Origin of the sequence: Kribbella sp. NPDC056951, from assembly GCF_042674205.1 — a bacterium.
Taxonomy (GTDB): Bacteria; Actinomycetota; Actinomycetes; order Propionibacteriales; family Kribbellaceae; genus Kribbella; species Kribbella yunnanensis.
Window position 1 is genome coordinate 170,160 of record NZ_JBHUQZ010000001.1, and the last position, 57,212, is coordinate 227,371.

Annotated in this window: 51 protein-coding genes (2 of these 51 cut by a window edge); 28 read left to right on the plus strand and 23 right to left on the minus strand. The window is 67.1% G+C overall.

Features of this window, described 5'->3' with window-relative positions:
• The 7 genes in view from ACFTSF_RS00825 to ACFTSF_RS00855 are tightly spaced (at most 32 nt apart) and all read right to left on the minus strand, a layout consistent with a single transcriptional unit that may run on beyond the window.
• Positions 1–1,155 carry the 5' portion of an AMP-binding protein gene (locus ACFTSF_RS00825; RefSeq protein ID WP_380151838.1) on the minus strand. Its footprint begins 411 nt before the window's first position, so 1,155 of the gene's 1,566 nt are visible here — the first part of the coding sequence; it begins with the start codon at positions 1,153–1,155; its stop codon lies beyond the left edge, outside the window.
• A 15-nt stretch (positions 1,156–1,170) separates the two neighbouring features.
• On the minus strand, positions 1,171–2,331 hold the full coding sequence (locus ACFTSF_RS00830; protein ID WP_380151839.1) for an acyl-CoA dehydrogenase family protein: 1,161 nt from the start codon (positions 2,329–2,331) through the stop codon (positions 1,171–1,173).
• On the minus strand, positions 2,328–4,211 hold the full coding sequence (locus ACFTSF_RS00835; protein WP_380151840.1) for a biotin carboxylase N-terminal domain-containing protein: 1,884 nt from the start codon (positions 4,209–4,211) through the stop codon (positions 2,328–2,330). Before ACFTSF_RS00835 ends, ACFTSF_RS00830 begins: the two co-directional genes overlap by 4 nt.
• A gap of 32 nt (positions 4,212–4,243) precedes the next feature.
• The gene (locus ACFTSF_RS00840) at positions 4,244–5,845 is read right to left on the minus strand and encodes an acyl-CoA carboxylase subunit beta (RefSeq protein WP_380151841.1); all 1,602 of its coding nucleotides are present in this window, start codon (positions 5,843–5,845) and stop codon (positions 4,244–4,246) included.
• Complete coding sequence (locus ACFTSF_RS00845; protein ID WP_380151842.1) at positions 5,842–6,957, minus strand: acyl-CoA dehydrogenase family protein; 1,116 nt, start codon at positions 6,955–6,957, stop codon at positions 5,842–5,844. The genes ACFTSF_RS00840 and ACFTSF_RS00845 overlap by 4 nt, the downstream gene beginning before the upstream one ends.
• Positions 6,954–8,666, minus strand: coding sequence for an acyclic terpene utilization AtuA family protein (locus tag ACFTSF_RS00850; protein WP_380151843.1), 1,713 nt, complete (start codon positions 8,664–8,666; stop codon positions 6,954–6,956). Before ACFTSF_RS00850 ends, ACFTSF_RS00845 begins: the two co-directional genes overlap by 4 nt.
• Positions 8,663–9,451 carry a TIGR03084 family metal-binding protein gene (locus ACFTSF_RS00855; RefSeq protein WP_380151844.1) on the minus strand — a complete coding sequence of 263 codons (789 nt, stop codon included), beginning with the start codon at positions 9,449–9,451 and terminating at the stop codon, positions 8,663–8,665. The genes ACFTSF_RS00850 and ACFTSF_RS00855 overlap by 4 nt, the downstream gene beginning before the upstream one ends.
• A gap of 170 nt (positions 9,452–9,621) precedes the next feature.
• Here ACFTSF_RS00855 and ACFTSF_RS00860 point away from each other — a divergent pair, with 170 nt between their 5' ends.
• Genes ACFTSF_RS00860 through ACFTSF_RS00870 form a run of 3 tightly spaced genes read left to right on the plus strand, consistent with a single transcriptional unit; the run spans position 9,622 to position 12,285 of the window.
• Positions 9,622–10,362, plus strand: a complete 741-nt coding sequence (locus ACFTSF_RS00860; RefSeq protein WP_344161023.1) for a GntR family transcriptional regulator — start codon at positions 9,622–9,624, stop codon at positions 10,360–10,362.
• A 37-nt stretch (positions 10,363–10,399) separates the two neighbouring features.
• A complete protein-coding gene (locus tag ACFTSF_RS00865) occupies positions 10,400–11,227 on the plus strand; it encodes an alpha/beta fold hydrolase (protein WP_380151845.1) in 828 nt (275 codons plus the stop codon).
• Positions 11,206–12,285: an epoxide hydrolase family protein gene (locus tag ACFTSF_RS00870; RefSeq protein ID WP_380151846.1), complete on the plus strand. Its 1,080-nt coding sequence runs from the start codon at positions 11,206–11,208 to the stop codon at positions 12,283–12,285. Before ACFTSF_RS00865 ends, ACFTSF_RS00870 begins: the two co-directional genes overlap by 22 nt.
• 191 nt (positions 12,286–12,476) lie before the next feature.
• Here ACFTSF_RS00870 and ACFTSF_RS00875 read toward each other — a convergent pair whose 3' ends face one another.
• The gene (locus ACFTSF_RS00875; RefSeq protein ID WP_380151847.1) at positions 12,477–13,637 is read right to left on the minus strand and encodes an ROK family protein; all 1,161 of its coding nucleotides are present in this window, start codon (positions 13,635–13,637) and stop codon (positions 12,477–12,479) included.
• A gap of 106 nt (positions 13,638–13,743) precedes the next feature.
• Here ACFTSF_RS00875 and ACFTSF_RS00880 point away from each other — a divergent pair, with 106 nt between their 5' ends.
• Genes ACFTSF_RS00880 through ACFTSF_RS00900 form a run of 5 tightly spaced genes read left to right on the plus strand, consistent with a single transcriptional unit; the run spans position 13,744 to position 17,789 of the window.
• Positions 13,744–15,033: an extracellular solute-binding protein gene (locus ACFTSF_RS00880; protein WP_380151848.1), complete on the plus strand. Its 1,290-nt coding sequence runs from the start codon at positions 13,744–13,746 to the stop codon at positions 15,031–15,033.
• On the plus strand, positions 15,030–15,908 hold the full coding sequence (locus ACFTSF_RS00885) for a sugar ABC transporter permease (RefSeq protein WP_344161037.1): 879 nt from the start codon (positions 15,030–15,032) through the stop codon (positions 15,906–15,908). The genes ACFTSF_RS00880 and ACFTSF_RS00885 overlap by 4 nt, the downstream gene beginning before the upstream one ends.
• Positions 15,908–16,729 (plus strand): carbohydrate ABC transporter permease, encoded by an 822-nt coding sequence (locus ACFTSF_RS00890; RefSeq protein WP_380151849.1) that lies wholly within the window; start codon positions 15,908–15,910, stop codon positions 16,727–16,729. Before ACFTSF_RS00885 ends, ACFTSF_RS00890 begins: the two co-directional genes overlap by 1 nt.
• 50 nt (positions 16,730–16,779) lie before the next feature.
• Entirely contained in the window at positions 16,780–17,412 is a 633-nt protein-coding gene (locus ACFTSF_RS00895; RefSeq protein WP_380151850.1) for a hypothetical protein, read from the plus strand.
• A 20-nt stretch (positions 17,413–17,432) separates the two neighbouring features.
• Positions 17,433–17,789: a hypothetical protein gene (locus ACFTSF_RS00900; protein WP_380151851.1), complete on the plus strand. Its 357-nt coding sequence runs from the start codon at positions 17,433–17,435 to the stop codon at positions 17,787–17,789.
• 352 nt (positions 17,790–18,141) lie between these two features.
• Here the strand turns inward: ACFTSF_RS00900 and ACFTSF_RS00905 are convergent, their stop codons facing one another.
• On the minus strand, positions 18,142–19,503 hold the full coding sequence (locus ACFTSF_RS00905; RefSeq protein ID WP_380151852.1) for an NAD(P)/FAD-dependent oxidoreductase: 1,362 nt from the start codon (positions 19,501–19,503) through the stop codon (positions 18,142–18,144).
• The gene (locus ACFTSF_RS00910) at positions 19,488–19,970 is read right to left on the minus strand and encodes an Lrp/AsnC family transcriptional regulator (protein WP_344161052.1); all 483 of its coding nucleotides are present in this window, start codon (positions 19,968–19,970) and stop codon (positions 19,488–19,490) included. Before ACFTSF_RS00910 ends, ACFTSF_RS00905 begins: the two co-directional genes overlap by 16 nt.
• Positions 19,971–20,095: 125 nt before the next feature.
• Between ACFTSF_RS00910 and ACFTSF_RS00915 the strand changes: the two genes are divergently transcribed.
• Genes ACFTSF_RS00915 through ACFTSF_RS00935 form a run of 5 tightly spaced genes read left to right on the plus strand, consistent with a single transcriptional unit; the run spans position 20,096 to position 25,491 of the window.
• The gene (locus ACFTSF_RS00915) at positions 20,096–21,283 is read left to right on the plus strand and encodes a spermidine/putrescine ABC transporter substrate-binding protein (protein ID WP_380151853.1); all 1,188 of its coding nucleotides are present in this window, start codon (positions 20,096–20,098) and stop codon (positions 21,281–21,283) included.
• A 3-nt stretch (positions 21,284–21,286) separates the two neighbouring features.
• The gene (locus ACFTSF_RS00920; protein ID WP_380151854.1) at positions 21,287–22,402 is read left to right on the plus strand and encodes an ABC transporter ATP-binding protein; all 1,116 of its coding nucleotides are present in this window, start codon (positions 21,287–21,289) and stop codon (positions 22,400–22,402) included.
• Positions 22,399–23,304, plus strand: a complete 906-nt coding sequence (locus tag ACFTSF_RS00925) for an ABC transporter permease (protein WP_344161061.1) — start codon at positions 22,399–22,401, stop codon at positions 23,302–23,304. Before ACFTSF_RS00920 ends, ACFTSF_RS00925 begins: the two co-directional genes overlap by 4 nt.
• Positions 23,301–24,104, plus strand: a complete 804-nt coding sequence (locus ACFTSF_RS00930) for an ABC transporter permease (RefSeq protein ID WP_380151855.1) — start codon at positions 23,301–23,303, stop codon at positions 24,102–24,104. The genes ACFTSF_RS00925 and ACFTSF_RS00930 overlap by 4 nt, the downstream gene beginning before the upstream one ends.
• Before the next feature lie 22 nt (positions 24,105–24,126).
• The gene (locus ACFTSF_RS00935; RefSeq protein ID WP_380151856.1) at positions 24,127–25,491 is read left to right on the plus strand and encodes an NAD(P)/FAD-dependent oxidoreductase; all 1,365 of its coding nucleotides are present in this window, start codon (positions 24,127–24,129) and stop codon (positions 25,489–25,491) included.
• 125 nt (positions 25,492–25,616) lie between these two features.
• On the opposite strand, the gene ACFTSF_RS00940 is transcribed toward ACFTSF_RS00935, so the two are convergent.
• Both ACFTSF_RS00940 and ACFTSF_RS00945 read right to left on the minus strand, forming a co-directional pair.
• Positions 25,617–25,964 carry a darcynin family protein gene (locus tag ACFTSF_RS00940; protein WP_380151857.1) on the minus strand — a complete coding sequence of 116 codons (348 nt, stop codon included), beginning with the start codon at positions 25,962–25,964 and terminating at the stop codon, positions 25,617–25,619.
• 9 nt (positions 25,965–25,973) lie between these two features.
• A complete protein-coding gene (locus ACFTSF_RS00945) occupies positions 25,974–26,867 on the minus strand; it encodes an SDR family oxidoreductase (RefSeq protein ID WP_380151858.1) in 894 nt (297 codons plus the stop codon).
• A gap of 80 nt (positions 26,868–26,947) precedes the next feature.
• Between ACFTSF_RS00945 and ACFTSF_RS00950 the strand changes: the two genes are divergently transcribed.
• Positions 26,948–27,487: a TetR/AcrR family transcriptional regulator gene (locus tag ACFTSF_RS00950; RefSeq protein ID WP_380151859.1), complete on the plus strand. Its 540-nt coding sequence runs from the start codon at positions 26,948–26,950 to the stop codon at positions 27,485–27,487.
• Positions 27,488–27,847: 360 nt separating this feature from the next.
• Here ACFTSF_RS00950 and ACFTSF_RS00955 read toward each other — a convergent pair whose 3' ends face one another.
• On the minus strand, positions 27,848–29,236 hold the full coding sequence (locus ACFTSF_RS00955; protein WP_380151860.1) for an aspartate aminotransferase family protein: 1,389 nt from the start codon (positions 29,234–29,236) through the stop codon (positions 27,848–27,850).
• Positions 29,237–29,394: 158 nt separating this feature from the next.
• Here ACFTSF_RS00955 and ACFTSF_RS00960 point away from each other — a divergent pair, with 158 nt between their 5' ends.
• Entirely contained in the window at positions 29,395–31,008 is a 1,614-nt protein-coding gene (locus ACFTSF_RS00960; protein ID WP_380151861.1) for an amidohydrolase, read from the plus strand.
• A 7-nt stretch (positions 31,009–31,015) separates the two neighbouring features.
• Positions 31,016–32,425 carry a gamma-aminobutyraldehyde dehydrogenase gene (locus ACFTSF_RS00965; protein ID WP_380151862.1) on the plus strand — a complete coding sequence of 470 codons (1,410 nt, stop codon included), beginning with the start codon at positions 31,016–31,018 and terminating at the stop codon, positions 32,423–32,425.
• Here ACFTSF_RS00965 and ACFTSF_RS00970 read toward each other — a convergent pair.
• Together ACFTSF_RS00970 and ACFTSF_RS00975 are read right to left on the minus strand one after the other, a co-directional pair.
• Positions 32,422–33,507 carry a glycoside hydrolase family 172 protein gene (locus tag ACFTSF_RS00970; protein WP_380151863.1) on the minus strand — a complete coding sequence of 362 codons (1,086 nt, stop codon included), beginning with the start codon at positions 33,505–33,507 and terminating at the stop codon, positions 32,422–32,424. The two genes, ACFTSF_RS00965 and ACFTSF_RS00970, sit on opposite strands and share 4 nt — an antisense overlap.
• 19 nt (positions 33,508–33,526) lie before the next feature.
• The gene (locus tag ACFTSF_RS00975; protein ID WP_380151864.1) at positions 33,527–34,357 is read right to left on the minus strand and encodes an LLM class flavin-dependent oxidoreductase; all 831 of its coding nucleotides are present in this window, start codon (positions 34,355–34,357) and stop codon (positions 33,527–33,529) included.
• Between the two features lie 103 nt (positions 34,358–34,460).
• On the opposite strand from ACFTSF_RS00975, the gene ACFTSF_RS00980 reads away from it, so the two are divergent.
• From ACFTSF_RS00980 to ACFTSF_RS01010, 7 genes are all read left to right on the plus strand, one after another.
• Complete coding sequence (locus ACFTSF_RS00980; RefSeq protein ID WP_380151865.1) at positions 34,461–37,115, plus strand: hypothetical protein; 2,655 nt, start codon at positions 34,461–34,463, stop codon at positions 37,113–37,115.
• Positions 37,112–37,999, plus strand: coding sequence for an N-acetylglucosamine kinase (locus tag ACFTSF_RS00985; RefSeq protein ID WP_380151866.1), 888 nt, complete (start codon positions 37,112–37,114; stop codon positions 37,997–37,999). Before ACFTSF_RS00980 ends, ACFTSF_RS00985 begins: the two co-directional genes overlap by 4 nt.
• Positions 37,996–38,664, plus strand: a complete 669-nt coding sequence (locus tag ACFTSF_RS00990) for an N-acetylmannosamine-6-phosphate 2-epimerase (RefSeq protein WP_380151867.1) — start codon at positions 37,996–37,998, stop codon at positions 38,662–38,664. Before ACFTSF_RS00985 ends, ACFTSF_RS00990 begins: the two co-directional genes overlap by 4 nt.
• A gap of 111 nt (positions 38,665–38,775) precedes the next feature.
• Positions 38,776–40,158 carry an N-acetylglucosamine/diacetylchitobiose ABC transporter substrate-binding protein gene (gene ngcE / locus ACFTSF_RS00995; RefSeq protein WP_380151868.1) on the plus strand — a complete coding sequence of 461 codons (1,383 nt, stop codon included), beginning with the start codon at positions 38,776–38,778 and terminating at the stop codon, positions 40,156–40,158.
• A gap of 1 nt (position 40,159) precedes the next feature.
• Entirely contained in the window at positions 40,160–41,050 is an 891-nt protein-coding gene (locus ACFTSF_RS01000; protein ID WP_380151869.1) for a carbohydrate ABC transporter permease, read from the plus strand.
• Positions 41,051–41,064: 14 nt separating this feature from the next.
• The gene (locus tag ACFTSF_RS01005; RefSeq protein ID WP_380151870.1) at positions 41,065–41,904 is read left to right on the plus strand and encodes a carbohydrate ABC transporter permease; all 840 of its coding nucleotides are present in this window, start codon (positions 41,065–41,067) and stop codon (positions 41,902–41,904) included.
• The gene (locus ACFTSF_RS01010) at positions 41,901–43,145 is read left to right on the plus strand and encodes a hypothetical protein (protein WP_380151871.1); all 1,245 of its coding nucleotides are present in this window, start codon (positions 41,901–41,903) and stop codon (positions 43,143–43,145) included. The genes ACFTSF_RS01005 and ACFTSF_RS01010 overlap by 4 nt, the downstream gene beginning before the upstream one ends.
• On the opposite strand, the gene ACFTSF_RS01015 is transcribed toward ACFTSF_RS01010, so the two are convergent.
• From ACFTSF_RS01015 to ACFTSF_RS01025, 3 genes are read right to left on the minus strand one after another with little or no spacing between them, the layout of a single operon-like run.
• Positions 43,142–44,083, minus strand: a complete 942-nt coding sequence (locus ACFTSF_RS01015) for a cyclase family protein (RefSeq protein WP_380151872.1) — start codon at positions 44,081–44,083, stop codon at positions 43,142–43,144. The genes ACFTSF_RS01010 and ACFTSF_RS01015 overlap by 4 nt on opposite strands.
• A 19-nt stretch (positions 44,084–44,102) precedes the next feature.
• Positions 44,103–46,166 (minus strand): YhgE/Pip family protein, encoded by a 2,064-nt coding sequence (locus ACFTSF_RS01020; protein ID WP_380151873.1) that lies wholly within the window; start codon positions 46,164–46,166, stop codon positions 44,103–44,105.
• Positions 46,163–46,783, minus strand: coding sequence for a hypothetical protein (locus ACFTSF_RS01025; protein ID WP_380151874.1), 621 nt, complete (start codon positions 46,781–46,783; stop codon positions 46,163–46,165). Before ACFTSF_RS01025 ends, ACFTSF_RS01020 begins: the two co-directional genes overlap by 4 nt.
• Positions 46,784–46,854: 71 nt before the next feature.
• Here ACFTSF_RS01025 and ACFTSF_RS01030 point away from each other — a divergent pair, with 71 nt between their 5' ends.
• Positions 46,855–47,466 (plus strand): TetR/AcrR family transcriptional regulator, encoded by a 612-nt coding sequence (locus ACFTSF_RS01030; RefSeq protein ID WP_380151875.1) that lies wholly within the window; start codon positions 46,855–46,857, stop codon positions 47,464–47,466.
• Here ACFTSF_RS01030 and ACFTSF_RS01035 read toward each other — a convergent pair.
• The gene (locus ACFTSF_RS01035; RefSeq protein WP_380151876.1) at positions 47,447–48,961 is read right to left on the minus strand and encodes a molybdopterin-dependent oxidoreductase; all 1,515 of its coding nucleotides are present in this window, start codon (positions 48,959–48,961) and stop codon (positions 47,447–47,449) included. The genes ACFTSF_RS01030 and ACFTSF_RS01035 overlap by 20 nt on opposite strands.
• Before the next feature lie 102 nt (positions 48,962–49,063).
• Positions 49,064–49,591 (minus strand): MarR family transcriptional regulator, encoded by a 528-nt coding sequence (locus ACFTSF_RS01040; RefSeq protein ID WP_344161127.1) that lies wholly within the window; start codon positions 49,589–49,591, stop codon positions 49,064–49,066.
• Between the two features lie 175 nt (positions 49,592–49,766).
• On the opposite strand from ACFTSF_RS01040, the gene ACFTSF_RS01045 reads away from it, so the two are divergent.
• Both ACFTSF_RS01045 and ACFTSF_RS01050 read left to right on the plus strand, forming a co-directional pair.
• Entirely contained in the window at positions 49,767–50,561 is a 795-nt protein-coding gene (locus ACFTSF_RS01045) for a hypothetical protein (protein ID WP_380151877.1), read from the plus strand.
• Positions 50,561–51,985, plus strand: a complete 1,425-nt coding sequence (locus ACFTSF_RS01050) for a hypothetical protein (protein ID WP_380151878.1) — start codon at positions 50,561–50,563, stop codon at positions 51,983–51,985. Before ACFTSF_RS01045 ends, ACFTSF_RS01050 begins: the two co-directional genes overlap by 1 nt.
• 1 nt (position 51,986) lies before the next feature.
• Here ACFTSF_RS01050 and ACFTSF_RS01055 read toward each other — a convergent pair whose 3' ends face one another.
• The gene (locus tag ACFTSF_RS01055; RefSeq protein ID WP_380151879.1) at positions 51,987–52,190 is read right to left on the minus strand and encodes a hypothetical protein; all 204 of its coding nucleotides are present in this window, start codon (positions 52,188–52,190) and stop codon (positions 51,987–51,989) included.
• Positions 52,191–52,278: 88 nt separating this feature from the next.
• On the opposite strand from ACFTSF_RS01055, the gene ACFTSF_RS01060 reads away from it, so the two are divergent.
• Positions 52,279–53,058: a metallophosphoesterase family protein gene (locus ACFTSF_RS01060; protein WP_380151880.1), complete on the plus strand. Its 780-nt coding sequence runs from the start codon at positions 52,279–52,281 to the stop codon at positions 53,056–53,058.
• Between the two features lie 66 nt (positions 53,059–53,124).
• The gene (locus ACFTSF_RS01065) at positions 53,125–55,398 is read left to right on the plus strand and encodes a hypothetical protein (protein ID WP_380151881.1); all 2,274 of its coding nucleotides are present in this window, start codon (positions 53,125–53,127) and stop codon (positions 55,396–55,398) included.
• Between the two features lie 10 nt (positions 55,399–55,408).
• Here ACFTSF_RS01065 and ACFTSF_RS01070 read toward each other — a convergent pair whose 3' ends face one another.
• Together ACFTSF_RS01070 and ACFTSF_RS01075 are read right to left on the minus strand one after the other, a co-directional pair.
• Positions 55,409–56,269: a haloalkane dehalogenase gene (locus ACFTSF_RS01070; protein WP_380151882.1), complete on the minus strand. Its 861-nt coding sequence runs from the start codon at positions 56,267–56,269 to the stop codon at positions 55,409–55,411.
• Positions 56,270–56,294: 25 nt separating this feature from the next.
• Positions 56,295–57,212 carry the 3' portion of an aminoglycoside phosphotransferase family protein gene (locus ACFTSF_RS01075; protein WP_380151884.1) on the minus strand. 48 nt of this gene lie beyond the right edge of the window, so only the last 918 of its 966 coding nucleotides appear in the window; the start codon falls outside the window, past its right edge — the gene reads right to left on this strand; it ends in the stop codon at positions 56,295–56,297.

Genomic DNA, 57,212 nt, shown 5'->3' on the forward strand with positions numbered 1-57,212 from the left:
CGGCCGGCCCAGGTACCCCTTCATCACCTGCGGCCCGCGGATCCAGATCTCGCCGACCTCGCCATCCGCAACATCGTTGCCATCGGCACCGACCACCCGCTGTTCGGTGGACGGGAACAGCTTGCCGACGGCACCAGGCGGCGGCTCCGGGTCGTCCTGCGGTACGGCGTGCGTCCCCGGCGACAACTCGGTCATCCCGTAGCACTGCAGCACGCCGTGCAGTCCGAGCCGCTTCGCACACGCCTCAGCCAACTCCGCGTCCAGCGGAGCCGCCGCGGACGTCAGATACTTCAGCGCCGACAGGTCCACGCCGTCCACCGCCGGATGCTTAGCCAGCGCCAGCACGATCGGCGGCGCGACGAACGCGCGGGTGATCTTCTGCTCGTCGAGCGTGGTCAGGAACTGCTGCAGCTCGAACTTCGGCAGTACGACGACTGTCACGCCGAAGCGGAACGGCAGATTCATCAGCACGGACTGCCCGTAGATGTGGAAGAACGGCAGGATCGCGATGATCCGCTCACCGTCCTCCATCGCGAACGTCGCCTCGGCCTGGACGAGGTTCGTCGCGATGTTCCGATGGGTGAGCATCACACCCTTGGCCGAACCGGTCGTGCCGCTCGAATACGGCAGCACCGCGACATCTTCAGCCGGATTGATCGTGACCGAAGGCTCCGGTGCGGTCGACGCGACCAGCTCCATCACCGAGCGGTAGCCCTCGGCCTGGTCACAGACGAAGATCTCCGTGACGTCCGTGCCCTCGATCGCTGCCGTGGCGGCCGGCAGGAACAGCGAAATCGTCACCAGCAACTTCGCCTTCGAGTCGACGAGTTGCTTGCGTAGTTCGTCGGCCGTGTAGAGCGCGTTGACCGTGGTCACGGTCGCGCCCGCGCGGGTGGTGCCGTAGAAGACGACCGGGTAGAGGATCGTGTTCGGGCTGTAGAGCGCGACCACGTCACCCTGGCGGATCCCGAGCTCAGCCAGACCGGCCGCGACTCGGCGCGTCATGTGGTCGAGTTGGGCGTAGCTGATCTCGCGGCCGCTGACCGCGTCGACAAGCGCCGCGCGGTCGCCGTACTCCTGGGCGCGACCGAGCACGGCGTCGTGCAGCGGGACGTCGACAACCTCGACGGGCGGGAACTCGCTGGTGATGATCATCGGGGGCGGCCTCTCTCAGTAGGACTTGGGCAGGCCCAGGCTGTGCTGGGCAACGAAGTTGAGGATCATCTCCCGGCTCACCGGCGCGATCCGGGCCGCGCGCGCCGCCGTCGAGAGCGCAGCGACGCCGTACTCCTTGGTCATGCCGTTTCCGCCGAGCGACTGGACCGCCTGGTCGGTGGCGCGGACCGCGACCTCACCCGCGGCGTACTTCGCCATGTTCGCGGCCTCACCCGCGCCCAGGTCGTCACCGGCGTCGTACAGCGCGGCGGCCTTCTGCATCATCAGGCGGGCCAGTTCGAGCTCGATCTTGATCTGAGCGAGCGGGTGCGCGATCGCCTGGTGGGCGCCGATCGGCGTGTTCCAGACCTGGCGTTCCTTGACGTAGGCGAGCGCCTTGCCGAGCGCGTGCCGGGCGATCCCGATCGCGAAGGCCGACGCCATGATCCGCTCCGGGTTCAGCCCCGCGAACAGCTGCATCAGCGCCGCGTCCTCGGACCCGACCAGCGCCTCGCGCGGCAGCTGGACATCATCCAGGAACAGCGTGAACTGCTTGTCCGGGCTGATCAGATCCATCTCGATCTGCTGGAACTCGACCCCGGCCGCGTCGGTCGGCACAACGAACAACGCCGGCTTCAGCTTGCCGGTCCGGGCGTCCTCGGTCCGCCCGACCACCAACATCGCCTGCGCGACATCCAGTCCGGAGATGAAGACCTTCCGTCCCGACAACGCCCAGCCGTCCTCGGTACGGCGGGCAGTCGTGGTGATGTTGTGCGAATTCGACCCCGCGTCCGGCTCGGTGATCGCGAACGCCATCGTCGTCGACCCGTCGGCCAGTCCCGGCAACCACTGCTGCTTCTGCTCAGCCGTGCCGAACCGCGTGATCACGGTACCGACGATCGACGACGACACGACCATCATCAGCAACGGACAACCCGCCGTACCGAGCTCCTCCAGCACGATCGACAGATCGCCCATCCCGCCGCCACCGCCGCCGTACTCCTCCGGGAGATTCACGCCGAGGTAGCCGAGCTTCCCCGCCTCGGCCCACAGCTCGCTGGTGTTCCCGCCACTGCGCGCCTGCTTGTCGAACCACTCGTAGCCGTACTTCTTCCCCAGCTCGCCGACCGCCTTGCGCAAGGCTTGACGCTCTTCGGACTCTGTATAGAAGCTCATGCTTCCTCCCCAACGACAGCCAGTACGGCGCCGACCTCGACCTGTTGACCCGCTTCGACATTGAGCTCACCGACAACGCCGTCAGCCGGCGCGGCGATCGTGTGCTCCATCTTCATCGCCTCCAGCCACAACAGCGGCTGCCCCTGCTTGACCACCTCACCAACCTGCACCCCGACCCGGATCACCGTCCCCGGCATCGGCGCCACCAACGACCCCGCCGCGACCTGCCGCGAAGGATCCACAAACCGCGGCACCGGAATCAGATTGACCGGCCCCACACAGACCAGCCCGTCGTACGCCGCCACCTCGAACACCCGCCGGACGCCGTCCACCACCAGCAGCACCCGATCCGGCGCACTCTCCACCAGCTGAATGTTGCCCGCAACAACCAACCCGTCCCGAGTCAGCCGATACTCAACGTCATAAGTGGTTTCGCCAACCCGGTAACTCTTCCGCTGCGGCTGCGAAGCCACATTCCGCCACCCACGAGGCACCCCCACCGGCCGACCCCGCCCAGCCGCATCCGCCAACGCCGCCGCCAACGCGGACAACTCCTCCGAACCACTCGACCCGCCGATCCCGTGGGTCGCGAAGAACGCGGTATCGGTATCACCAGCCAGAAACGCCGGATGCCGCAGAATCCAAGCCAGCAACGCCCGGTTGGTCCCCACCCCATGAATCGTCGCCCGCTCCAACACCCCCGCCAACCGCCGAGCAACGGCCGTCCGATCAGCGCCATAGGCAATCACCTTGGCCAGCATCGAGTCGTAGTAGGGCGAGACGACCGACCCGCTTTCCACCCCCGAGTCCACCCGCACGCTCGAATCCACCTGGAACTTGTGCAGTACGCCGGTCTGCGGTTGCCAGTCGCGGTGCGGATCCTCGGCGTACAGCCGCACCTCGATCGCGTGTCCCACCGTGGGCGGCGGCTCAGCCGGCAGTCGCGCACCGTCCGCGACCGCGATCTGCAGTTCGACCAGATCGAGTCCCGTGGTCTCCTCGGTGACCGGGTGTTCTACCTGAAGCCGCGTGTTCATCTCCAGGAAGTAGAAGTTCCCGTCCTCGTCCGCCAGGAACTCGACTGTCCCCGCACCCACATAGCTGATCGCCGCCGCGGCCTTCCGCGCCGCGTCGAACAACAGCGGCCGCATCGACGGAATGCGCTCCACCAACGGCGACGGCGCCTCCTCGACCACCTTCTGATGCCGTCGCTGGATCGAGCACTCCCGCTCCCCGACCGCCCAGATCGTCCCGTGCTGATCAGCCAGAATCTGCACCTCGATATGCCGCCCGCTCGGCAGATACCGCTCGCAGAACACCGTCCCGTCCCCGAACGCCGACAACGCCTCAGCCGACGCCGCCTCGATCTCACCCGGCAGATCCGCGAGCCGCGACACCACCCGCATCCCGCGCCCACCACCACCGGCCGACGCCTTCACCAACACCGGCAAATCAGCCTCGGAAACCTCCGCAGGCGTCAGCTCAGCCAGCACCGGAACTCCAGCAGCCGCCATCAGCTTCTTCGACTCGATCTTCGACCCCATCGACGAGATCGCGTCCACCGGCGGCCCGATCCACGTCAGCCCCGCCTCAATCACCGCCACTGCGAACCCCGCGTTCTCCGACAGGAACCCGTACCCCGGATGCACCGCATCCGCCCCCGCCCGCAGCGCCGCCTCGATCACCAGCTCCCCGCGCAGATACGTCTCACCCGGCGCGTTCCCCGGCAAGTGCACCGCCGCATCAGCCTCATCCACGTACGGCGAGTCCGCGTCCGCCGTCGAGTAGACGGCAACGGTGGAGAGCCCAAGCGACCGGGCGGTTCGGAACACGCGGCGAGCGATCTCCCCGCGGTTGGCAACAAGCACGGACGTGATCACGCGCGACTCCTGGGCTGGGGTGGACATCGGGCTCACAACCGGAAGACGCCGAAGGATGATGTGCCTTCGACTGGAGCCGAGTGGATTGCGGACAAACAGATGCCGAGCACAGTCCGCGTATCCCGCGGGTCGATCACACCGTCGTCGTACAGGCGTCCGGAGAGGAACATCGGCAGCGACTCCGCTTCGATCTGACCCTCGACGTACGCGCGCATCTTTGCGTCACCGTCCTCGTCGTACGGCATCCCCTTCGCCTCCGCGGCGGCCCGGGCGACGATCGACAGCACGCCGGCCAGCTGCTGCGGCCCCATCACCGCAGACTTCGCCGACGGCCACGCGAACAGGAACCGTGGATCGAACGCGCGCCCACACATCCCGTAATGCCCGGCCCCGTACGACGCGCCCATCAGGATCGACACGTGCGGCACCTTGGAGTTGGCGACCGCGTTGATCATCTGTGCGCCGTGCTTGATGATCCCGCCCTGTTCGTACTCCTGGCCGACCATGTACCCGGTCGTGTTGTGCAGGAAGATCAGCGGCGTATCGGACCGGTTCGCCAGCTGGATGAACTGCGCCGCCTTCTGCGACTCCTCACTGAACAACACCCCGCGCGCATTCGCCAGAATCCCCACCGGATACCCATGCACCGACGCCCAGCCCGTCGCCAGCGACGACCCGTACAGCGGCTTGAACTCGTCGAACACCGACCCGTCCACCACCCGAGCGATCACCTCCCGAGGATCGAACGGCACCTTCAGATCCCCCGGCACAATGTCGAGCAGCCCATCCGCGTCAAACAAAGGCTCCTGGTACGACGGCGCTGCCGCCGGACCGCGCTTCTTCCAGTTCAACCGCGACACGATCTGTCGCCCGAGCCGAATCGCGTCCTGCTCGTCAACCGCGAAGTAGTCCGCCAGCCCCGACTTCCGGGCGTGCATCGACGCACCGCCGAGTGATTCGTCGTCGGCGTCCTCACCAGTCGCCATCTTCACCAGCGGCGGCCCCGCCAGGAACACCTTCGCGCCACCATCGACCATCACCACGTAGTCGCTCATCCCCGGGATGTACGCACCACCCGCGGTCGAGTTCCCGAACACCAGCGCAATCGTCGGGATCCCCTCGGCCGACAGCCGAGTCAGGTTCCGGAACATCGCGCCGCCCGGAATGAAGATCTCCTTCTGCGTCGGCAGATCCGCACCCCCGGACTCGACCAAACTGATCACCGGCAACCGGTTGGCCCGCGCGATCTCGTCCGACCGCAACGCCTTCCGCAACGTCCACGGATTGCTGGCACCACCCTTCACGGTCGGATCGTTAGCGGTGATCAAACACTCGACCCCGCAGACCACCCCGATCCCGGTCACCAGACTCGCCCCGACCGTGAAGTCCGACCCCCACCCAGCCAACGGCGACAACTCCAGAAACGCCGAATCCGGATCGACCAGCAACTCGATCCGCTCCCGAGCCAGCAACTTCCCGCGCTTGTGGTGCCGAGCGACGTACTTCTCCCCACCCCCCGCCAACGCCTTACCGTGCTCAATCTCCAGCGCCGCCAACTTCTCGAGCATCGCCGAGCGATTAGCGTCCGAAGGATCGGAGGGCGTGGTCGGCGTGTTTTCGGACGTTGTGGTCATGCGGTGAACCCCAGTCGTTTGGCGGCCAGGCCGGTGAGGATCTCGGTGGCGCCGCCGCCGATGCCGAGGATGCGTTGGTCGCGGTACTGGCGCTCGATCTCGGACTCGCGCATGTAACCGAGCCCGCCGTGCAGTTGGAGCGCCTGGTCGCACACCCACTGGCCGGTCTCGACCGCGGTGTTCTTCGCGAAACACGTCTCCGCGATCACGTCGTCGCCGCGCTCGGCCCGTTCCGCGACGTGGTGCACATACACTCGCGCGACGTCGATCCGGCGAGCCATCTCGGTCAGCGTGTGCTGAACCGTCTGCCTCGAGATCAAAGGCCGCCCGAACGTCTCCCGATCCCGGCACCACTGCACGGTGAGGTCGAGCGCGCGCTGCGCGCCGGCGTACGCCTGGACGGCGAGCGTGAGTCGCTCGGCCACGAAGTTCACCGCCAGCTGGACGAATCCTGAGCCCGGCGCGCCGACGAGGTTCTGCACCGGTACCCGGGCGTCGGTGAAGCTCAGTTCAGCAGTGTCCGAGCAGAGCCAGCCCATCTTCTCCAGCTTGCGCGACACCTCGAACATCCCGGGTTCCAGCACCAGCAGGCTGACCCCGTGCGCACCCGCACCCTCCGTGCGGACGGCCGTGGTGACGAAGTCCGCGCGTACTCCTGAGGTGATGTAGGTCTTCGCGCCGTTCACCACGAAGAAGTCACCATCGCGTACGGCGGTCGTCCGGATCGAGGCGACATCGGACCCACCACCAGGCTCGGTGATCGCGAGCGCCCCGATCAGCTCCCCTTCGAGCGTTGGTCGCACCCAACGGTCGATCTGCTCTTGATTGCCTGCAGCAACGATATGCGGTACGGCGATCCCACACGTCAGCAGCGATGCGACCAGTCCACCGGATCCACCGGCGTAATGCATCTCCTCGACCACCGCGAGCATGTCGTGCAACGACCCACCACCGCCGCCGACCGCCTCTGGAAACGCAACCCCGAGCAACCCGAGCTGACCGGCCTTCTTGTGCAATTCCCGCGGCAGTTCGCCGTCCCGCTCCCACTGATCCAGCTGCGGCAAGACCTCCGCTGCCATGAACCGTCGCACGCTCGCTCTGAAGTCGTTCACAGCAACATCTCCGGGATGTCGACATATCGAGAACGCAGCCATTCGCCGACCGCCTTGGCCTGCGGATCGAACCGCGCCTGCGCGGCGACCCCCTCACCCAGCAACCCCTCGACGACGAAGTTCATCGCGAGCAGGTTGGGCAGCAGGTACCGCGTCACGGTCAGTTCGGCAGTCTCCGGCAGCAACTCCTGGAACAGCTCGACAGTCAGCGTGTGCGCCAACCACCGCCACGCCTTCTCGTCGCGCACCCACACCCCGACGTTCGCGTCGCCGCCCTTGTCACCGGACCGCGCCCCCACGAGCCGCCCGAGCGGGACCTCCCGCGTCCGCGGCCGACCGGTCGACGCCAGTGACGGCAACGGGATCGGCAGCCCTGCATCCTCAGCCGGGGTCAGCGGCTGCGTCTCCGCCGCGGGTTCGATGACCACCCGCGCCCCGTCGGGCAGTACGACGACGTGCTCGACCTCGTGGATGTCGACGTACCCGGCCTGGAAGACGCCGCACGGCGATCCGTCGCCCGGCGGCGCGACTGCGTGGAACCCGGGGTAACTCGACAACGCCAGCTCGACCGCCGCACTGGAGAATGCGCGCCCGACCACCTTCGGATCCGGGTCCTTCACCGCGCAGCGCAGGAAGACGCTGGCCTCCTCCTCGGAGTCCGCGTTCGGCTTCTCAGTCCAGGCCAGCGTCCACTGCATTTCCGCCGGCTGCTTCGCGAGCCCACGCTCAAGCTGCGCCTTGACCAGCTCGGCCTTCTCCTCGAGTTGCAGGCCGGTCAGCACGAAGTTCACCTCGTTGCGGAACCCGCCCACACTGTTCAACGACACCTTGTACGTCGGCGGCGGAGCCTCACCACGCACCCCACTGATCCGGATCCGGTCGGCGCCGTCTTCACTGAGCTCGATCGTGTCGAGCCGCGTGGTCACGTCCGGACCCGCGTACCGGGCACCCGTGATCTCGTACAGCAACTGCGCTTTGATCGTGTCGATCGTGACCGCGCCACCGGTCTTGTCGTGTTTGGTGATCACGCTGCTGCCGTCCGCATGGATCTCGGCGATCGGGAACCCCGGTCGGCCGAGATCGCGGATCTCGCTGAAGAACGAGTAGTTGCCGCCGGTCGCCTGACAACCGCACTCGATCACATGCCCGGCGACGACCGCGCCCGCCAGTTCGTCGTACTGGTTCCGCTTCCACCCGTGGTGTGCGGCCGCCGGCCCGACGATCACCGAGGCGTCGGTGACACGACCAGTCACGACGACATCAGCACCCGCCTGCAGCGCTTCGGCAATTCCCCAGGCACCGAGATAGGCGTTGGCCGTCAACGGCGTACCGAGATCGAGCTCGGCGGCTCGAGCGAGCAGATCGTCACCTTCGACGTACGCGATCTTCGGATGCAGGCCGAGCCGGTCTGCGAGTTCTTGGATCGCCTGCGCGAGGCCGGCCGGGTTCAGTCCACCGGCATTGCTGACGATCTTCACGCCACGGTCGAGTGCTTCGCCCAACCCACTCTCGAGCTGCTTCAGGAACGTCCGCGCATACCCGAGCGACGGATCCTTCAGCCGATCCCGCCCAAGGATCAACATCGTCAACTCAGCCAGGTAGTCCCCGGTCAACACATCCAGCGGCCCACCAGTCAACATCTCCTGCACAGCACTAAACCGGTCCCCATAGAACCCGGAAGCATTCCCAATCCGAAGAGGCGCGCTCACGTGAACTGCCCCGGCTCGCGCCCCTTACCTGGCAACCCCGCGAACGCCTGCACGATGCCCAACCACTCGTCCGCATCCGCGCCCTCCGCAACCACGGCCAGGTCGTCGCGGTGCCGGCGCTGGGTTGCGAGCAGGCAGAAGTCCAGGGCCTGTCCGCTCACTCGCTGCGCCGCATCCTCCGGCCCCCAGCTCCACACATCCCCATCCGGCCCGACCAGCTCGACCCGAATCTCGACGTCCGGCGCCCTCCGCCCATGCAGCAAGTACGCGAACCCACGCGTCCGCACCGCCAAGTGCGCAACATGCCGCAGTCGATTACTCGGCGGCCGCCGCACCCCGAGCGCATCAGCCACGTCCTGCCCGTGCGCCCACGTCTCCATCAGTCGCGCGGTCGCCATCGAGGTAGCACTCATCGGCGGTCCGAACCACGGGATCTTCTCCCCGGCCGGCACCCCCTTCAGCGCCTCCGCCAGGTCCGCCCGCGACTCCCGCCAAAGGACCAGCAGCTGATCCGGCGGCAACGCAGCACCCTCGGCCGCCGCATCATCGACGTACCCTGTCGGATTGGTCGCCCCGACCTTCACCAGCTCCGCAAACCCCTCCGGCTCCGCCGCCGCCAACCGCGCAGCCTCATCCGTCCAGGCCAGATGCGCAATCTGATGCGCGATCGTCCAGCCGTCGGCCGGCGTCGGCTGAGACCACTCGTCGGCGGCCAAACCACCGACCAGCCGATCCAGCTCAGCACTCTCGGCCCACAGATCCGCCAGCACTTCGTCTACTTGCACGCCGCACTCCCAGGGGGTGGAGATCGTGCCACCGAGACTGACACGGTCAGCAAAAAGAATCAAGCGTGCTTGTTTTCTGGATCGAAACTTCTTCGGTGGTCTAGTGCGGCTGTCTTCGACAGTCGTGGAAAGGCTTTCGGTGGGGGATGCTGGAGTGTTACCCAAGAGGCATGCATGGTTCGCTGCCGGGGAAGGCCGCCGAGATCCGGGCGTTGTTGCTGAGTTTGATCGACACGCTGCCGGAGGGCGCTGCGCTGCCGCCCGAACGGGAGCTGGCCGTGCGCTGGAACGTGGCACGGATGACGTTGCGTCGTGCCGTCGACGAGCTCGTGATCGAAGAGCTGCTGGTACGGCGGCATGGCAGCGGCACGTACACGACTCGTCCGAAGGTGGCGCGCTGGCTGGGGATGATCGGGTTCTCCGAGGACATCCGCCGGCGCGGGATGCGTCCGGGCACCACCATGCTCGAGTTCCGCCATCAGAAGGCGGAGCGAGCGGCCGCGCGGCGGCTGCGGATTCCGGTTGGTGATCCGATCATCGCGTTCACCCGGCTGCGGCTCGCGGACGACTTCCCGATGGTTGTCGAGCGGACCACTTTGCCCGCGGCGTACGTGCCGGGGGTGGAGGCCGAGGACCTCAACGGTTCGCTCTACGACCTGCTCACCAACCGCTACGGCATCGACGTGGTCAGCGGGACCTCGCGCCTCGAACCCGTCATGCCCGACGCCAAGACCGCCGGCTGGCTCGACATCCCGGTCACCCAGCCCTGCCTGGCCACCCATGGCATCAGCTTCGACAGCCGCGACCGCGTCTTCGAGTACACCTCGGCCCTCTACCGTGGCGATCGCTACGCGTTCACGACCGAACTCCGGATGACGCAAACACCAAGGTCGCGCGCCACGAGTTTCTAAATGTCGAGGACGTCCGACCCGCTCCGACGTCGCCGACATGATCGAGAAAAACCTGCAACTCGCCGACGGCCGGACACTGCATGTGTACGACGCTGGGTCGGACGGCATACCCGTGATCTGGAACCACGGCACCCCGAACGTCGGCGCCCCACCCGAACCGCTCTTCGCGGCGGCCGAACGCCGAGGCCTCCGCTGGATCTCGTTCGACCGCCCCGGCTACGGCGGTTCGACCCCCGACCGCGGACGCACGGTGGCTTCGGTCGCCCATGACACCGAGCGGGTGGCGGACGCACTCGGACTCAATCGGTTCGCGGTCGTCGGCTACTCCGGTGGCGGAACCTTCGCGCTGGGGACGGCCGCCGTACTCGGTGATCGGGTCCGCGCGGTCGTCACGCTGGCCGCGATCGCGCCGTACGGGGCTGAGGGGTTGGACTGGTTCACCGGCATGGTCCCGTCGGGCATCGCGGCCCTCGGGAGCGCAGCGGCCGGTGCCGAGGTGCGCGCCGCCTTGCACGACTCGGGTTTCGAGTACGACGCCGGCTTCGCCGCTGCCGACCACCGCCTTTTCGACGGCCCATGGGGTTGGCTGGGCAAGGTCGCCGGCCCCGGCCTCGACTCCGGTCCGTACGGCCAGATTGACGACGACGCGTCGTACACGCGCCCCTGGGGCTGCGACCTCAAGACGATCACAGCGCCAATCCTCCTGCTGCACGGAACCGCGGACCGCATCATCCCGCCCTCACACGGCAGCTGGCTCGCCACGCACCTCCCGACGGCAACCCTGCAGATCCACGATGGCGCGAGCCACTTCACGATTGTCGAGCACGCGGAGGAGGGGCTCGAATGGCTGGCAGCGCAGAACTGACGCCTTACGTGATCGAGGTCCCGGAGGAGCAACTCACCGACCTCCGCCGACGACTGGCCGGCATCCGGTCGAGGCTCGAGCCGGACCTCCAGAAGCTGGTCGACTACTGGCGTGACGACTATGACTGGCGCGCCTGGGAGCGACGGCTGAACCAGTATCCGCAGTACACGACCACGATCGACGGGACGAATGTCCACTTCCTGCACGTGCGCTCACCCCGGCCGAACGCGTTCCCGCTGATCCTCTCGCACGGCTGGCCGGGTTCGATCGTCGAGTACGTCGACGTGATCGGCCCGCTGACCGATCTCGGCTACGACCTCGTCATCCCGTCCCTGCCCGGCTACACGTGGTCGGGTCCGACGCCAGACCGCGGCTGGGGACCACGCCGGATCGCTCGCGCCTGGGCGACGCTGATGGAACGCCTGGGCTACCACCGGTACGGCGCGGCCGGCAACGACTGGGGTTCGCACATCGCCCCGGAGCTCGGCCGAGTCGCGCCGGACGCAGTCACCGGCGTACACGTCACCCAGCTCTTCTGCTTCCCCGAAGGCGAGTGGCTCGCCTACCCGCCCAGCGTGGAACCCGACCGCACGGCGTTGAGCGCCGCCGACCGAGAAGCCCTCGACGGCCTGCGTGATCTCCAGCGCTCATCCAGCTGCTACGCCCACGTCCACGCCCAACGCCCGCACGTCCTCGCAACCGCCCTGAACGACTCGCCAGTCGGTCTCCTCGACTGGAACCGCCAGGTCATGGGCGACCTCGACCCCGACACCCTCCTCACCCACATCACGTCGTACTGGCTCACCGGCACAGCAGCCTCCGCCATGCAGCTCTACGCCGAGTACTCCCGCCAGCCACCCCCCGGAGCCCCAACCACAGTCCCCTTGGCCGTCTCCTCATTCCGCGACGACCTAGACCCGATCCGCGCCTACGCCACCCGAGACCACGCCAACATCACCACCTGGACCCAACACAACACCGCCGGCCACTACGCCGCCCACCAAGCCCCCGATCTCCTCATCGAAGACCTCCACACCTTCTTCACCACCCACCGATAGCTGGCGCACCACCACCTGCCACGAACCCCGCAGTTGCCGGGGGTGTGAACAGGACATCGTGGCCTTGAACAAGGTATGACCTGTTCAAGGCCCCCGTGCGGGGTATGCACCCCCGAGTTATGTCCCGTCGACGCACTCCCCACACTCGGCGATCACACCGGCCGAGCCCCGGCTATCGCAGGTGCCCCCGCTCAGAGGGCGGAGGTGGTGGGGGTGGAGTTGATGCGCGCCAGCAGTTGGCTCCGGGCGTGGTCGGTGGCGGTGGCTATGGCGCCTACCAGGGAGGCTCGGTCGCCGAGGGTGGAGCGGATGACGGCTACGGGGACTGGGAGGGTGGCGGCTAGTTCGGCTACTCGCGCGGCTAGGAGTTCGTTGTCGCCGATGCCGCCGGTGAGGATGACGGTCTCGGGGTCGACGATGGCGCTCAGAGCAGCGACGATCTCGTGGATGCGGCGGCACTCGTCCTCGACCAGGGAGAGCGCGTAGTCGTCACCGGCGCGCGCTCGATCGAAGAGGTCTTGCACGTCACGCAGGGCTGGGTCGAGGGCACGCGCCTCGCGCAGAAGGGCGAGACCACCCGCCTCATCCGGTTCGGCCGGCGTACCGCGGCGGGCGTGTGTTGTCGGCAGGAAGCCAACCTCACCAGCAGCGCCATGAGCACCGCGCAACAGCGACCCGTTGTGCATGATCCCGGCACCGACACCCGCGCCGATCGCGATCACCGCAAAGGTCGACAGCGCACACCCCGCCCCATGCCGGTGCTCACCGATCGCGGCCAGGTTGACGTTGTTCTCCAGCAGCACCGGCCCGTCGATCCCCGCGGCCAACTGCGAGTACAGGTCGTACGGCGTCTCCTGCCCAAGGTTCCACGCATACCGAACCATCGGATCGTTGGTCAGATTCACCGCACCCGGCGTGGACACCCCAGCAGCCAACAGCGGTACGCCGGACCGTCCGGCCTCAGCTCGTGCTTCCGCCAGCAGCTCAACCGCCTGCCGTACGACGCTCTCCGCGCCCTGCGCCTGAGTAGCGCGCTTCAGCTCAACCAGCGGCGTCCCGCTGACATCACACACGGCGACCCGGAGATTCGTGCCGCCGATGTCGATCGCCGCAACACAGCCTGCGGCGGAAGGAACGCCGTACAAGGTGGCAGTCCGCCCAGGCAACCCGCTGCGTTGACCGAGTGACTCGACCAACCCGAGCGCCTCGAGCCGCTCGACAGCAGCGAAGACCGTGGGACGAGAGAGCGCGCACGCGACTGCGAGCTCGGAGCGCGTCTGCGGTCCGGACTGCGCGAGCAGGCGTGCGAGGACCACGCTCGCGCTCGGCGTACCGCCGACAACACGGTTCACACATCACCTCAGCAGAGTTCTTGACTCCCTCGTCAGCCCTGATGATACTGCCCGTATGTTAGGAAAGTTGCCTAACAAATAAAAGACCTGGAGTGGGGCGACGATGGTGGCGATCGACAGGCGGACCGTGTTGAAGACGGCCGGTGGGGCCGGACTGGCGGCCTTGCTGGCCGCGTGCAGCGGGGGCAAGGGCGCGACCACGGGGGACCAGGGCAGTGGCAGCAGCGGTGAGATCCGCGCGCTGTTCATGAAACAGGCGGCGTACACCGAGGAGGACGTCACCAAGATGACCGCCTCGTTCACGGCCGCGAACCCGGGCATCAAGGTGACGCCGGAGTTCGTCGCCTACGAGGCGCTGCACGACAAGATCGTCGCCGCCGGCCCGGCCGGCACGTACGACGTGGTGCTGATCGACGTGATCTGGCCGGCCGAATTCGGCAGCAAGAAGATGATCACCGACGTCACCAGTCAGTGGGACGGTGCGTGGAAGACCGACATGCTCGCCGGTGCGATCGCCACCGCCGAGTACGACCAGAAGCTGTACGGCGTCCCGTGGATCATGGACACCAAGTACTTCTTCTACAACGAAGCCCATCTCGCGACCGCCGGGGTGAACCCGCACTGGCTCGACACCTGGGACGGCGTCCTGCAAGGCGCGCAGAAGCTCAAGGCAGCCGGGGTCGTGAAGTACCCGTTCATCTGGTCCTGGCAGCAGGCCGAAGCGCTGGTCTGCGACTACGCCCAGCTGCTCGGCGCGATGGGTGGCAAGTTCCTCGACGACTCGGGCAAGGCTGCCTTCAACGCCGGTGGAGGGGTCCAGGCGTTGGAGTTCATGCGGAAGACGATCGTCGACGGACTCAGCAACCCGGCCTCGACGCAGTCGCTGGAGGCCGACGTACAGCGCGTCTTCCAGGCCGGTCAGGCCAGCATGGTGCTCAACTGGACCTACATGTACGGCGCGGCCAACGACGCCAAGCAGAGCAAGATCGCCGGCAAGGTCAAGGTCGTCCAGACGCCGAAGGGCAGCGCGGGGCGGCCGGGTGTCAACGGCGGGATGGCGCTGTGCGTGACCGCGGGCAGCAAGAATCAGGCGGCCGCGTTCAAGTACATCTCGCACCTCACCAGTCAGCCCGAGCAGAACAAGTACGCGCTCGACTCGCTACCGGTGTGGAAGGACTCGTACGACGATCCCGCGGTGGTCAAGACGAACCCGGCCGTCGTACCGCAGGCGAAGAAGCAGCTCGACGACCTGATCCTGCGACCGCAGGCGAAGAACTACAACGCGATGTCGCAGGCGGTCCAGGCCGAGCTGCAGCAGGCTCTGCTCGGCCGCAAGCTGGCCCAGAAGGCGCTCGACGACGCGGCGGACAAGGCGAACAGCTTGCTGCAGTCGTGAAGCCGGTGCGGGTCCGCGGCGAGGGACGGTTCGCGCTGTTCCTGTTGTTGCCTGCGGCAATAGTCGTCTTCGGTGTGGTGCTCTACCCGGTACTCCGGACGCTGCTGATGTCGTTCTACAAGGTCGACAGCGCGATGCCCGGCAGCTATCCGTTCGCCGGGTTGAGCAACTACACCAAGGTCTTCAGCGACCCGTCGTTCTATCCGGTACTCGGGCACACGGCGTACTTCACGATCGTCTCGACCGCGGCCGAGCTCGTACTCGGGATGGGCGTGGCGCTGCTGCTGAACGCGCCGCTGCGCTTCAAATGGTTGTGGCGCAGCCTGGTCGTACTGCCGTGGGCACTGCCGACGATCGTCAACGGGGCGCTGTGGCGCTGGATCGACAACGGCCAGTACGGCGTCCTGAACCAGCTGCTCGGTACCGAGATCCAGTGGCTGGGCTCGCCGTTCCTCGCGCTCAACATGGTGATCGTCGCCGACGTCTGGAAGAACACCTCGATCGTCGCGTTCTTCCTGCTCGCCGGTTTGCAGACCATCCCGGCCGAACTGCGCGAGGCAGCGGTCGTGGACGGTGCCTCGACCTGGCGGACCTTCTGGCAGGTCGTCGTACCGCTGCTGAAGCCGAGTATCGCGGTGGTGCTGGTGCTGCGCACGATCGAGGCGTTCAAGGTGTTCGACATCGTCTACGTGATGACCGGCGGCGGTCCCGCCTCCGGCACCCAGACCGTTGCCTTCTACACCTATCTGCAGGCGTTCTCGAACCAGCTCTTCGGGTACGGCGCTGCCCTCGCCTACCTGATTGTGATAGCAGTCGGCGCGCTGGCGATGTTCTACCTGCGACTGCTCCGGCAGAACCAGATGGCGGGGATCTGATGCGCAAGTTCCAATACGCGATGTGCGGTCTGCTGGCGGTCGTTGTACTGGCGCCGTTCAGTTGGCTGGTGATCTCGAGCCTCTCGCCTGCCGATGAACTGACAAGTGGCTCGCTGTGGCCTGCGCATCCGACGTTCTCGCGGTACGCCGACATCTTCACGTCGGGTGCCGACGGGATCGCCGGCACGTTCCGCGTCTCGATGGTGAACAGCCTGGTCGTCGCGTCGGCGACCACGCTGATCTCCCTGGTGGTCGGCTGCCTGGGCGGCTACGCGTTTGCCCGGTTGCGATTCCGCTTCCGCCGTACGACGTTGTTCGCCTTCCTGGCGATCTACATGCTGCCGCCGATCGCGCTGGTGATCCCGTTGTATTTGGCGCTGGCGAATCTGCAGCTACTGGACACGCAGCTCGGGCTGATCGTCACGTACTGCTCGATCGTCACGCCGTTCTGCCTGTGGACGATGAGCAACTTCTACCTCAGCCTGCCGCCGGAGTTGGAGGATGCCGCGCGGGTCGACGGGTGCTCGCGGTTGGGCGCGCTGGTCCGGATTGTGCTTCCGCTGGCCCGGCCGGGGATCGTCACGACCGCGATGTTCGGCTTCCTGCTCGCGTGGGACGAGTTCCTGTACTCGCTGATCTTCACGTCGACCACGAACTCCAAGACGATCCCGGTCGCGATCGCCGAATTCACCGGCAAGTTCTCCTCGGACTTCGGGCTGGTCGCGGCCGGCGGCGTACTGGCTGCTCTTCCGCCAGTCCTGCTCGCGCTCCTCTTCCAGCGCTACATCGTCAACGGCCTCACCGGAGCCGTCAAAGGCTGAGCCGTCAGCATGATTACTGTGCGGAGCTGATCGGTTACTACTGTCTCGTCATGGACCTGAAGACGCCGATCAGCACCGTCATCCCCTCCCTCGACGGCCCCGTCCTCCAGGTCCTGGCCCGCGCCGACGAGGGCCTGTCCGGCCGCGAGGTCCACAAACTCGCAGGTCAGGGCAGTGTCGCCGGAGTTCGCCTGGTCCTCCAACGCCTAGCCGCCACCGGCCTCGTCCACGTAGACGACGCCGGCAACTCCTTGTCCTACCGCCTGAACCGCAAGCACCTAGCCGCGCCGGTCGTCGAGTTCCTGGCCGACCTCCGCACCGCCCTCGCCAACCGCATCGCCGACGAGCTGGCCGCCTGGCGCCTCCCCCCGGTCCACGCCTCCGCGTACGGCGCCCTGGCCCGCGCCGACGGCGACCTCGAATCCGACGTCGAACTCCTCCTCATCCGCCCCGACGACCTGGACGCCACCGACCCGCTCTGGAACGAACAAGCCGCCCACCTCATGCAAACCGTCGTAGACCTCACCGGCAACCCAGCCCACGTGTTCGAACTAAGCCGAACCGAACTAGCCAACCACCTAGCCACCGAAGCCCCCATCCTCAACGACTGGACCCACCCCACAATCCACCTCGCCGGCCTCCCCCTGGCCACCCTGCAGGCCGAACCCGCCCAGGTGGGTTAGCCGCTGGGAACAGGGGTGGCATGGCCAACTACGAGGTCAACGACGCCGCAGTCGAGCACGCGCGCAAACTGATCGACTCCCGGCAGTACGTCCTCGACAGCGACTGGGGCGCCGTCCAACCACACGCAGACGCCCAGAACGCCTTCCTGGACAAGCACACCTGGCCCGAGTACGCAGCCTGGCACCTAGGCCTCACCAAAGGCGCCAACGACGAAACCAAAGCCCGCTACGCCTTCGTCTACGGCGACCTCCGCCGCATCCACCGCTCCGGCCTGATCGCCTGCGTCTACCGAGCCTCCGAATGGCGCCACAAGAAAGTCGAACTCGCCGCCCACGCCCTACTCCAACACCTCGACACCAAGGCCGGCATCAACTAGCAGGTGGAGGCACCCGGGCCGGTAACTATTGGGCGTTATCCCTCTGCGAAAAACTTACCGAGCCCCGCCGAAGCCCCGGGCGACACGAGTTAGCCACTCCCGGCCGAGCCGCCTACCTCCCCCGGCCGCCGCTGCGACTCGACCGTCAAAAGACGGCCGACAAAACAAGAGGGCGGGCCAAGCAGATGGCTGGGCCGGATGGCGAGGCCGGCTACCGCGGTTCCCCGTTGTCTGGGGCTGACGGGCTGTGGCTGAGGTGTAGAACGTCAGCTAGTCGGAGCATTTTCGGGTCCACGCGCCGAAAATCTTCCGACCAACGCAGCACACAGTCGGTAGCGGGTAACGGGTGGGGTTAGTGCCCGAGCAGAGGCCCCATCAGGCGGGCTATTTGGCTGTTGCGGTTGGTTAGGCGTTCTTCGGTGTCGGCGAGGGTCATGGCTTGGAGGCCGGCGTTGATGCCTAGCCAGCGGAGGGGTTCGGGTTCCCAGCGGCGGGAGCGGTGGCCTACCCACGGGAGGCGGGTTAGCGCGGTGTCGCGGTGGAGGATGAGGTCGGTGAGCGTTCGCCCGGCCAGGTTCGTCGTACTGACGCCGTCCCCGACATACCCGCCCGCCCACGCGAGCCCGCCTTCGAGACCGACCGACGCGCACCAGTCGCGCGGCACCCCGAGCGCCCCGCCCCACGCATGTGTGAACTGCACATCCTCCAACGAGAACAACGAACGCAGAGTCGACTGCAGCTTGGCGAAAACCCGAGGCTCCTCGTCGTACGACGGACGCACCCGCGACCGGAAGTGGTACGGCGCCCCACGCCCACCGAACACGAGTCGCCCATCCGCAGTCCGCTGCCCATAGATGATCAGATGCCGGTGATCACTGAACGAAGGCCGATCCGCCAACCCGATCCGGTCCCACGTCGCGTCGCTCAACGGCTCAGTCGCCACCACCAACGAATACACCGGCGCAACCGCTCGCCCCGCACCCGCGAGTCCAGGCGTGAACCCTTCGGTCGCGCGAACCACCACCTCCCCCCGCACAACCCCGTACGGCGTGACAGCCCGCCCACGCTCAATCGCGCTCACCGGCGTGTGTTCGTGGATCGTCACCCCGAGCGCCTCGACCGCAACCGCCAGTCCCCGAACAAGCTTCCCCGGATGGATCACCGCACAGTGCGGGGTAAACGTTGCCCCCAGCACCTTCGTAGCGCGGACGTGCGACTCGACCTCGTCCCGGTCCAGGAACCGCAGATCGCCCGGACCCCACTCGCCAGCAGAAGCAACCTCGGCCCGCGCCCGTGCCAGCTGCGCCTGGGAGCGAGCCAGCACGATCGTCCCGCCCTTGTGGTAGTCGCAGTCGATCCCCTCGGCCGCGCTCACCAGGCCGACCTCGTTGACCGAATCCTGCATCGCCCGGTGCATGTCGATCGCCGCCGACCGGCTCGATCCCGGCAAGTCAGCCAGCTTCCGCGCGGACGCCGGGAACAGCGCCGAGCACCAGCCACCGTTCCGCCCGGACGCCCCGAACCCGACCGTCTCCTGCTCCAGTACGACGATCCGCAGCGAAGGATCCGCCTTAGCCAGGTAGTACGCCGTCCACAACCCGGTGTACCCCGCACCGACGATCACGACATCCGCGTCCCGATCCCCAGCGAGCGCGGGGCGCGCCGAGCGCACCCCGGTCCCGGAGTCGGCCCAGAGGTTCAGCGGACACCCCATGAGTAGGTCTGCTTCACCAGCTTCAGATAGACGAAGCTTTCGGTGCTCTTCACGCCCTCGATCTGCCGAACGCGCTCGGACAGCACCTGCAGGAGGTGCTCATCGCTCTCGCACAACACCTCGATCAGCAGGTCGAAGGAGCCGGCCGTGATCACGACGTACTCGACCTCGTCCATCGCGGCCAGCTGTTCCGCGATCGGCTCCAATGCCCCCTCGGCCTTGATCCCGATCATCGCCTGCCGGTCGAAACCGAGCTCGAGCGGATCGGTGACCGCGACCACCTGCATCACGCCGGCGTCGGTCAGCCGCTGGACGCGCTGCCGTACGGCGGCCTCGGACAGCCCGACCGCTTTCCCGATCGCGGCGTACGAACGCCGTCCGTCGACCTGGAGTTGTTCGATGATCGCCTTGGAGGTCTCGTCGAGCAGACCTTGGTTCTTGTCGGGGTGTCCTGTTCGTACTGGCACCCGCCTGATCTTACCGGTTGAAGCGGATTTCGTTGTGAAAATCCAGGTTTGCTACGGAATCCCTTGTCTCGATCTCAATGTTTTGACATTATCCACCGCGAAAGCCCCTGCAAAGGAGGTTGCGTGTGAGGCCTCGTCAGCCCTCGGTCGTCGGCCGCCGGACGGTTCTGCGCGGCCTCGGCCTGGGTGCGCTCAGCGCGGGTGCGCTGGCGGCCTGTGGGATCCCGCCGGCCAGGCAGAGTGCGGACAAGTGCATCAGCACCGACCAGTCGGGTAGTCAGAAGCAGCTGAACTTCTCGAACTGGCCGAGCTACATGGACGAGTCCGACGAGAAGGTCAACGGCAAGACCGTGCTGCCGACGCTGGAGGCGTTCCAGAAGCAGAGCGGGATCCAGGTCACCTATACCGCCGACGTCAACGACAACTCCGAGTTCTACGCGAAGGTTCGCGACCAGCTCGGTACCTGTCAGCCCAGCGGCCGCGACATCTTCGTTCTGACCGACTGGATGGCGGCCCGGATGGTCAGCCTCGGCTGGATCCAGAAGCTCGACCACGCCAAGGTGCCGAACGTCGACAAGTACCTCCTCAAGCAGCTCAAGTCCCCGCTCTGGGATCCGAACCGCGACTACAGCGTGCCGTGGCAGAGCGGGCTGACCGGGATCGCCTACAACGCCAAGGTCACCGGCGAGATCGGCAGCTGGACCGACCTGATCGGCAAGTCCGAGCTCAAGGGCCGGATCACGCTGCTGTCGGAGATGCCGGACACGATGGCGGTGATGCTGCGCCTGGTCGGCGCCGATCCCGCCAAGTTCACCGACGCCGAGTGGACGAAGGCGCTGGAGAAGCTGGAGAACTCGGTCGGCGCCGGCCAGATCCGCCGCTTCACCGGGAACGACTACGTGCAGGACCTGAACGACGGCAACATCGCTGCCTGTATGGCGTGGTCCGGCGACGTGCTCGCGCTTCAGGCCGACAACGCCGACATCAAGTTCGTCGTACCGGAGGAGGGCCTCAACCTCTGGTCGGACAACATGCTGGTACCGAACAAGGCGACCCACAAGGCGAATGCCGAAGCCTTGATGAACTACTACTACGACCCGGAGGTCGCGGCCGAACTGGCCGCGTGGGTGAACTACATCTGTCCGGTCGAAGGCGCCCGGCAGGCGATGGAGAAGATCGACCCCGAGCTGGTCGACAACCCGCTGGTCTTCCCCGACCAGGCCATGCTTTCGAAGACCTCGTCGTTCATGCCGCTGGACACGGCCAAGGCGAAGCTCTACGAAACCGACTTCAACCTCGCGATCGGGGGCTGATAGATGACCAGTGATTTAGTCCTCGAAGGCATCAGCAAGCAGTTTGCGGGTCATCGAGCTGTCGACAACCTCGACCTGACCGTCCCCGCGGGTACCTTCTTCGCGCTGCTCGGCCCTTCGGGTTGCGGGAAGACGACGACCCTGCGGATGATCGCCGGTCTGGAGGAACCGACCACCGGAACCATCCGGCTCGGCGACGACGAGATCACCGGACTGCGCCCGTACAAGCGCCCGGTGAACACCGTCTTCCAGAACTACGCGCTGTTCCCGCATCTCGACATCTTCGAGAACGTCGCGTTCGGGCTGAAGCGCCGCAAGGTCAAGGACTTCAAGCCGAAGGTCGAGGAGATGCTCGACCTCGTCGAGCTGAACGACTACGGCAAACGTCGCCCTGGGCAACTGTCTGGTGGCCAGCAGCAACGAGTTGCCTTGGCCCGCGCGTTGATCAACCGCCCGCAGGTCCTGCTGCTCGACGAACCGCTCGGCGCCCTCGACCTGAAGCTGCGCCGGCAGATGCAGCTCGAGCTGAAGCGGATCCAGACCGAGGTCGGGATCACCTTCGTGCACGTCACGCACGATCAGGAAGAGGCCATGACGATGGCCGACACGATCGCCGTGATGAACGGCGGCCTGATCGAGCAGCTGGGTAGTCCCGCCGAGCTGTACGACCTGCCGGCCACCACGTTCGTCGCAAACTTCCTGGGGCAGTCGAACCTGATCCGGGGCGCGATCATCGGCCAGGCCGACCAGAACCTGATCGTCGACGTCCAAGGCCGGAAGGTGCTCGTGCCGGCGGTCCGTTGCCGGGTCACCGAAGGCGAGGTCTGGCTGGGGATCCGGCCCGAGAAGGTATTCCTCGCCCCGGCTGGTTCCGAGGACGGGGACGGTTCGAACCAGCTCCGCGGCGCGGTCGTCACGGACGTGAGTTACGTCGGCGTCAGCACGCAGTACTTGGCGAAGCTGCAGTGGGGTCAGGAGCTCACGGTCTTCGAGCAGAACACCGGCGCGCGCGACGCGTTCACGGCCGGCGACGCGGTCGACCTGCACTGGCGGCCGGCGCACAGCTTCCTGCTCGACGCTGCGCAGGACGCGCTGGCCGGGGTCGAGGACGTGGAATGAGCGCCGTCGGCCAGCTCGGCGCAGCAGCCCAGCCGACGTCGGCTCCGCCGCCACCGCGGTCCGGGCGGCGACTGACGGCGTACCTGCTGTTGCTCCCGGGCGGGCTCTGGCTGCTGCTGTTCTTCGTCGTTCCGCTGGTTTCGTTGCTGGCAGCAAGTTTGTACGATCCGAACGGGTCGATCGAGAACGGCTTCTCGATGACCTGGCACTGGCAGAACTTCGGTACGACGATGGCCGACTATGCGCGGCCGTTCCTGCGATCGCTCTGGTACGCCTTGCTGACAACAGCTTTCTGTCTGCTGCTCGGCTATCCACTCGCCTACGCGATCGCGATGAAGGCCGGGCGCTGGAAGAACCTGATGCTGGCGCTGGTGATCGCGCCGTTCTTCACCAGCTTCCTGATCCGCACGCTCTCGTGGAAGTTGCTGCTCAGCGACAACGGCTTCGTCGTGGACGCGCTGAAATGGCTGCACATCCTCGGCCCTGATGGAAGGTTGCTCGCGACAACGGCTGCGGTCGTCACGGGTCTGACGTACAACTTCCTGCCATTCATGGTGCTGCCGCTGTACGCGAGCCTGGAGAAGATCGACCGCCGCCTGATCGAGGCTGGCGGCGACCTGTTCGCGGGTCCGATGACGACGTTCCGGACAGTCACGTTGCCGCTGTCGATGCCGGGCGTGGTCGCGGGCACGCTGCTCACGTTCATCCCGGCCGCCGGTGACTACATCAACGCCCAACTCCTCGGTACGCCGAAGCAGCGGATGATCGGTAACGACATCCAGCGACTGTTCGCGGCCGGCGCCTATCCAACCGCGGCCGCGTTGTCGGTGACGCTGATGGCGGCGATCGTCGTACTGGTCCTGATCTACGTCCGCCGAGCCGGAACGGATGATCTCGTATGACGCGCCTCGGGCGGTTCGTCGGACGGCACCTGGTGATGGTGCTGGGCCTCATCGTGCTGCTGTATCTGTTCGCGCCGATCGTCGTCGTGATGCTGATGTCGTTCAACCAGCCGAAAGGGCGGTTGTCGTACACGTTCGACGGTTTCACCTGGGACAACTGGGCGAACCCGTGCCAGCCCTTCGGCCTGTGCGACGCGGTCAGCACCTCACTGCGAATCGGCCTGCTCGCGACCGTAGTCGCGACTGCACTCGGGACGCTGATGGCGTTCGCCATGGTGCGCCACCGCTTCCGCGGCAGGTCGGCGACGAACCTGTTCATCTTCCTACCAATGGCGTCCCCGGAGATCGTGCTCGGCTCATCGCTGCTGGCGTTGTTCGTGTCGAGCGGGTTCGGCGGGAAGCTCGGGTTCTGGACCATCCTGATCGCCCACGTGATGTTCTGCCTGTCGTTCGTGGTCGTCACGGTGAAGGCGCGACTCGCCGGAATGGACTCGCGGCTCGAGCAGGCGGCGATGGACCTCTACGCGAACGAGTGGCAGACGTTCTGGCGGATCACCTTCCCCCTCGTCTTCCCCGGCATCATGGCCGCCGCCCTCCTGAGCTTCTCCCTGTCCTTCGACGACTTCATCATCACCAACCTGAACGCCGGCACCACCGTGACCTTCCCGATGTACGTCTGGGGATCCGCCCAACGCGACATCCCACCCCAGATCAACGTCATCGGTACGGCGATGTTCCTACTAGCCCTCTTCTTCGTCCTCCTCGGCGAACTAGGCCGCCGACGCCGGAGCGCGCGATGACCCGCGGCGTTGAGTGGTGAGCGTGGCGGGGGCGTTGGCTGACGCGGCGCCCGAGGTCTTCTGGCTCGACGACCCCGCCGCTCCGGAACCGTTGCCTCCGCTGACCGGTCCGATCGCCGCCGACCTCGCAATCGTCGGCGGAGGGTACACCGGCTTGTGGACCGCGCTCCGCGCCAAGGAACGCTTCCCGCGACTCGACGTCGTACTCCTCGAGGCGAACACCTGCGGTTCCGCCGCCAGCGGGCGCAACGGCGGGTTCTGCGACGCCAGCCTGACCCACGGGTACGCGAACGGCCTCGCCCGCTGGCCCGATGAACTCGCCGCGATCGAGCGAATCGGCACCGAGAACCTTGACGCGATCGGCGCCACGATCGCGCGACTCGGCATCGACTGCGACTGGCGCCGTACCGGCGAACTCACGGTCGCGACCGCACCCCACCACGTCACCGAACTGGCCGAAGAGGCGGCTCGCCGCGACGACCTCGTGCTGCTGGACCAGGACGCCGTACGGGCGGAACTCAACTCGCCCACGTATCTCGGCGGACTGTACGACCCGCACTCCACCGCGCTCGTCGAACCAGCCCGGCTGGCCTGGGGTCTCCGCCAAGCCTGCCTGGACCTCGGCGTACGCATCCACGAGTACACCCGCGTGACCGCGCTCCACGACGGTCGGCTGACCACGACCAGCGGCTCGGTGCGGGCCGCGCGGATTGCCCTTGCTACCAACGCTTTCCCGTCACTCCTGCGTCGGCTGCGACTCTTCACCGTCCCGGTCTACGACCTCGTGCTCGCGAGTGAACCGCTGTCCCCGACACAGCTTGCCAGCATCGGCTGGCAGAACCGACAGGGCGTCGGCGACGCATCGAACCTCTTCCACTACTACCGGCTGACCCGCGACAACCGGATCATCTGGGGCGGCTACACCCCGCTGTACCACTTCGGCAGCCGAATCAACCCGGCGTACGAGCAACGCACCGCCGTACACGCGATGCTCGCCGAACACTTCTTCACCACCTTCCCGCAACTGGAAGGACTCCGCTTCACCCACCGCTGGGGCGGCGTCATCGACACCAGCACCCGCTTCTGCGCCTTCTTCGGTACGGCGCACGCCGGCCGCACCGCCTACGCCCTCGGCTACACCGGCCTCGGCGTGGCCGCGACCCGCTTCGGCGCCGACGTCATCCTCGACCACCTGTACCGCGAATCCACCGAACGCACCGCACTCCGCATGGTTCGCACCCGCCCGATCCCCTTCCCACCCGAACCCATCCGCTCCGCCGGCATCCACCTCACCCGCCACGCCATGTCCCAAGCCGACGCCAACGCCGGCCACCGAAACCTCTGGCTCCGCACCCTCGACCGCCTAGGCCTCGGCTTCGACTTCTAAACCGCGTGGAATCCGGCGCAGGTCGGTAAGGACATGTAGTAGGTGGGTACGTATACCGTCGGCTGCGCTCAGCGGATGGCCGATCGACCGTCGTGGCGGGACTACTACGTGTTCTTAGCGTCGTGTCAGGCGTTGATGGTGGTGGGGGTTGCGGTGTTGTAGTGCTTGGCGTAGCCGTTTTCGACGCCGACGAGGATCTCGACGATGTCGAAGTAGTGGTCCCAGAAGCGGGTTTCGCGGAGGGCCTCGACGACCAGCTGGAACGACTCGTGGTCGGCGGCTTCCCAGACCCAGATGTCGGTGACTCGGGCTGAGTAGAACTCCGTGTCGTAGAAGCGTGAGCTGACGTTGCTGACGCGGTCGCGGACGGTGGGCAGTACCTCGGTCTCGAAGGCGGTGATGCGCTCGGCGACGGTCAGGTCGAGCCATTCGCGGCGCGTCTTGACCAGGATGAAGGCGGTGAGTTCGGACATGGTGTCTCCTCAGTTCGTGTAGGCGCCGGAGGTGATGTCTTCGATCAGCCCGGGTCCGGTCGGGTTCCAGTCGAGGAGGTCGCGGGTGATCGCGGACTTGGCGGTCATCGTGGTGGCGAAGAAGTGGCCGACGACTCCGAAGTGCGCGGCGGCGTCGGTCGGGTCGATCGACGTGACTGGTACGGCGAGCGCCGTACCGAGGGCTTCCGCAATCGCCTTGGTGGTAAGGCTTTCCTCGGCCACCGCGTGCAGACGCGAACCGGCCGGTGCGTGCTCGACGGCGAGGCGGATGAGACGTGCGGCGTCGGTGCGATGGACGGCCGACCAGGTCGTTGAGCCGTCGCCGATGTAGCCGGAGACGCCGTGCTTCCTCGCGGCCTCGGCGAGCCAGGTGACGAAACCCCAGTCCCCGCGCCCATGAACCGAGGGTGCGAAGCGGACCGCGGCCGAACGCACCCCTCGTACGGCGGCCTCCAGCGCGAGGTTCTCGCTACCACCCCGGTCCGAGTCGGGGCCGACCGCCGGTGACGGATCGGTCTCGACGACCGGGCGACCTTCGACGATGCCGGACAGGGCGTTGGCGATCACGAAGGGGCGGTCGGTACCGGCCAGGGTGTCGAGCATGGTCTCGACGGCGGCCCGCTCGGCGCGGTCGGACTCAGCCGGGTTGCCCCAGTCGTGCTTGTTGGCCAGGTGTACGACGGCGTCCGAATCCGCGGCGCCGAGCCGCAACGAGTCGAGGTCGTCGAGATCACCACGGTGCGCGATCGCGCCCTTCGCGGTGACGGCCGCGGCCGAGCTGTCCGAGCGGACGAGCCCGACGACCTCGTGGCCGGCGGCGAGCAGTTCGTCGACGGTGGCGGAGCCGATCCAGCCCGAGGCTCCAGTGACAAAGACACGCATGACTTCTCCAGATCTATTTCGGTGCACGATGTCCATTAAATTAGCAATATCGAGTCACGGTGTCCAGCTATAGTTCTGCCATGGAGAGCAAGGTCGGCCGCCCCCGCAGCGAACGCGCCCGAGAAGCTGTGCTGCACGCGGTCGACGACCTACTGGTCGAAGTCGGGTACGCTGCAGTGACGATGAAGGGCATCGCCGAGCGCGCGGGCGTCTCCCGGCAGACCGTCTACCGCTGGTGGTCGACCAAGGCGGAAATCCTCTTCGAGGCCAGCGCCGCCGACGCCGAAGAAGAACTCGCCGTACCCCCCACCGGCGACACCCTCGGCGACCTGACCACCTACCTCCAGGCGCTCATCAACTTCCTGGCCAACACCCACGCCGGCGCCGCCTACCGAGCCCTCATCGGCGAGGCCCAGCATGATCCCGAAGTGGCACAACTCCTCGCAGGCAAAGACATCCTCGGCGACAGCGCCCGCACAGTCCTCGCCCGCGCAACCCCCGACCACGATCTAGACGACGCCTCAGCCCGCCTGATCGGCCCCGTCTTCTTCGCCATCATGAGCGGCCGCGACCCGGCCCGACTCAACCCACAGGAGCTGGCGCGCCGGTTCCTCGCCTAGCGCGTGTGTGCGGGCTGCCTGGGCTAGGAGAAGGCCGGCAAGCTCCAGGCCGGCAAGGAACCTCTCGCGGGGCTTCCCGCTCTACTCCGAGGTGCGACGTCCCGGGTCGGATCCGAGTGGACGGGTGCAAGGCGGTTGGCCCGGAGGCGGGCTGATGGCGGCCAATGCACGGCTGCGGCGAGTACCCCACGCGGCCTCCGGCGGTAGCCGTCACGTGCGCGGCAGCGCATCACCCCGGCGTAGCCGGAGAAGGAACCAAGGGCGGGTGGGGGAGCGAGCGCAGCGAAGCGGGGGATGCGGGCGATGAGCCCGCCCACCGTGTGCGGTAGCGCACAGGATGTGGGCGGGCGTGGGATGGAACTACAGCTTGGATTCGGCTTCCACGAGGACCGCGCGGATGGTCTGCTCCATTTCGTCGAAGTGGGACTGGTCGCAGATCAGGGGTGGGGAGAGTTGGATGACGGGGTCGCCGCGGTCGTCGGCTCGGCAGTAGAGGCCGGCGTCGAACAGTGCTTTGGAGAGGAAGCCGCGGAGGAGACGTTCGGACTCGTCGGCGTTGAAGGTTTCCTTGGTGGCTTTGTCCTTCACGAGTTCGATGCCGTAGAAGTAGCCTGCACCGCGGACGTCGCCGACCAAGGGCAGATCGAGCAGCTTGTCGAGTGTGGCCCGGAAGTCCCCCTCGTGGTCCCGGACGTGCTCGTTGATGCCTTCGCGCTCGAAGATGTCCAGATTGGCCAGCGCGACCGCGGCGGATACGGGGTGGCCGCCGAAGGTGTAGCCGTGGGCGAAGGTGGTGTCGCCCTTGGCGAATGGTTCGAAGAGGCGGTCGGTGGCGATGGCGGCGCCTAGGGGTGAGTAGCCGGAGGTGATGCCTTTGGCGCAGGTGATGATGTCGGGCTGGTAGCCGTAGCGTTCGGCGCCGAACATGGTGCCGAGGCGGCCGAAGGCGCAGATGACTTCGTCGCTGACCAGCAGTACGTCGTACTCGTCGCAGATCTCGCGGACCCGCTGGAAGTACCCGGGTGGCGGCGGGAAGCAGCCGCCCGCGTTCTGCACGGGCTCGAGGAAGACGGCGGCGACGGTGTCGGGGCCCTCGTTCTCGATGGCGACGGCGATCTGGTCGGCAGCCCACCGCCCGAAGGCCTCTTCATCATCACCAAAAACAGGTGCCCGGTAGAAGTTCGTGTTCGGCACCCGGAAGGTGGACGGCACGAGCGGCTCGTACGGCGCCTTCAAATCGGGCAGCCCGGTGATCGACAACGCGCCATGCGTGGTGCCGTGGTAAGCGATCGCCCGGCTGATCACCTTGTGCTTCCCGGGCTTACCGGTGAGCTTGAAGTACTGCTTCGCGAGCTTCCACGCGGTCTCGACGGCCTCGCCGCCACCGCTGGTGAAGAACACCCGGTTCAGGTCGCCCGGCGCATACCCGGCCACCCGCTCGGCGAGCTCGATCGACTTGGGATGCGCGTAGGACCACAGCGGGAAGAAGGCGAGCTCGGAGGCCTGCTTGGCGGCGGCTTCGGCGAGTTCGGTCCGTCCGTGGCCCAGTTGGCTGACGAAGAGGCCGGCCAGTGCGTCGAGGTAGCGCTTGCCCTGAGCGTCGTAGATGTAGGCGCCGTCACCGCGGACGATCACCGGTACGTCGGCCTTGTCGTAGCTCGACATCCGGGTGAAGTGCATCCAGAGGTGGTCGCGCGCAGACTGCTGCAGCTTGGCGAATTCGGCATCGCCGATCGTGTCGGACGACATGTCGGATCCCTCGTCTCAAAGCGTGGTGGTCGTTCGCCATCCTGCCTGGCAAAATCTTCCCTGGCAAGTGATTTCGTGCCCAGAAAGCCGATAGAGTGTCGATGTCAGCACTTGAGAAGGTCAATTGATTCGGATTCCGCACAAGGGAAGGCCCCCTCTTGGACACCCTGTTCGTGAACGGCGCCGTCTTCGACGGGACGGCGTACCGGCCGGGTCTCGCGGTCGCGGTGAAGGGCGGCCGGATCTCGGCGATCGGGCCGGACCTGGGGCAACGCAACGGTGCCGAGGTCGTCGATCTGGAGGGCGGTCTGCTGCTCCCCGGGTTCGTCGACGCGCACATCCACCCGGTCCAGGGTGGTGTCGAACGCGCCCACTGCGACCTCTCCCCATTCCACGGACTCCCGGCGTACCAGGAAAAGATCAGCCAGTACGGCGCTCAGCACCCGACCGCACCGTGGATTCTCGGCGGCGGCTGGCACCAGCCCGATTTCCCCGGCGGCGCACCGAATGCCGCCGACCTAGACCCGGTGACCGGCAATCGCCCCGCCTTCCTCGTCAACGCGGATCACCACAGCGCCTGGGCGAACTCGCGAGCACTCCAAATGGCCGGCATCGACGCGCAAACCCCCGACCCCGCTGACGGCCGGATCGAGCGCAAAGCAGACGGCACCCCGACCGGCACCCTCCACGAAGGTGCGATGAACCTGGTCGGCCGCCTGGTTCCCCCGACCACGCACCAGGAGATGGTCGACGCACTCCTCGACGCCCAGGCCTACCTGCACTCCCTCGGCATCACCGGCTGGCAGGACGCGATCCTCGGCGCCTACGCCAACCTCGGCGACTCCACTCCCGCGTACGTCGAGCTCGCCCAAACAGGTCGCTTGACCGCCCGCGTCAACGGCGCCCTCTGGTGGCAGCGCGACCGCGGTCCCGAGCAGATCCCCGAGCTCATCGCCCGCCGAGAAGACCTGCAGTACAACAGATTCCGCGCCGGCAGCGTGAAGATCATGCAGGACGGCGTCGCCGAGAACTTCACCGCCGCCATGCTCGACCCGTACTTCGATGGTTGCGGCTGCCGCACCGCCAACAGCGGCCTCTCCTTCGTCGATCCCCAAGCACTACAAGAGAACGTGACCCAACTAGACGCGGCCGGTTTCCAGGTCCACGTGCACGCGATCGGCGACCGGGCCGCTCGCGAAGCCCTGGATGCGTTCGCCAAAGCCCAAGCCAGCAACGGAATCAACGACAATCGGCACCACATCGCCCACCTGCAAGTCATCCACCCCGACGACATTCCGCGGTTCCAGGAACTCAACGTCGCGGCCAATATGCAGGCCTTGTGGGCCGTCTACGAGCCCCAGATGACCGAGCTGACCATCCCGTTCCTCGGCCCCGAGCGCACCGGCTGGCAATACCCCTTCCAGTCGCTGCACACCGCCGGAGCACGACTCGTTGCCGGTTCCGACTGGCCAGTCTCCAGCCCCGATCCGCTCGAAGCCATCCACGTCGCGGTCAACCGTCGTACCGACAAAGCCGACGACCCGTTCCTCCCCGAGCAGGCGCTCGACCTGGCGACCGCACTCGCGGCGTACACCCAAGGCAGTGCCTGGGTGAACCACGCCGACGACACCGGCCGGATCGCGGTCGGTGCCCTCGCGGACCTGGCGATCCTCGACCGGGATCCCTTCACCGCACCCACCGACGAGATCAACACCGCCCGAGTCCGGGCCACCTATGTCGAGGGCGAACCCGTCTTCGGCCCGACCAGTTAGGACGCTCATGCACAACCTTGTCGACGGCAAGCAGGTCCCCGCGCTGAGTGGAGCGACGTACGACGTGATCGCGCCCGCGACCGGGGAGTCGTACGCCCAGGCGCCGTTGTCCGGGCCGGAGGACGTGGACCAGGCGTACACCGCGGCCGCGCGCGCGTTCGAGAGCTGGCGGGACAGTACCCCGGCCGAGCGGCAGCGCGCGATCCTCAAGATCGCCGACGCGATCGAGCAGCGCGCGGACGAGTTCACCGCGGTCGAGAGCCGCAACACCGGCAAGCCGCTGGCGCTGACCGCAAGTGAAGAGATCCCGCCCTGTGTGGACCAACTGCGCTTCTTCGCCGGCGCGGCCCGGGTCCTGGAAGGCCGGTCGGCCGGCGAGTACCTGCCCGGCCACACCTCCTGGATCCGCCGCGAGCCGATCGGCGTCGTCGGCCAGGTCACCCCCTGGAACTACCCCCTGATGATGGCGATCTGGAAGATCGCACCCGCCCTCGCAGCCGGGAACACCATCGTCCTCAAGCCGAGTGACACCACCCCGGCCTCGACAATCCTGCTCGCCGAGGTGTGCAACGAGTTCCTGCCGCCGGGTGTGCTCAACGTGGTCTGCGGCGACCGCAACACGGGCCGCGCGCTGGTCGAGCACGACATCCCGCAGCTGGTCGCGATCACCGGCTCGGTCCGTGCCGGGCGCGAGGTCGCGTCGTCGGCCGCGCGCAACCTGAAGCGCACCCACCTCGAGCTCGGCGGCAAGGCGCCGGTGGTCGTGTTCGACGACGCCGACCTGGAGGCGGCCGCCGAGGCGATCGCGGGCGCGGGCTACTTCAACGCCGGCCAAGACTGTACGGCGGCCACCCGCGTCCTCGCCGGTCCGCGGATCCACGACGACTTCGTCGCCGCCCTGACCGAGCAGGCCAAGCAGACCAAGACCGGACAGCCCGAGGACGACGTCGCGTACGGCGCCCTGAACAACGCCGACCAGCTCAGCCGGGTCCGTGGTTTCGTCGACCGCCTCCCCGACCACGCCGCCGTACAGACCGGTGGGCACGCGATCGGCGACCGCGGCTACTTCTTCGAGCCCACGGTCGTGTCCGGGCTGCATCAGGACGACGAGGCGATCCAGGACGAGATCTTCGGCCCGGTCATCACCGTCCAGCGCTTCTCCGACGAGGACGAAGCGCTCCGATGGGCGAACGGCGTCGAGTACGGTCTCGCCTCATCCGTCTTCACCAAGGACCACGGCCGCGCGATGCGGATGTCGCGCCGGCTCGACTTCGGCTGTGTGTGGATCAACACGCACATCCCGATCGTGGCCGAGATGCCGCACGGCGGCTTCAAGAACTCCGGCCACGGCAAGGACCTGTCGATGTACGGCCTCGAGGACTACACCCGCATCAAGCACGTGATGTCCGCCTTCTAGATCACCTCGAGATAGTCCTTGCCAGGAAGGACAGGGAACGGTGCGTGCGGCTCGGTCTGGTACCAGAACGACGTAGAGGCGAGGTCGTCCTGGAGCTGGAGGAACCGGCCGTCGCGCCGCCACCCGAGGGCCTGCACGTCGACCCGTAGGTCCGACGTGAAGCGGATGGTGTCGGTGATGTGCCAGCGGTACAACCCGAACCGCTGCTGGTTCTTCATGAACCCGTCCGGCTGGATCGCCTGCGGCATCCCCAGGTACGGCGTTGTGAACGTCGCATACACGCCCTCGGGGTGGATGAATCCCCACGCGCCACCGAAATAGTCCTCGGTTCCCGTCGTGCAGATCGTCGGGAACTCGTCGTCGCCGTCCAGGTAGAACTTGACCTCGCCCTCACCCCACCAGCCGGTGTTGTTGCAGCCCCACGCGAGATACGTGCCGACGTACTGTCCCTGCCCCCGAACACCGTCCAGCAGCGTGTGCACCTCGCCGTACGGGACCGGGTTCGACCGCCGGAACTGCGCGTGGAAGTACGCCGCATCATCCGGAACCTCGGTGCGCACGAAGTCGATCTGGTAGAAGAGCTCCGGTACGTCGACCTCTTGCAGATTCTCAACGGTGATCCGGGCACCGGCGCGGAACGGCATCTGCCAGTAACTGTTGAAACCGCCCGACGGGTTGACCGCGACCGGCACCGAACTGATCTGCGCGTGTTCGCCCCAACCGCTGCAGAAGAAGTCGCCGAGCGGGACCTCGATCGACGGCGTCTCCTCGCCGTCCCAATACGCCCGCAGTACCAGCGAACGCCAGACCTTCTTGTCGACGGTCATCCAGATATGCGTGATCGCGCCCGAGCCCTCGATCTCAGCCAGCGTCGTGGTCGAGCCGGCCGGCAACGGGATGCACGGGGACATCTTCCAGCCGACCCCGAGGTCGCGGGCCTGCCGCGACATCGTCCCCTCGGTCGCCCGCGCGCCGCCGCCCTTCGCGCCGTCCCGATTCTCGGCACTGATGGAAAACGTGCGGGCCGATGACAGCCGCGCGACATTGCCGAGATGGACGTCGAGACCGTTGAAGTCACCCATGGGCGTCAACCCTAGGTGGCTAGCGGAAGCTGTCCAGCCTGTTCGCGACCTTGTCGAAGACCACTCGTTCGTGCTCCTTCGGCGCGTAGAGCACCAGTTCGTCGAAGCCGATCCTGGCGTACCGCTCCACCAGCCGGGCGAAGCCGTCCTCGGATCCCCACGGGTCGAGCTCGCCGTACCCGAGCAGCAGCCGCCGGATCTTCCGCCCATCCAGCGCCGCATCGAGAGCCTGCGACCGCTCGATCGACTTGGCGTAGAACTCCTCCTCGGAGGCCGCGCCCGGGAAGGTCACCCACCCGTCTCCATGCGCCGCAACCACGGCCAGCGCCTTGGGCGCGTTCGCGGCGATGATCAGCGGCAGCCGCTCCTGAACGGTCCCCGGCGTCATCGCCGCCAGCGAGTACGGGTAGTGCGGTCCCTCGTGGTCGGTCACGTCACCCGACAGCAGCCGATCCACGACCGCCACGAACTCGGCCAGCCGCTCAGCACGCTCGCGCGCGGTCCAGACCGGCGTACCGGCCATGCCGTGGTCGGTCGGCCAGACGCCGGAGCCGATCCCGAGGTCGAACCGGCCGGCGGAGACGTGATCGAGCGAGGTCGCGGTCTTGGCAAGCACGGTCGGGTGCCGGAAGACCAGGTTCGCGATCAGGATGCCGACCCGGATCCGCTGCGTGGTCGCCGCCCAGCCCGCGATGATCGTCGGCCCGTCGTGCACCGGTATCGCCGCGTCCCGCGGGTTCCGCAGGTTGTCGCCGGTCCACAGCCCGTCGAACCCGGCGTCCTCGGCCACCTTCGCCCAGTACGACGCGTCGTCCCACCCGGCCGGATTGACCTTCAGCCCAAAGCGCATGTCGACCAGCCTGCCACGGACCCGGGCCTGCTGCCGGATTTCCTGCCCGAGTGGTCTACCCGGGGTGCTTTACCGGCTGCCCTCGGTCGGCCAGAGTGATGCGGTGACCGTATCTGCGCCTGTCGCCGTGATCGGCCCGCCGGACCCGGCCGCCGCGTTCACCGCCGCACTCGACCAGGCCGGCCTCGCCTCCATCCGGTACGACGAATTACCCGTGGACCTCTCGGGGTATTCGGCAGTCATCGTCGTCGCCGGCCGTTACCCCGAACCCGACCGCCTCGACGCGGCCGGGCTGGCGGAATACGTGCGCGCCGGCGGATCGGCGTACGTGGAGTTCGCGCTCGACGACACCGGTTTCCTGCCGCAGGGCGAGATCCGGACCGCGCACATCGAGCGGATCTTCACCACCGTGGCACTCGCCGGGATCGAGCCGCTGCAGATCCTCGACGAGCACTCGTCGCAGGCTCAGCAGGTCGTTGTCCGCGGCAAGGCCGTCGAGCTGTGCAGCTACGGCACTGTCGCCGGGACCCATGAGGCGATCTTCGGTCCGCCGGACGTCACCTTCCCGGCGCTGCTCGACATCCCGGTCGGCGACGGCCGACTGCTCTACGCCACGACCGCGCTCAGCCACCACATCAAGGGCCGCTACAAGCCGGTACGCCGGTGGCGTCGCCTCCTGCAGGTGATTGTCGGCCAGCTGACCGGCGTCCAGCTCGCCGAGGACATCGAGGTGTTCACCGAACCTCGGGTCTGGGTCGCGACCGGTGAGCCCGTCAAACTCGTGGTCCGTTCCGGCACCAAGCCGAGTGCCGAGCTCGACCTGGTCGAGACGAAACCCGGCCGGTTCGAATCCGACCTGCAGTACCTCGACGACGGCGAGCACACCTTCGCGGTCGGCGATCAGCACGTCACTGTCGCGGTCGGTCCGCGTGCGGAACGGTATCGGCGGATGGTCGACCGGGCGATCGCCTGGTACGACCGGGCCGGTATGTTCTACGACGCGCCGGACGGCTCGAAGGGTGTCGCCGAAGGGTTCTCCAACGAGATCGATGCCGAGGGCAAGCTTCCGTTCCGGTCGGTACCGCGCGGCGACTGCTTCACCCAGACCGCGCACGCGTTCCGGATGTACGCCGACCTCGCCGACTTCCCGCGCGGCCGAACGATCGCCGACAACCTGATGCGGCTGGTCGTCGAGGAGGAGCAGCTCACCGACCGCAACCAGCTCTACGGTTCCTTCGAACCCCGGGGTGCGCGCACCGATCTCACCGGCACGAACAACTTGTTTGCCGATGACAACGGCTGGATCTCGTTGTTCGCGTTGATGTCCGGTCACGTCGAGCCCGGATTGCGTGGCGTCGAGGCGCTGATCCGGACGGCGAGTGCGGAACTCGGTCTGCAGGTCGATCCGTGGCGGACGCCGTCCACGCTGCTGGTGAAGGGCTGGGACGAGCTCTCCCGATCGCCGATCGAGGACGGGCTCGACCTCACCTCACACTGGCAGAGCTCGGCGCAATGCGCGTACCTCTACGCGTACGGCCTGACCGGCGACCAGGGCTATCTCGACATCGCCACTCGCGGCCTCGATCACATGGCTGGGCAGCATCCGCGGGCGCGCCTGGAGACGAGCCGCACCTGCGAGGCCGGTCGCTTCCTGCTGCCGCTCGTCGGCGCTTACCACTACACCCGCAAGCCGCAGTACCTCGAGACGATGCGCTCGCTGGCCGGGTACCTGAAGAGCCGGCAAGGGCCGGACGGCGGCTTCGCCGAATGGGACGGGAAGTGCCCGCCGAGCAACGAGGCGTACGGCGTCGATGAGGCCGCGATCTTCGCGGCCAACGGTGATCCCGTGACCGATCAGCTGTACGGAACGCCGTTCGCCGCCTGGGCATTGCCACTGGCCTACCAAATCACCGGCGAGCCGGTGTTCGAGGAGCTAGCGCACGGCGTCCTCGACTACCTGAGCCGCATCCAGATCGACGACCCCGATGACGAGCAGCTCGACGGCACCTGGCAGCGCGCCTTCGACTTCGACTCCTGGGAGTATTTCGGCTCGAACGCCGACCTCGGCTGGGGACCGTACTGCGTGGAGACCGGCTGGTCCGTCGCCCCCTCGATCATCGGTGCGATGCTCTACCTGACCGGCGACAACTTCTTCCCGCCGGCCCCCTCAAGTCTGTCCGAACTGCCTGCGGCGATTCGGGCGGAATTCGACGCGATCGCAGCCGGTCAGCCGGCACCGGCCACCTTCACCCGCCGCGACGACGGCCGCGTGATCCGGATCCAGAACGGCGTACAGGCTGTCCTCGGTGACCTGATCGCGGCCGGCGAACCGGTGTGGGCGCGCAACGAACCGGTCGGGGCCGACGAGATCTACGTCCGCGGAACCGACGGCCACCTGCACCACACCTACCTCGACGACCGCGTCGGCCAGGGCCGCTGGCAACAACTCGGCGACCTCGAACTGGCCGACGAGCCGGTAGTTGCCTTCAACCCCGGTGCCAACGCGATCGAGGTCTACGTCCTGGGCGCCGACGGTCACATCCACCACTGCTCGATGATCGACGTGCGCGGCGGCCACACCCCGTGGGAACCTGTCGGCACCTTGCACTTCACCGGATCCCCAGCCGTCCTGTACGACGAGGAACTCGGCTCCGTCCGCCTCGTCGCCAACGACACCGCCGGCCAGGACCGCCGAACCCGCAAGGTCAACCGCTGGCACCTGCCCTGGCAGGACTACTCCCACTGGATCACCGCATGAAGGTCAATGTCGCCATCGACGGCGGCCAGTCGGCCCTCCGCCTCCGCGTCCTTCCCACCGGCGCAACCGGCGTGGGCCCCGGCTACACGCACGGCCCGAACGCCGCCGACCACATGCTCAAGGCCATTGGTACGGCGGCAGCTGCTGCCAACCTCAGTGGTCCGGTCGGAGTCGCAGCACTTGGATTGACCGGGTACCCCGCCGACACAGCTACCGAATTTGCAGCTCAAGTCCTCCAGTTGCTGGAGGCGGATGAGGTTCGGCTGACTCAGGACATGGTGACCGCTCACGCGGGCGCACTTCCTGACGGGTACGGTGTGGTAGTTGCCGCAGGCACCGGTCTGGTGTGTCTGGCGGTGGATCGGGACGGCAGTTGGCACAAGCTCGACGGACATGGGTATTTGTTCGGCGACGCCGGGAGTGCGTTCGCGATCGGCCGTGCCGGACTTCGCGCCGTACAAAAGGCTCGGGACGGGCGTGGTCCGGTCACCAAGCTCGCCGAGACGACGCTGGATCCGATTGCCTACTACCGTTCGCCGACCCTCGTCGACGACGTGGCCAGGTTCGCGCCCGACGTACTGCGGTGTGCTGCCGAAGGCGATGTTGTTGCCCTCGACATCTTGGCCGGCGCGGCCGCGGACATCGCCGAGACGATCGAGGCCGCAGTCAAGAAGCTGGCCGGCACAGACCTGGTCCCGGTCGCGTGTGTCGGCGGACTGTTCGCCGGTGCGGGTGAACAACTGCTCGACCCGGTCCGCGCAGTGCTGTCCGCCCGCGCCCACCTGGTCCCCGCCGCCGGCTCATCGCTGGACGGTGCCGAGCGACTCGCCACCGCCGACCCCGGCCCCTACACCGCCCTGACAGTGATCCAGAGGAAACAATGACAGTTCTAGCTCAAGGCACCCTCGTGGTGTCCTGCCAGTCTGCCCCCGGCAATCCGCTGCACGCTCCGGAGTCGATGGCGCTGATGGCTCGCGCTGCCGAGGCCGGTGGTGCCGGTGCGATCCGCGCCAACGGAGCCGCCGACGTCGCCGCGATCCGTGCGGTCACTACGCTCCCGATCATCGGGATCAACAAACTCGGCGACCCGTCGGGCGTCTTCATCACGCCGACGTTCGAGTCCGCGATCGACATCGTCAGAGCCGGCGCCGATCTGATCGCGCTCGACGGCACCCTGCGACCACGCCCGGACGGACAGCGGCTGGACCAGCAAATCGCCCGGATCCACGCCGAACTCGGCGTACCGGTCCTCGCTGACGTGGACACCCTCGAGGCCGGGATCGCCGCCCGTGAAGCCGGTGCCGACCTGGTCGCGTCGACCCTGTCCGGCTATACCAATGGCCACACTCCGAGCGGACCAGACGTCGAGCTGGTCCGGCAGTTGGTGGCCAAGCTGGACTGCCCGGTCGTTGCCGAGGGCAGGGTTCGGACGCCGGACGACGTCCGTGCAGTCTGCGATGCGGGCGCGTACGCCGTCGTGGTCGGTTACGCGATCACGAATCCGATGGACATCACCGCCCGCCTGGTGAGCGCGATCAGCACGTCATAGCCCATCGGAGTGGTCTACTCCACCTTGTCGATCCAGGTCGAATCCCCTTCCGCAGGCCGGTCGCGCGGGCGTATCCATGTCCCAACCCAATCCCTGGAGAGGACGCGTCTCATGAGCACAGACGGCAAGGTCGATCGCCGTACCCTTCTCCGCGTCGCGCTCGCGGCGCCGGCCGTGGGTGCGCTGGCGTCCTGTGCGAAGCCGGTCGTCGAGAAGTCCGGCCCGGCGCCGACCCTCGGCGCGAAGGTCGACGGCAGCAAACCGCTGGAGTTCTTCAACTTCGACGGCGGGTACGGGAAGAAGTGGACCGAGATGCCACTGGACCTGTACCGCAAGGAGTTTCCGCAGGCAGCGGTGAAGCTGACGAGCGGCCAGCAGCTCCAGCAGCAGTTGCAGCCGCGGTTCATCCAGGGCAACCCGCCCGACCTGATCGAGAACGTCGGTCTCGACGGCGCCGCGCTGGCTGCGAAGAAGCAGGTCATGGACATCGGCGCGCTGCTCGACATGGAGGCCTACGACCAGCCGGGCGTGAAGGTCCGCGACACCCTGCTGCCCGGCGTTGCCGAACACGGCGTCTATGACGGGGTCAAGTACGAGATGCCCTACGTGATCGGCACCGGTGGCATCTGGTTCAGCCAGAAGCTGATGGACGAGCACGGCTGGACGTATCCGAAGACCTGGCCGGAGATGCTCGCCCTCTGCGCAGAGATCAAGAAGTCGACGAAGATCGCGCCGTGGACCTACCAGGGTAAGTACCCGGGCTACCTGACCAGCCCGATGCTGATGACGGCGTACAAGGCGGCCGGTCCGGAGCTGAAGAAGAAGGTCGACAACCTCGCACCGAACGCGTGGCGGGATCCGGCGCTGGTCCAGGCCGCCGAGGGCTACCAAGAGCTGGCCGCGAAGGGCTACCTGCTGGAGGGCTCGCAGGCCATCGACCACAAGCAGTCGCAGGCGTTCTGGGCGAAGGGGCAAGCGGTCTTCATCCCCTGCGGTGGCTGGCTGGAGAACGAGTCCGGCCAGGACGCGCCCAAGGACTTCGCGATGACGATGATGCCGATCCCGGGCTGGTCAGCCGACGACAAGGCGCCGTTCGAGACGCTGACCGGCGGCCCCGGTGGTGCGCTGATCGTGCCCGCGCAGGCCAAGAACCCGCAGGGTGGGCTGGAGCTGCTCCGGATCATGATCTCGAAGAAGTGCATGCAGAACTTCGCCGGCCTGACCAACTCGCCGGTGGTGGTCAAGGGTGGTACCGACGGCGTCAAGCTGACCCACGCGGCCGAGTCGATGCAGAAGGCGATCGCGGCGGCCGGCTCGAACATGTTCAACGACTGGCAGTTCCGCATCTGGTACAAGAAGTTGCTCGACAACTCGGACAAGGCGATGGCCGCGCTGATGAACCGCGAGGTGACGCCGGACGAGTGGAGCAAGCAGATGCAGAAGTACGCCGACGAGACGGCGAAGGACCCGTCGATCAAGAAGTTCCACGCCTGACATGCATCACGGCAAGTACCGCTTCGTCGTCGGCCTGCTGCTGATCCCGCTAGGGCTCTACGCCGTCTTCGTGGTCTCGCCGTACCTGCAGGCCTTCCCGATCGCGTTCACCGACTGGGAAGGCCTGTCGGCGACCTACCAGTACATCGGGTTCGACAACTTCGTCACGCTGTTCCACGACTCGGTGTTCTGGACGGCGTTGCGGCACAACCTGTTCCTGCTGGTCAGCCTGCCGACGATCATCATCACGATGTCGCTGTTCTTCTCCGCGGTGCTCAACCACCGCGGTGGCATCTGGGGCGCGAAGTTCTACAAGATCGTGTACTTCTTCCCGGCGGTGCTGTCGATCGCCGTCGTCGGCGTGCTGTGGCAGTTCATCTTCGAGCCGCGCGGTGGTCTGCTGAACGGTTTCCTGCGCGCGATCGGTCTGGACGCGCTCGCCCAACCCTGGCTGGGCGACGGGGACACCGCCCTCGGTTCGATCATGGCGGTCGTGGTCTGGGGCGGTGTCGGCTTCTACGTGGTGCTGTTCACCGCGGCGATGGCGGCGATCCCGAAGGAGCTGTACGAGGCGGCACTCCTGGACGGCGCCGGCTCGCTCCAGGCGTTCTTCCGGATCACGCTGCCGCTGATCTGGAACACCGTGCAGGTCGCGATCGCGTTCCTGGTGATCGGTGCACTCGACCAGTTCGCGCTGATCAAGGTGCTGTCGGTCGGGCCGGGCGGTCCGAACGACGCCACCCAGGTGATCTCGCTGTACATGTACACGAACGCGTTCACGTACGGGAAGTTCGGCTACGCGTCGGCGATCGGCGTGACGCTGTTCGCGCTGAACATGATCCTGACCGTGCTGGTGTTCCGGCTCACTCGCCGCGAGCGGGTCGTCTACTGATGGGAGAGCGTTCGATGACCCGGACGGCGACCGGTCGGCTGTTCGGCGGGCTGACGCAGGGCTTCGCGCTGGTGTGGGGCGCGATGGTGCTGTTCCCGCTGCTCTGGTCGGTGATGAGCTCCTTCAAGACCGACTCCGAGATCTTCCAGAGTCCGTGGCAGCTGCCGGCGGTGTGGCACTGGGACAACTTCAGCCGGGCCTGGAGCGAGTCACACATCGGCCGGTACTTCTTCAACAGCCTGGTCGTGGTGACCTGCGGTGTCGTGGTCTGCCTGCTGCTCTCGGCCGCGGTCGCGTACGTGCTGGCGCAGTTCGAGTTCCCGGGCAGCAAGGTCCTGTACTACGTCTTCGTCGGCGGCATGGTGTTTCCCGGCTTCATGGCCCTGGTACCGCTGTTCTTCGTCGTCCAGAACCTCGGACTGATGAACACCTACCTCGGACTGATCCTGGTCTACGCGACCGGCGGGATGTCGTTCTCGGTCTTCTTCCTGACCGCCTTCTTCAAGACCCAGTCCAGGGAGCTCGCCGAGGCCGCGCTCGTCGACGGCTGCTCGCACTGGGGTGTGCTGTTCCGCATCATGCTGCCGCTGGCCCGGCCGGGTCTCGTCAGTATCGGCATCTTCCAGTTCCTCGGGATGTGGAACGAGTACCTGCTGCCGCTGGTGCTGATGACCGACGAGAACCGCTACCTGGTCACCCAGGGGCTGGCGAACCTCGCGGTGACCCAGGGGTACCACTCCGACTACTCCGGGCTGTTCGCCGGTCTCACCATTTCGATCCTCCCGGTCCTCGCGGTCTACCTTGTCTTCCATCGGCAGATCAGTGCCGGTATGACCGCAGGAGCCCTGAAGTGAAGGATCTGTTCCTTGCAGCTACGTCCCTGGACGTAACACCTCCCTCCGGCCACCCCTTGGACGGGTACGCCGCCCGCACGGGCCCGGCGACCGGTGTGGCCGACCCACTCCGCGCCACGATCATCTGGCTCAGTACGGCGGATGCCCCCGGCGTGCTGTGGTTGACCCTGGACGCGATCGCGGTCGGCGCGGAGTTGACCGCCGAACTGTCCGCAGCGGCCGGACGCGCCGCTGGTATCCCGTCAGAGCACGTGGTCGTGTCGGCCTCGCACACGCACTCCGGTCCGAGCGGTTGGACCGGCCAGATCCACCCGGTGATTCCGGCCGAGCGTGAGGCCGCACTGTACGAACCACTCGTCTCGGCGGTGGCGAACGCCGTACTGACTCGGCAGCCGGTGGTTGCGTCGTGGCGGTCGGTGGAAGTGACCGGGGTCGGTACCAACCGGCATCGGGAGGACGGTCCGCACGACAACACGGCCGGGGTGCTCGCGCTGCACTCGTTGACTGGTTCGCTGCAGGCCGTTCTGCTGGACTTCGCATGCCATCCGACGACGTACGGGCCGGAGAACCTGCTGTGGTCGGCTGACTGGCCAGGTGCGGCCAGGGCTGCGCTTGAGCCGGCTGTGGTCGGCTATCTGCAGGGCGCGGCCGGTGATGTCAGTCCGAGGTTCACTCGGCAGGGACGTGGCGCGGTGGAGATCACCAGGCTGGGCGAGCTGCTGGCAACGCGAGTGCGAGAGGCGCTGGCCGAGCCAGGGCTCGCACTACCTTCGGTGACACCGAGCATCCGCCGTACGGCGATCCGTTTGCCGGTGCGGGCGCTCCCGCCGGCCGAAGACGCGGCTGCGATCGTGAGAGCGGCTGAGAGCGCGGTGCGTCGTGGTGTGGACGACCCGTCGGCCAGGATCGCGCAGACCCGGTTGGACGGCGCTCGCGGGCAGGCGCTGATGGCTGCGGCCGACCTGCCCGCAGAACTCGAGCTACCGGTCAGCGTGGTCACCTTGGGCGACGTGTGCTGGGTGAACCTGCCGGTGGAGCTGTTCGCTCTGCACGGAGCCGCTGTGCAGGAGAAGAGCAGCCATCCGATCACGCGGGTAGTCGGCTACACCGACGGCTACTTCGGGTACGTCGTCGACTCGACCGCGGCCGAAGCAGGTGTGTACGAAGCGCTCATCACCTACTTCGACCAGCCGACGACGAATCAGCTGGTGACTGAGACAGCGGCCTTCGTCAACGCTTAGAAGGTGGCGATCGGGTTGATCGGACTACCCGACGTACCGGCGAAGCGGACTGGTGCGACGGCGAGCTGGAAGTCCCACTGACCGAGCTCGGCAGCAGTCGTCGCGCACTCCTCGAGATCGCAGTTGTCGAGCATCCACAGGCCCATCGCAACGAGGCTCACGGCGTGCACTGGCATCAGGATGTCGTCGTACCCGGAAGGCTGCACGTCTTGTGGGGTGTCGGCGCCGATCAGTGCGACCTCCCGCTCCTGCAGCCACGGCAGACAGGCCGCGTGCCAGCCGGCCTGCGTGATCCCGCCGGAGGGGCCTTCCTGGTGCCGTGCGCGGCCGTAGCCGGTGCGGATGAGTAGTGCGTCGCCGGACTGCACCCGCACGCCCTGGCGGCGCTCGGCCGCCTCGAGGTCCTCGGGAAACACACCCTCACCTGGTTCCAGCCACGGGACCTCACGGACCGCCGCAATGTCCAGCAGGACGCCACGCGTGACGATCCCGTTCGCCGCCGCCGTGACGGCGGCCCACGACGAGCCCGTCTCGGCATCAATCATCGAGTGCGGCCGACCGTTGTACAGCTTGCCGTCCCAGAGGAGGTGGCACGGCGAATCCAGGTGGGTGATCGTGTTGCCGTGGAACATGATGCCGAGGCGCTCGTTCGAGAAACCCCAGCGCCGGTCGTTCTGGAACAGCTGCGGCATGTGCTCAGCGCCTGGCATCTCGACCGCGGACGGACACACGTTGGTCGACCGCTCCATCTCACCCGGTACGGCGACCTCCCAGGCGCACGAAACGCTCCGGCCGTGGCGCACTGCGCGCGCCGCGGCCAGCCGGACGTCGTTGGTGATGTGGTTCAGCGTGCCGAGTTGGTCGTCGTCACCCCACCGCCCCCAGTTCGACAGTGTCTCGAAGTACCCGAGTACGTCGTCCTGTGTGGGTGTCGTCATCCCAGCACCGCCTCCTGGTTTACAACGCGAGCTCTGGCTGCAGCTTCTTCGCGGGCCAGACGCGCTGCTTGCGTGCGGCCAGAGTAGACGCGGCCAGTGCCACTGCGAACCAGGCGCCGAGTGCCAGCAGGTCCTTGCCGAGTGAGGCGGTGGAGCCGCCGTACATGAGGTGGCGGACGCCGTCGATCGCGTAGCTCATCGGCAGCGCGTGGTGGAAGAAGTACAGCGGTGCCGGGATGGTCTGCCACGGGAACGTGCCGCCCGCGCTGACCAGCTGGACCACCATCATCACCAGGCCAAGGAACTTACCGATGGCACCGAACCACGAGGCCAGCGCGTGCAGGATCGCCACGAAGGTGATCGAGGTCAGCATCAGGAAGCCGACGGTCAGCCACGGGTGCGCGGTGTTGATGCCGAGGCCGAGCGTCACCGCGGTGAAGACGAGCGCCGCCTGGATCGCACCGAATAGTGCGGGCGGCAGCCAGCCACCGAGCGCGACACGGAACGGCGACTGCAGTCCGGCGAGTGCACGCGGGGAGAGCGGCCGCACCAGCAGGAAGAGCACGTAGGCACCGATCCAGCAGGCCAGGCAGAGGAAGAACGGGGCCAGACCGGCGCCATAGCTCTCGGCACTCGCCTGGGAGACGTTCTGCAGGGTGACAGGTGCACCCAGGGTCTCGGCCACCGCCTTGCGCTGCTCAGCGGTCGGGTTGGGGATCTGCTTGACGCCCTTCTCCAGACCGGTGTTCAGCTGCGTCGCGCCGTTCTTCAACTGGGTAACACCGTTGGCAAGGCTGTTCACACCGCCCAGGAGCTGCCCCTGCCCGGTGACCGCCTGCTTCTCACCGGCCGCGAGCTGCTGCGCACCGGACTGCAGCGTCGTGAGACCGGTCGCCAGCTGGCCGGCCCCGGTGTCGAGCTGCTTGGCGCCATTGGCCGCCGTACTGATGCCGTTGGTTAGGGCTGGTGTGGCCTTGGCGAGTGCGGCAGCGCCGTTGGACACCTTGCGAGCGCCACCGGCCAGCTGGTTGAGCTGAGTGGAGGTCGACTGGATCTTGGTGTTCGCCCGGACGACCGGACCGCGCAGCTTGGCGGTCTCGGAGAGGATCTGGTTGATCTGGTGGTTGCTCAGGCCCTGTGCCTTCAGACGGGCTGCGAGCGTCTTGTCGAACGCCTTGAGGTCCTTGACCAGCGTGTTCGACGCAGTGGCGACCTGACGACCCACACCGGCGATCTTCTCGTTGCCGTCGGCCACCTGGTCGGCGCCGTTCGCCAACGCCTTGGTCTGCTTCGGCAGGCTCGCAGTCTTGCTCTTCAGCGTGCCCAAGCCGTCGCTGAGCTGGTCAGCGCCAGTGGCCAGCTTCGCCGCGCCCTGCTGTGCCTGTCCTGCTCCTGTCGCCAGCTTGGTCGCACCGGCCGACAGCTGCTGCTGGGCAGTGTTGAGCTGGCCGGCGCCGGACTGCAGCTTGCCGACGCCAGTGGACGCACTCGTCAGCCCGTTCTGCAGCTGGGCTGCACCTGAGGCAGCCTGGCTGATCTGACCGTGGATCGTGTTGTACCCGGCCAGCAGCTTGCTCGCCGCCGTCTCGCTCACCTGGGACGCGACGGTCTTGGTGACCTGAGCGACGACCTGGTTGGCGATGGTGTGCGCGACGTAGTTGTTGGCGTCGTTGGTGATCAGCTCCAGGTTCGCCTGTCGCGGCGTGAAGTCCGCACTGGAGGCCAGGTCCCCGGAGAACGACTTGGGCAGCACCAGGGCGAACTCGTACTTGCCGTCCGACACACCCTTGGTCGCCTCGGCGCGGGTGACCTTGTGCCAGCCGAAGCTCTTCGACTTGACCAGCTCGTCGGCCACCTCCGGCCCGACGTTCAGCTTCTCGCCGGTGGCCAGCGTGGTGCCCTCGTCCTCCACCACGACCGCGGTGGGAATCTGGTTGAGCCTGCTGTACGGATCGTGGTTCGCGTAGAGATACAGGCCGCCGTACAGGACGGGGACCAGCAGTAGAGCGACCACGGCCAGCTTGGGCAGTCGGCCAGCGGTCAGCCGCCGGAGCTCACTCAGGGCCATCCGGAGCGCGGTCACGCCTTCATCTCCTCAACTTGATCTGCGGGTACGTCGAGCAACCGGGCGGAGGTATCTGCGCACGTGATCAGGACTGCGTAGCCCCGGTCGGCCAGATCCTGGCCCAGTGCGTACCACTCGTGCGGATCGCCGCCATGGCGGTCCGGCATGGTCAGAATGACGACCTTCACGTCCGGCCGGGCGACGGTCAGCTCGGCGAGCAGTCTGGTGCGTGCAGCGACCGGGAGGTGCTCGAACCGGGTGTTGGCATGCTCAGCGGCACCGTGTTCTTCCAGCCACGCCAGCACAGCCTTCCGGCCGGCCTTGTGACCAGCCATGGCCAGCTCCTCGCCGACCACCGTCTGAACAGGCAGTGCGTCATCCGGCTCGGTAATTCCTGGCGCGTCGACCACAGCGACCTTGCGGCGCAGTACGGCGGGATCGGAGGAGCCCTGCAGTGTCACCTCGCCGGTGTCCGGCACGAGACGACCGGAGAGGGCCAGCGCGGCAGCCACGTGCCCGGGGCCCGGATAGCCGGTCAGCAGGATGACCTGCTTTTCGTCGACCTGCACCGACATGCCGGTCAGCATCGGCGCGTGCGGACCGAACACGCTGACCTTGGTGGCCTCGAGCTGCATCTCACGCTCCGCCTTCTTCTCCGGCAGTTCAATACGGTTGTGTATTCAATACAGAACTGTATCCTACTCTTATGGAAGCACCCAAGCGCAGTCGTACCGCCACTCGGGCCCGCCTGCTCGCAGGCGCGCTGGAAGTCTTCGCCGAGCGCGGGTTCGCCGGTGCCTCGGTCGAGGACATCTGCGACCAGGCCGGGTTCACGCGGGGTGCGTTCTACTCGAACTTCGGCTCCAAGGACGAGCTGGTGCTGGCGTTGTTCCAGGCAACGACCGACCGGCTGCTCGAGCAGATCGAGGCGCTGCTGCCCGAACTGGCCAACCAGCCCGGCACGCTGCTGGACGCCGTACTGGGCCTGCTCGACGAGGCTATCGGGGATCAGCGGCAGTGGCACCTGATCTCCACAGAGTTCACTTTGCACGCATTGCGCAACCCCGAGGCGGCGCGGGCGCTGGCCGAGCAGCGCGCGATGTTCCGGGCCAGCCTGACCCGGTTGGTCGAGGAGATTTCAGCGGCGAGTCATGTGCAGTTCAGCGTGCCCGCCGAGCAGTTCGTCCGGCTGGTGATCGCGCTCCACGAGGGCGCGCGCTCACAGAGCCTGCTCGAGCCTTCTGCCGTTCCCGCGGGATCGCTTGAGCACGCCTTCCTGCCGATCGTGCTGGACGCGGTCAGTCGACCTTCACGCTGATCGTGTGCAGGCCGGTCGACCCGTCGGGCGCCGGTGGTGCGGAGGCTTCGATCTGCGGAGTGCCCTTGGCGTCGACCGCGCGAACCTGCAGGATGTGCGTCCCGCGCGGCGCGTCCCAGGTCCAGTGCCACTGCCGCCAGGTGTCGATCGAACCGTCCGCGGCCAGAGTGGTTTGTTGCCAAGGGCCACCATCGACGCGGACCTCGACCTTCGACACCCCGACATGCTGGTCCCACGCCACGCCTGCCACGGTCACCGGTCCGGCGGTCACCTTCTTGCCAAGCGGTACGTCGATCCGCGACGACAGCTTGATCGGCCCGAGCTCCGACCAGCCCCGAGGTGTCCAGTACGCCTCGAACTGATCGAACCGCGTCACCTCGATATCGGTCAGCCATTTCGTCGCCGACACGTAGCCGTACAACCCCGGTACGACGATCCGCACCGGGAACCCGTGTGCCACCGGCAGCGGCTCACCGTTCATCGCGAACGCGAGCATCGCCTGGCGATCGTCGAGCAGCGTACTGAGCGGCGTACCGGCGGTGAATCCGTCCTTCGATGTCGACTGGATCGCGTCGGCGTCCTTCGACGGGCCAGCTTCTTCGAGGAGGTCTTTCAGGAGTACGCCGGACCACAACGCGTTGCCGATCAGGTCGCCGCCGACCTCGTTGCTGACACAGGTCAACGTGACCCACTTGTGCATGACCTTGCGCTTCAGCAGGTCGTCGAAGGTGAGGTTGAGTTCCTTGTCGACCATGCCGTGGATCCGCAGCTTCCAGTCCGACGGCATGATCTGCGGGACGGCGAGCGCGGTGTCGATGCGGTAGAAGTCTTCGTTCGGCGTTGCCCATGGCGTTGCACCCTCAGCCTGTACGCCGGCCGGTGGCTCGAGTGACGGCGGTAGCGGCAGCTTGAGGTTTCTGCGGGCGTCCGCCACCGCGGTTCGGCTGCCGCTGATCACGCGGCCGAGCAGGCCGAGCGCGGCCGAACCGATCGCGACACCGCCCGACAACTGCAGAAAGCCCCGGCGGCTGACGCCGTCATCGGGGAAGTCGATCAGCGGTTCCAGACGTTTCGTGTTCAGACGTAGTACGCCGAGCGCGGTCAGGCCGGCGACGGCCGACGGGACGAATCCGGTTTGGCCCGAGTCCGCGCGGGTCAACGCGGCCGCCACGGCGACCCCGCCTAGTGCGACGACGATCAGTGCGCCGGCCCAATATCGCCGTACGGCGAGGATGCCGCCGATCGCGGCCAGCGCGAGCAGGACGATCAGAATGCCGATCCGGAGCGCGGTCTTGTCGTTCGTGCCGAACCAGGAGATCGCCAGGTCCTTCAGCCACGGCGGCACTCGATCGATGAACGCCGAGCCGATCGCGACCACGGGAGTCTGCGACGTACCGAGTAAGCCGGCCGCGACACTGCCCGCTGCCAGACCGGCGAGGGCGGCCAGGATGCCGCCGATCGCGCCACGCCATCGGGTCGCACGATGTTGATTCACATCTCAACCTTGACGCGGAGGGGCGCCCGACACCAGTCGAGCGCCCCATCCGTTAGTTCCGGGTAATGCGTTGAAGTTGTACTTGCTTGATCTACTGCTCGCTCAGAGCGCCGGCCGGCCGTTCGGCCAGCGACGTGCGTTGTCCCGGACCCGGCGCAGCTTGCCGAGCACAACCTCGCGCTCGTCGGACAGCTGCGACATCCACAGGCTGTCGATCTCCAGGAGGTGATCCGGCAGTGCTTCGCGCAGCCGCCGCTTCCCCTCCTCGGTGATCACCGCGTACGAACCGCGGGCGTCGTCAGGGCACGGCTCGCGACGAACCAGGCCGAGGTTCTCGGCACGGTCGACGAGCCGGGTGATGCCGCCGGTGGTGACGGTCAACTCCCGGGCCAGGGAGGTCAAACGCTGCTTCTCCCCGTGACTGCGGGCCAGCCGCAGCAACAGTTCGAACATTGCCATTTGCAGACCACTGCGCTTGAGAGAGTGCCGCATCAACTGATCCAGCTCGGCTGCGGCTTCCCGCAGCAGACCGTAGGCCGTGATGACGTCGCTTTCCCAGGGTTCCGCGGCGCGGGTGGGTTCTGCATCGGCGAGCGCTAGGGGCGAGCAAAGCGAAGGCGCGATGGTCATGCGCGGACTCTAGTAGCTGACTAGTTCACTTCGCTACACGGGGTGACCTTTTGGCTACAGATCGACCGTCACTCGCAAACTTCCTGAGCGTAACCGGGCACCTGTCCAGACCAGTACCGAGGGTGCCTGTGGATAACTTCCGCGGCGATCGGCCGATCTTTGCCAGCCTTGCACCATGAGCGAGAACGAGAGCACTACACCCTTCGGGCCCGGCTTCGTGGCCGCCTGCATCGTCATCGCCGCCGTCCTCACCTGCGGCCTCATCGTGCTCCTCGCCGACGGTACGGCGGACTCGCCTGGTGGCGCGCACCTGTCGAACCCCGGCGCAGCCGTGGTGAGCGAAGGAGGCGAGTCGCGAGCAGTTCCCGCCACCACCTGCCCGGGCGGTCGCGGCGGCTCTGCAGGTTGCGTGCCCTCCTCCCGTTCAGTTCGTTCTGGGTGCTCGTTGTCGGGTGGGGATCAAGGTGTTCCGGTGGTGGCACCTGCGGTTGACGGGTGGGAGGTGAGTCGGCGGGTGGTTGTTCCTCGGTCGACCGCCTTCGGACCGGGGGTTGTCGACTCCGACGGGTTCCGGCGGTGTTTTGCTCATTCGCCGACGGGTGCGGTGTTCGCGGCGTACAACGTGCTTGCTGCGTTGGGCGATCAGACCAAGGCGACCGCGACCGCCCGCAAGCTCATGCTGCCCGGCCCCGAAACAGACGAGCTCCTGCGCGCAACCGCCAAAGAAACCTCGTCCACCAACACAGCGCCGACGCAGCTCGCCGGGTACCGCGTGCTCGCCGCCAACCGCGACCAGGTGACGGTGACACTCGCCGTACCGGTGGAGACGCAGTACATGAGTCTCACCGTGACGATGGTCTGGCATGACCACGACTGGCGGCTGCAACCACCGCCGTCCGGTGCTGCCATCGGGGCGCCGTTCGCTCAGGTTCGCAACCTTGCCGACTTCGTGAAGTGGAGTGGTCTCTGATGTGCGGGAAGCTCGAGATCGGCTGTCAGATCAAGGAAGGCTTCATCTCCGTCGCGACGTCCAGCCTGGATTCCCTGCTCCAGCAGGCCAGTCAGGCCGCACTCGACTCCATGCACTCGATGGCGACCTTGTGGCTGAAGGTGCCGAACGCAACAATCGCGACCGAATCCGGCGGCGGCTGGAAGAACACCAGCCCAGTCGAATACCTGCAGCACAGCACATTCACTGTCGTCACTGCGATCTTCACCGTCGCGATCCTGATCGCCGGCGTGCGAACCGCCTGGGAGCAACGAGCGAAACCGCTTCAAGAGTTGCTCAAGGCAATGATGATCTTCGTGCTCGTCTGCGGTGCCGGAGCGGCGGTGCTGCAGTTGCTGTCCGAGTGGTCCGACGGCCTGGCCCACGACATCGTCACCAAGGCAGCCGGCGGCAACGTCGACGCCGGCTTCCAGAGCATCGTCGCGAACGGCGGCTTCACCGAGATCGGCATCGCCTCCGGCCAGGTAATCCTCGCCATCTGCGTCACCATCTCGGTCATGTGCGCCTCGGTGATCCAGATCGTGCTCCTGCTGATCCGCTCCGCGATGCTCGTCATCCTCGCCGGCACCTTCCCATTAGCAGCCGCCGCCACGAACACCGAGGTCGGGCGGACGTGGTTCCGCAAGTTCTGCGGGTGGTCGCTCGCGTTCATCGCGTATAAGCCCGCGGCCGCGCTCATCTATGCGGCGGCGATGAAGCTCAACCAGTCCGCGATGCTGCCGAGCGACAACCAGCTGGTGCAGGCGATGACAGGAATCATGATGCTGATGCTCGCGGTCTTCGCCCTACCCGCGCTACTCCGATTCGCCGTACCCCTGACGGCAGCCGTAGCCGGCGGCAGCGCAGCAATGGGCAGCTCGGTAGCCGACCCCGGCGGCCTAGCCACCGGTGCCATCAACGTCGGCCGCGCCCGCCTAGGTTCCGGAGGTGGCGGTGGTGCTGGCGCTGCAGCGGGCGGCGGGGCGACCGGCGCCCGCACAGTCGGCGCCGCCGCGAGCGCCGGGCTAGGCGCGGCCGGAGCCGCCGTCACAGCAGCCCGCAAAGCCGGCGGCGCAGTAGCCGGAGCCGCCGCACACTCCGCCGGCGACGGCGGTGGCGGCGCCAACACCCCCAGCTCCTTCGGCCCCACCGGCTCAGGCGGCGGTTCCAGCGGCGGCGGTTCGCACGGAGGCTCGGGTGGTTCGCGTGGCGGTTCGTCCGGTGGCGGACGTGGCGCGTCCTCCGGCGCAGGCGGCAGCTCGCACGCCGGAGGCGGCAGTTCGTACGGCGGCTCGTCGAGCGGAGGGCCGTCCGGAGCCTCCGGTGGTTCCCCGCGGTCCTCGCGAACTTATGCGACCAGCAGCCCCGGTTCATTCGAGTACGACGGTCCCTCGGGCGGCTGGTGAGTCAGACGTGCGCGGCCAGCGGCGCCGTCGCCTCCGACTCCGACGGTCTGTTGGGGCGGAGAGCGGTAGGGGGCAACGCTTGCTCGTCCGCGCGGTCGTCGCGGACATAGGCGACCAGCGGCGCCGGTTCGTCCGAATGCGACGGTCCGCCGGGTGGCTGGTTGGCGACGCGTGCGCGACCAGCAGCGCCGGTTCGTCCGAGCACGACGGTCCGTCGGGCCGACGACAGTCCTTCGGGCGGTTGGTGAGAAACGGGTTGCCGCACACCTCGGTGGGCTTGAACTATGGCGGATATGCAGCTTGAGCGGATCGCCCTCATCTCGGACGTCCACGGCAACCTCACCGCACTTGAAGCAGTCCTCGCGGACATCGAGGCTCGCGGTATCACCCGGATCTTCAACCTCGGCGACTACGTCGGCAAGGGCCCTCGCGGCCAGGCGGTGGTCGACCGGTGCCGTGAGGTCTGCGAGGTCAACATCCTCGGCAACTGGGACGACTTCCTCCCCGACCCGGAACGCGACTACCCCGCGGGCGGCAGCATGCTGTGGTGGCGACAGGAGCTCCGTGCCGACCAGCACACCTGGCTGCTCAACCTCCCGTTCTGCCATGACTTCCAGCTGAGCGGCCAGCAGATCCGCCTGTTCCATGCGTCCGCGACCACGGTGCATCACCGCGTCTACTTCGACCACGACGAGACGGCGTACCGCAGCATGTTCGAGAACACCCCCGCCACCGGCAACGGCCCCCTGCCAACAGTCGTCGCCTACGGCGATACCCACGACGCCTACTACGAATGCGACCTAGGCCGCACCCTCATCAACGTCGGCTCGGTCGGCAACAGCCTCCACGACCCGACCCCCGTCTACACAATCCTCGAAGGCGTCGAGAACTCCACCGCCCCTGCACCGTTCTCCATCCAGTTCGTCCGCGTCCCGTACGACGCCCACGCCGAACTCGCCATCGCCCACGAACTAGGCGCCCCCGAACTCGACGGCTACGAGTCCGAGATCATCCACGGCATCTACCGAGGCACCTTCTACGCCGGCGAATCCCCCACCTACCACCGCGACTGACGCCTGGATTCCCTTGTCTACAAGGCGGATTTGCCTCGTTATCGTTCTGTGACTATATTAGAACACATGTTCGAGGAGGAGCTGTCCACGCTTTCGACGGCCGACTTGCTGGAGTCGGCCGCCGAGGAGCGCGCGACCGAGTACCGGTCGGCTGCGCGATCCCTCGTTCATGCGGTCGTGTACGCCGATCGTTTCCATCCGGACGTGTGTCCGGGGCGTCCGGGGCGCCGTGCGAGTGACGGGCGCGAGCGTGCAGTAGTGCTGGGTGGTGAGGGCTGTCCGCCGGTCATGGAGTTCTGCATCTCTGAGTACGGCGCGGTGCTGGGGGTGTCTCCGGGAGTGGCACGGGACTATCTCGCGAACTCGCTGGCCTTGCGGCACCGTTTCCCGTTCGTCTGGGCCCGGGTGCTGGGTGAGGAGGTCGCGGCCTGGAAGGCACGCAACCTCGCCCGCGACTGCGAGAAGCTGTCCCTGGCAGCCGCGCTGTACGTCGACCAGCGCGTCGCGCATCTGCTGGACACGATCTCGCCGACCCGGCTGGCCAAGATCATCAAGGCGGCCAAGATGCACGCCGACCCCGCCCAGGCGAAAGCCGAAGCCGACGAGAAGACCCGCGAGCGCGGTGTCTGGGTCGGCCAGTCCGACGAGCACGGCACCAAGACCTGCGTGATCAAGGCCGCCTCAGCGGCGGTCCGGCGGCACAAGGCAAAGATCGACGAGATCGCCGACGCCCTGCTCGCCCAAGGCGACCGGCGCAGCATCCAAGCCCGCCGCGCAGAAGCAGTAGGCATCATGCCCGACACCGCCTACACCAACGAACTCATCGCCCAAGCCCAACAACACCAGCACAACACCCCCACCCCGAACCCCACTCCCGCGCCTGACTCCGGTCCCGCATCGGACCCCGCCCCGGTACCTGCTGTCGGCCCCACGCCCGCATCCAATCCAGCGTCTGCTGCCGGGCCATCACCCACACTCGCGTCTGCACCCACCCCGGCGTCTGCACCTACCCCCGTGGCTACACCCGCTCCCGCGTCCACACCCGCTCCCGCGTCTACACGCGCCCGCGCATCTGCGATCGACCCCACTCCCGCGCCTGACTCCGACCCCGCGTCGGACCCCGCCCCGGTACCTGCTGTCGGCGCCGCTCCCGCGCCCGCATCCAATCCAGCGTTTGCTGCCAGACCGTCACCCTCACCCGCGTCTGCACCCACCCCGGCGTCCGCTCCCACGCCCGCTCCCACGCCCGCGCCCGCGTCCACGCCCGCGTCTGCGCCCACACCCACGCCCGCTCCCGCGTCCCCGCCCGCGTCCACGCCCGCTCCCGCGTCCACGCCCGCGTCTACACCCGCTCCCGCGTCTGCGCCCACACCCACGCCCGCTCCCGCGTCCACACCCGGCCGCGCATCTGCGATCGACCCCACTCCCACGCCTGACTTCGAGCCCGCGTCTGGCACCACCTCTGACCCGGCAGGGTCGCCCCACAACGTTGCTGCAGGCAACGGGATGCCGGCTGACCGGGCAAGCGGTGTGAGCCCGGATCCCGGTCGCCACGTCACCTCCGGCCCGGACAACGAGCCCGGCCCCGACATCGAGCCCGGCCCCGATGACGAGGCCGATCGTGAAGCGCCCCATCCAGGCGAGAGCGATCTCCCTGATCCTCTCGATCACTGTGACGACCGGACAGCCGAGCCGTTCGACGTAGCCAGCGGCGGCGCGTCCGACGCGGGCGAGTCAATGACCCCAGACGAGCTGCATGCTCTCGCAGCCCGGCTGGCCCAGATCAAGCGCGACGCCCACGCCCGCCCGCCAGGTGACCGGCCCACCCCGGCACGCCCAGGCAAGACCGAAATCTACGTCCACCTCACCGACCACACCCTCGCCACCAGCACCGGAGTCCTGCGCGCAGAAGACATCGGGCCACTACTCGCCACCCAGCTCACCGACCTCGTCGGCCACGGCCCCTACCTCGTCAAACCAGTCATCGACCTCAACAAAGCAATCAGCTCCGACGCCTACGAAACCACCAACCAGATCCGCGAACACGTCAAGCTCACCCACCCCACCGAACTGTTCCCCTACGGCACCCGCGAAACCACCAACAACATCGACCTCGACCACATCCAGCCCTACAACCCCCTTGGCCCACCAGGCCAAACCAACACCCAGAACCTCATACCGCTGAGCCGCTACGGACACCGGGTAAAGACCCACGCCCCCGGATGGAAGGTACGCCGAATCGACCCCAAGACGATCGAGTGGACAACACCCCACGGCTTCGTACTCCACGTCAACCCCACCGGCACCCACCGAATCTCGAAGGATCCACCGGACAAGTGATCAGACGATCTCAGGGGTTCGGCCGGCCGAGCCATTCACTGAGCGCCGCAGCGATCTCGGCCGGGCGATCCTCAGGAAGGAAGTGCGTTCCTGGTCCGATGTCGACGATGGTCAGCGCCCGCCCGTGCTCACGGCACCAGGCGACCTCGGCGGGCCCGATCACCGCGCCGGGTGTCGCATGCAGCAGGAGTTTCGGTAGCTCCGGGTCGACAAGCACTGCCTGGTTGGCGGTCACGATCGCTGCCACGTCGGCGGGTACCCCCTCGATCGGGATCTCCTGCGGCCAGCGCCAGACCGGTAGGCGAGCGGCAGGATCGTGGTACGGCGCGCGGTAGGCATCCAGCTCCTCCTGGCTCAGTGTGCGGAGGATCCCCGCAGGCAGGACTTCCTCGACGAAGAAGTTCTCCTGGATGATCAACTGCTCGCCGACACCAGGTGTCCGCAATCTCTGGAACAGTTCCCGGCTGCCTTCGTCCAGGTCGCTCCACCGGTCGATGGCGTGAAGGTGGCCCTCCATGAAGGCGACCTGTCGAACCCGAGAGCGGAAGCGTCGCGCGTGGTCCAAGGCGATCACGGCGCCCCAGTCGTGCCCGACCACAGTGAGGTCGGAAAGCCCCAATGCGTCGATGAAGGCCTCGACGTAACCCAGATGGTCGACGAGCCGGTAGTCAAGGATCGGCTTGCCGGAACCGCCCATGCCGATCAGGTCGAGAGCAATGCACCGCCAGCCCGCTCGCGCCACCTCATCGATGACGTTTCGCCACAGGTACGACGAAGTGGGGTTGCCATGCAGGAACAGCACTGGATCACCGGCGCCGACCTCGACGTAGTGCAGCCAGCTTCCCCGCACCTCCACCGTCGCCGACCTCACCGTCGAATCCTATGCGGCTGAGGTCTCACGCTCCCCCGGATGCGAGCTGACGCAGGTGATCGATCGTGCCGGGCAGGTCTCGCAGCCTCGTGCGGATACTGGCTTCGATCGTCGCGCGATCGCCCATCCAGCGTGCACTGGCGGACTCCCCGAGCGAGACGCGGATCTGCTCACCCAGCACCTGGACGCGATGTCTGGCGACCCCGAGAAACACGTCGGCGCCGGCCCATCCGAGCTCGCCACCAGCAGCGACGTACGCAGCAAGGATCCTTCCAACGCGGGAGGCCTCGCCGTCCCCGAACATGTACGCCGTCCTCCCCGCCTCGAGCGCTGCGCTGTCGGTCCGAACGCTGTCCCAATCCACGAGCACAGGACCAGACGCAGACCTGACGATGTTGTGGTCCTTGAAGTCGCCATGAGTCGTCACGACATCCGGAGCGATCTCGCCGAGCTCCGCAATGTGTTCGCCGACCGCGAGGATGTCCGGCAGACAGTCCCCCAACAGCCTCGCCCAGGAGACCTCACGCGCCCGAGCCGAAGCGAGCCACCCCTCCCAGACCGCAGGCGGTGGAACCGCCACCCGCCACCACCCAGGCAAGCCAATCCGGGCCGACTCCAACTGATGAACGCGAAGCATTGTCTGGCCAAGCCAGGACGAGACATCGACAGCAGCACGAGACGGGTCGTGCTCGATCCATCGGTACATCCGAAACCACCGGCCATCAACGCGAGTCGCCCACCCGAGGACCGGATTGACGGGCGCGATCGGGACCGGCATGTCCACACCCGCCTCGAATGCCCGGCGCTCGAATGCCATCGCCGTGGTCAAGTCCGGCGTATCGGCAGCCAAGTACCCCTTGACGAAATAGCTCCCACCTGAGGTCGTGAGCCGCCAGGCATCGGAGTCACCACGCCTGATATGAATGAGCTCCCCGTCGGCCGC

Bases quoted from the DNA above. Each gene is read 5' to 3' on its own strand.
- ACFTSF_RS00830 (WP_380151839.1), bottom strand. From the start codon at position 2,331: ATGAGCTTCTATACAGAGTCCGAAGAGCGTCAAGCCTTGCGCAAGGCG.
- ACFTSF_RS00840 (WP_380151841.1), bottom strand. From the start codon at position 5,845: ATGACCACAACGTCCGAAAACACGCCGACCACGCCCTCCGATCCTTCG.
- ACFTSF_RS00860 (WP_344161023.1), top strand. From the start codon at position 9,622: ATGCATGGTTCGCTGCCGGGGAAGGCCGCCGAGATCCGGGCGTTGTTG.
- ACFTSF_RS00865 (WP_380151845.1), top strand. From the start codon at position 10,400: ATGATCGAGAAAAACCTGCAACTCGCCGACGGCCGGACACTGCATGTG.
- ACFTSF_RS00870 (WP_380151846.1), top strand. From the start codon at position 11,206: ATGGCTGGCAGCGCAGAACTGACGCCTTACGTGATCGAGGTCCCGGAG.
- ACFTSF_RS00890 (WP_380151849.1), top strand. From the start codon at position 15,908: ATGCGCAAGTTCCAATACGCGATGTGCGGTCTGCTGGCGGTCGTTGTA.
- ACFTSF_RS00895 (WP_380151850.1), top strand. From the start codon at position 16,780: ATGGACCTGAAGACGCCGATCAGCACCGTCATCCCCTCCCTCGACGGC.
- ACFTSF_RS00900 (WP_380151851.1), top strand. From the start codon at position 17,433: ATGGCCAACTACGAGGTCAACGACGCCGCAGTCGAGCACGCGCGCAAA.
- ACFTSF_RS00905 (WP_380151852.1), bottom strand. From the start codon at position 19,503: ATGGGGTGTCCGCTGAACCTCTGGGCCGACTCCGGGACCGGGGTGCGC.
- ACFTSF_RS00920 (WP_380151854.1), top strand. From the start codon at position 21,287: ATGACCAGTGATTTAGTCCTCGAAGGCATCAGCAAGCAGTTTGCGGGT.
- ACFTSF_RS00925 (WP_344161061.1), top strand. From the start codon at position 22,399: ATGAGCGCCGTCGGCCAGCTCGGCGCAGCAGCCCAGCCGACGTCGGCT.
- ACFTSF_RS00930 (WP_380151855.1), top strand. From the start codon at position 23,301: ATGACGCGCCTCGGGCGGTTCGTCGGACGGCACCTGGTGATGGTGCTG.
- ACFTSF_RS00940 (WP_380151857.1), bottom strand. From the start codon at position 25,964: ATGTCCGAACTCACCGCCTTCATCCTGGTCAAGACGCGCCGCGAATGG.
- ACFTSF_RS00945 (WP_380151858.1), bottom strand. From the start codon at position 26,867: ATGCGTGTCTTTGTCACTGGAGCCTCGGGCTGGATCGGCTCCGCCACC.
- ACFTSF_RS00950 (WP_380151859.1), top strand. From the start codon at position 26,948: ATGGAGAGCAAGGTCGGCCGCCCCCGCAGCGAACGCGCCCGAGAAGCT.
- ACFTSF_RS00955 (WP_380151860.1), bottom strand. From the start codon at position 29,236: ATGTCGTCCGACACGATCGGCGATGCCGAATTCGCCAAGCTGCAGCAG.
- ACFTSF_RS00965 (WP_380151862.1), top strand. From the start codon at position 31,016: ATGCACAACCTTGTCGACGGCAAGCAGGTCCCCGCGCTGAGTGGAGCG.
- ACFTSF_RS00970 (WP_380151863.1), bottom strand. From the start codon at position 33,507: ATGGGTGACTTCAACGGTCTCGACGTCCATCTCGGCAATGTCGCGCGG.
- ACFTSF_RS00975 (WP_380151864.1), bottom strand. From the start codon at position 34,357: ATGCGCTTTGGGCTGAAGGTCAATCCGGCCGGGTGGGACGACGCGTCG.
- ACFTSF_RS00985 (WP_380151866.1), top strand. From the start codon at position 37,112: ATGAAGGTCAATGTCGCCATCGACGGCGGCCAGTCGGCCCTCCGCCTC.
- ACFTSF_RS00990 (WP_380151867.1), top strand. From the start codon at position 37,996: ATGACAGTTCTAGCTCAAGGCACCCTCGTGGTGTCCTGCCAGTCTGCC.
- ngcE (WP_380151868.1), top strand. From the start codon at position 38,776: ATGAGCACAGACGGCAAGGTCGATCGCCGTACCCTTCTCCGCGTCGCG.
- ACFTSF_RS01000 (WP_380151869.1), top strand. From the start codon at position 40,160: ATGCATCACGGCAAGTACCGCTTCGTCGTCGGCCTGCTGCTGATCCCG.
- ACFTSF_RS01005 (WP_380151870.1), top strand. From the start codon at position 41,065: ATGACCCGGACGGCGACCGGTCGGCTGTTCGGCGGGCTGACGCAGGGC.
- ACFTSF_RS01015 (WP_380151872.1), bottom strand. From the start codon at position 44,083: ATGACGACACCCACACAGGACGACGTACTCGGGTACTTCGAGACACTG.
- ACFTSF_RS01025 (WP_380151874.1), bottom strand. From the start codon at position 46,783: ATGCAGCTCGAGGCCACCAAGGTCAGCGTGTTCGGTCCGCACGCGCCG.
- ACFTSF_RS01030 (WP_380151875.1), top strand. From the start codon at position 46,855: ATGGAAGCACCCAAGCGCAGTCGTACCGCCACTCGGGCCCGCCTGCTC.
- ACFTSF_RS01040 (WP_344161127.1), bottom strand. From the start codon at position 49,591: ATGACCATCGCGCCTTCGCTTTGCTCGCCCCTAGCGCTCGCCGATGCA.
- ACFTSF_RS01045 (WP_380151877.1), top strand. From the start codon at position 49,767: ATGAGCGAGAACGAGAGCACTACACCCTTCGGGCCCGGCTTCGTGGCC.
- ACFTSF_RS01050 (WP_380151878.1), top strand. From the start codon at position 50,561: ATGTGCGGGAAGCTCGAGATCGGCTGTCAGATCAAGGAAGGCTTCATC.
- ACFTSF_RS01060 (WP_380151880.1), top strand. From the start codon at position 52,279: ATGCAGCTTGAGCGGATCGCCCTCATCTCGGACGTCCACGGCAACCTC.
- ACFTSF_RS01065 (WP_380151881.1), top strand. From the start codon at position 53,125: ATGTTCGAGGAGGAGCTGTCCACGCTTTCGACGGCCGACTTGCTGGAG.